Raw genomic sequence first — 57671 nt, 5'->3', positions numbered from 1 at the left:
TTGTTGCCGATGGGCATGGCACTCCTGGCGGCAGTAGTGCTCGGACAACGGCTGGCCTGGCAAATCTGGGCGGGACTGTTGGTCGGGCTGATCGGCGTAGTGCTGGTGACCTACAGCGCGCTGGCGGTAGGTGACGCACCGTTGTGGGCCTACGGCCTGCCGCTGCTGGGCATGTTGTCACTGGCCATCGCGACGCTGTGGCAGAAACAGTCCGGCACCGCAGAGCCTATGGCATTGCTCCCCAATCTGTGGCTGCAATGCGCTGTGTCCAGCGTCGCCTTCGCGATCATTCAGGGCACACAGGGCAGCCTGGCGCCTGTAGCCAGTACCGGCTTTGCGCTGAGCGTGCTATGGACGGTGGGGCTGGCAACCCTGGGCGGTTACGGACTGTATTGGGTGTGTCTGCGCCGCGCGACAGCCACCCGCGTCGCCAGCGTGCTGTACCTCAGCCCACCGGTGACGATGCTCTGGGCCTGGGCGATGTTCGAAGAGCCGCTGTCCTGGCAGATGGCCTCAGGCATGGCGGTGTCAGGTATCGGCGTGTGGATGGTGGTGCGGGCGGAACAACGGCAGTCGGCCGACTGATGGGCTCAGGAGGCCGACTTTTCGTACAGAGCCTAGCGCAGGTTAAATCTTGAAACGCGCGACCATGCTCTGCAAATCGCTGCCCAGGCGGGCCAGCTCGACGGTCGATGCTGCGCTTTGCTCGGTGGCCGAAGCGGACTGGTCGGCGATGTCGCGCACGCTGAGTACACTGCGGTTGATTTCTTCGGTCACGGCGCTCTGTTGCTCGGCCGCGGCGGAAATCTGCTGACTCATCTGTTCGATGGTGCCAATGGACTGGTTGATTTCCACCAGCGCCTGTTCGGCCTGACGAGCCAGCACCACGGTGCCTTCAGTGCGCTGCAGGCTGGCGTCCATCAGGCCCGAGGCGGCGCCTGTACCTTTTTGCAACGCCTGGATCAGCGCTTCGATTTCGGTTGTGGAGTTCTGCGTACGCTGAGCCAGCGAGCGGACTTCGTCAGCCACCACCGCAAAACCACGACCCTGCTCGCCTGCCCGTGCGGCCTCGATGGCTGCGTTGAGCGCCAGCAGGTTGGTCTGCTCGGCGACCGCCTTGATCACGTCAATCACGCTGCCGATCTTGCCGCTGTCTTCGGTCAGGCGCTGCATGGCTTCACCCAGTTGCTGCACTTCACCGGCCAATTGACCGATTTCGCGGGTGGCATGCTGCACCACACTGCTACCGTGCGCGGCGCGCTCGCTGGCCTGCTTGGCGGCTTGCGAAGCGTCTTCGGTGTTGCGCGCCACTTCCTGTACGGTGGAGGCCATTTCGTTCATGGCGGTGGCGACCTGATCGACTTCGTTTTTCTGCAGAGTGACACCTGCGCTGGTCTGCTCGCTGACGGCAGACAACTGTTCGGCCGCCGTGGCGATCTGCGTAACACCGTTGCCGATGCCGCCGATCAGGCCGCGCAGCGAAACGGTCATGTGTTGCATGGTGTTCTGCAGCAGGCCCAGTTCGTCCTGGCGAGTGGTGCTGCTGTCATGGGTCAGATCACCGTCGGCAATCCGGCGCGCCGCAATCACAGTGCTGTTCAACGGCACGGTAATCTGACGCGTGATCAGGAACGCAGCAAAGATGCCGACCAGCAGCACGACCAGCGCTACGCTGAGCAATTGCACCACAGCGGTTCCCTGTTCCTTCTTGGCGCTGATGACCTGCAGCGCCGCCAGATCATCGGCACGGGCTGCGGTCGCTACGGATTGCTGTTGCAGGTCATTGCGGATCTGCTCGGTCTGCTGAAGCATGTCCGAAATCGACGTCATCAGCACCTTGTACTGTTTCAACGCCACCAGCGCGGCATCCACTGCGGCATTTGCCTCGACAGGCAACTGGCTGCGGGCGGCGTCCACTTGCGCGATCAGGGCGTCGGCGGCCTTATAGGTGGCCTGACGGTTGTCGGCATTCGGAACGCTCAGGTAGCGGCGAAACACCAGGCGGAAGTTGGTCATGCCGTTACGCAGGTCGCCAGCGATCTTGACCTGCCTGATGCCGGTTTCATTCGGCGAGCGCAAGGTGTCGTCAATGGTCTTGTTCAGCAGATTCTCGAAGGTCGCGCTGACGTCATCGGACACCTTGATGATCGGTTTCAACGCCTCGTCGACTTTCTGATTGATGCCGACCAACTGGTCGAACGTCTGCTTCAGACCGCCCACCTGCTCCTTGATCTCGCGCAGCTTGGCCAGGTTGCTCGAGATCACGAACACCTGCAGGCCTTGATCGACACTGCGGCTCAAGGTATCCAGGGCGCTGGCGTAATTCTGCACACCTGCGGCAGTAGGACCGGTCGCATAGGCTTGCGCAGCGATCCGGGCATTCAGAACGTCAGCCTTGATCTCGGCGACCTTGCTGCTTTTGCCCATGCGCTCGATCAGCAGGTTGGTGCTGGAGTAACCGATCACGGTAACGGTCAGTACCCCGAGCAAAATAGCGGCAAAGCCCAGCCCGAGCTTCTTGCTGACGTTCAAATTGTCCAACCATTTTGCGCTCATTACGTGTGTGCCTTTAATTTTTGCGGAATACCCGTGAGTCGGCGCTGAAAGGTTTAACTTGATAGTTAACATGATTGGAATAACGGACCGGTCGAGAGGGAGGACCTTGCACCCCATGAATTACGGGCTCCGTAATCGATGATTAAGATTTATTTAAGTTGCCTGAGCAGAATTTTCCGATGATTGGTGCTATAGAAAACAGCAAAAAAGTGCCACTAAAAAGCCACATCAGCCGCCTGTGCAGAGCCATCGGACATCTGCAGCAGCGTCAGGCGTTGTGGTTATTGAAATGCACATCCAGCCGGATATTTTCCGGCTCGTCGATCGCCGCCAGGTACTCGTCCACGGTGATTTCTCCGACGCAGGCCCGAGCGCCCGGCAGTGGACGATAGCCACCGGCCATTTTGCTGCTCAGCGCGACGGCGGCACTGCCGGGAATCTCCGGCCCCTTGTCGTTCAGTGCAGTCAGTTGCGCACGCATGTGCAACGGCTGACCGGTGAGGTCGACGCCATCGACATCAATGTACATCGCGCTCTTTCGATCACCCCACTGTTCAAAGCGCGCGCCCCAACGGTACAGGCGCTCGGCCCACGACGCAGGATCGCGCAGCAGCCCGCAGCGAATCGCCAGCGCCAGCAGCCAGGTCGCGATGCCGCCGGCCTTGAGCGCGGAACCGGCCTTGAAGCTCAGATTCTGCGCGGCGTAGCGTGTCGCGAATACATCCAGGTCCGGGACGTCGACATTGGCCACCAGCCGTGTGCCCATGCCGGGCATCCGGCGCAGGGTCAGGTCCATCCAGCCGTGGACTTCGTGGACCTTGCCGTTGCGCAGTTGCCTGATCGGTCGCCCGGCATTGGCCAGCACGCCACGCACGGTCGAAAGACCGGGCATCTTCGCTGCCGAGGAGATGCCGTGTTCTATCGAATCGATACGCAAAAAACGCTGGCGATGCTGATCGATGATGGCCGCCGAAAGCGTCGGCACCGAGCTGCACCCGCTCAGCACGCTGACACCTGCCTCACGCGCCTGGGCATCGAGGCTGGCGATACCGGCGACAAACGCCCGGCAATCCGCCAGGTCGCAATAATTCACGCCCGCCTCGATACAATGCCTGGCCACGGTGTACGACTGCCCCTGAAAAGGCCCCGCAGTGTGGATAAGCAGATCGATACCCAATTCACCCAGCTCACTGCCCGCGTCGTCCTGCATGATGTCCACACACCAGCTCTCGCAGAACCTGCCCCCCAGCGTTTGCAGTGCGGCGACCTTTTCCGCCAGCTTACGCGGGTCACGACCGGAAATGACCAGGTCGATGTGCGGCATCATCACCAGATGATTACAGATAAGGCTGCCGAAGTTACCGTAGCCACCGATGACCAATACGCGAAATGCCATTGACTCGTCCCTGACCTGCCGAAGGATGTGACCCTGCCTTATTGCGCCACGATTGCCGTGAGCAATGGCGATGAAATGCGCGTGCATTATTGATCATTGGCCGCAGGCCGGGTACAAAACCCTGTGCCTTTTTTGATTGTCCCGGGAGCAACGGATGCTGGAACTACACACCGAACGACTTTATCTGCGAACCCTGCTCGCCAGCGACTGGCCACTGTTTTTCAGGCTGCATTCCGAGCCCGAGACCATGCGCTACGTATTCGGAGAAATCGAAGAGGCGCAGATCCGTAAAGGCTTCGATCATCGCCTGCCCGAGTGGACGCCGGCGTCCGATCACTGGCTGTGCCTGGTGGTCACAGACACACAAAACGATGCAGAGCTGGGGGTCAGCGGTTTTCGCATCCTGTCGCCGGGGCATGCCGAAGTGGGTTGTCTGTTACTGCCGGAACATCAAGGCAAGGGCTTCGGCACCGAGTCACGCCGGGCAATCATCGACTACGCCGCCGCCATCGGCCTGGATTCACTGGAATCGACCGTGACGGACGGCAACATCGCCTCCTGCAAGGTCCTGGAGAAATGCGGTTTCACCTTCGAGCGCCGCGTCCCGCAGGCCTATCAGATCGGCGATCAGTGGTTCGACGACCTGATATACCACCTGCCACTGCGCTGATGAAGCAGCTGAACGGTGTTCGCCGGTCAATCCGCAAGCGCCTTCAGGCCTGAGGCCGCCCTCCGAGAATCGTCACCCGCTCGCCATAGCGCGAGTGCGGGAAGTAATCCCACACCGCGTGGTGCTGGGTACAACGGTTATCCCAGAACACCAGCGTGTTCGGTTCCCAGCGCACGCGACAACTGAGGCAGGGTTCGCGGGCGATCAGATCGAACAGCATATTCAGCACGGTGCGGCTCTCGCCGGGCGAGAGTTGCACGATATGCGAGGTGAACCCGGAATTGACGAACAGGCTGCGACGTCCGGTTTCAGGGTGGCGAACCACCAGCGGGTGCTCGCTTTTCGGAAGATTGGCGGGCGGCTGATAGCCTTTCCACGGAATCTCGCCATCGTGAATGGCTGTCAGCCCGCCGAGAAACTGCTGCATCGCCGGCGAGAGCATTTCAATGGCCAGGTGCATGTTGGCAAACAGCGTGTCGCCGCCGGTGCCGATGGCGGGTGTCTCCTTGACGTACAGCATCGAGCCCATCGACGGCTCCAGATCAGCGGTGCCGTCGGTGTGCCATAGCTCGCCCGCAGCGAAACGCGATTGGGCATTGGCGCGCACCACGACCAGTTCCGGGTCATCGCCATCGATGCTGTCCACCGGCAAGGCGCGCAACGGACCGAACAGTCGGCCGAACGCCTTGTGCTGTTCGATCGTGAGGTGCTGATCGCGAAACACCAGCACGTGATTTTCCAGAAAGGCCCGGCGGATTTCCGTCAGCTGCTCGGCGCTGAGTGGTTGCGACAGATCGACACCGCCGACCTCGGCGCCGATGATCGGTGTCAGGCGGTTGACCGTGATGCTCTGATACGGCGCACGCACGGCGCCTGCGATGCCTTCTATGGCCTTGAGTGCCATTTGATCCATGATCCCTCACCTTCAGTTGTTGGCATGGCCGGTCACCATGCCCGTGGTTCGTCTGCGGGTACTTCAGCCCCGCCTGAAAATCCTGTCGTTAACGTTCAGCCCTTTATCGAAGACAGGTCGGCATTGATCATCTCGGCCATCACCTGCGCCCAGGGCGCTGCGACAATGCCGTAGTGATCGATGTCCAGTGCTTGGCAGCTCAGCATGTGCGGTAACAGCTCTTGCCAGGCCCGCTGTAGATCGGCGATCCGCCAGGCGCTGCCCATGCCATAAGGATTGGGCTGCGTGGCGATGAACAGCCGCACTGGAGTGCGCAACAGCGCTTCGGGCTGATAGCCGGCCATGCTCGCCATATTGTTCTGGCAGCAGATAATCAGGCTTTGCAGGTAACGCGATGCGTCTTCGCTGGCCGTGCTGGTGGCCGTGTCGAGGCTGCGCCGTGCAGAAAACTCGCGCTGAAAGACCTGCTGAATCTGCGCTTCGCCGATCTGCGCCAGCTCGTGACCCGCATCCGGCGCGGGGGGATCGATCAGGTACAGCAATGGCTGCTCGCAATCTTCCTTCAGCAGGCTGCACATTGCCTGTGTCACCCAAGCGCCGAACGACCAACCGGCCAGACGCCATGCCGTGCCGTCGGGGTGATGGGCCTGCAACGCCTCGAGATACAGTTGCGCGCGCTCATCCACGCTGATGTTCGGCAGTTCGGGCAGGCGCAAGGCCGGATCGGCGATCACCCATACGCCCAGATCAGGGTGCAGCGCCGAGGCCAGCTCGCGGTACGCCTGCACGTCGCCACCCACAGGGTGAATCAGATACAGGCGCTCGCGGCCCGCGCCGGCATGCCACTGATCGATCCTCACCGCATCGGCCCACTGGTTTTCGTCCGCAACCGTTACGGCCCCTGACGTCTGCACCAGCGCCAACACCTCGGCCAGGCTGACTTTGTGGCTGAACTGCGACAACTGGAAGACCACGCCGGTCGCGGCCTGCAGTTCGTCGATCAGGTCCAGCAGGGTCAGGGAATCGGCGCCCAGCTCATAGAGCGAGGCATCCGGCTGCAGCGCACTCACACCGAGCCATTTGCACAGGCAGTCATGCAGATGCTCGGGCAGACGGTCCGGCGCTTCAGTGTCTGCCGTCAGCACTGGCGCAGTATCGGCCAGCGTTGAGCCTGCGCTGTGGCGAACCGGGTAAAACTGTCGCGCCGTCGCTGGATCGGTGGTCGAGATCAGCAACTGCGGCAGTTGAGCCGTCATGGCTGCATCGAATACCCGGCAACCTTCCTGCGCCGACATGCCGACCGCCAGATGCCGCTGGTGCGCGTCATCCCCGACGCCACTGGCAGCGGCCATGCCGACATCGCGCCAGATGTCCCAGTTAATGCCCAGACGCACACAGCCATTTTCGGCATGCGGGCGGTAGTGGGTGAAACCGTCAAGCACGGCACTGGCGGCGGCGTAGTCCAGGTGCCCGGCGCCACCGAACAGTGCCGACATCGAAGAGCAATACAGCACGAACCCCGGCGTCATCTTTTCGATCAACGCTTCGACCGCCAGCATGCCGCGGGTCTTGCTGGCCATCGCCTCAGACAACACCTGAGCATCGCGCTGACGGATCAGGCTGCCCGCTCCGGTGCCGGCCGCGTGAATCACGCCGTCAAAGTGCCCATAACGCTCACGCAAGTGTTCAAGCACCGTGGGCCAGCGCGCCAGGTCGGCGATATCCGCAGCGATGCTGTCGATGCGCGAAGCATAGGCGTGCAGTTCTTTCGGACACTCACCACTTCGCGACAGCAGCACGACCCGCCGCTGGCTGGATTGCAGCAGGTGTTCACACAAGGTACGCCCGATGCCGCCTGTACCGCCGAGCACCAGCAGCGTGCCGTTCGCCGGCAGCAGATTCGAAGCCGCCAGCGGACTGGCCAGCAGCTGTGGCTGCCACAGATAACCATCACGAATGGCCATGCGCCGCGGCAGCGACGCCGGTTCGGCAAGCAGCCCCGCCAAGTGCCGAGCCTGGGTGCTCAACTGCGCCGTGGGCAGGTCCAGCCAGTGACAGCGTATCGGGTACTCCTGCGGGGCCACTTCGGTGATACCGGTCAGCGCCGCCAGTTCAGGGCGCATGACCTGGCCGTTCACCGGGCACGCTTGCCAGGACAACAGCCAGAGCCGCAGGGTGCTCTTCTGTGCGTTCTGCCCCCAGGCCTGCAACAACGCGCTGAGCGTATCCAGACAGGCCCATTGCGCGGCCGCCAGGCTTTGCTCGTCAACCGCTCCGCCCACCGACAGCGGCAAGGCATGCAGCCAGTCCAGTTCGCTTGCCGTCTGCCCATTTTGATCGAGCGTAGCGATCAATCGGCCAAACGCCACTGGGTCCAGCGGGTCGAGTTCATAACGATTCGGGCCAAGTTGCTGGTAGCCATTGCCGGCCTGCACCTCGATGACATGCCGATAGACACCCTGCAGACTGCCAAGCGTGGTGGCATCCAGACGTTCATGGCTGCACACCACCAGCACTTCACGACCCTCGCCAGTGGGTTGTGTACCCACACGACGCAGCCGCTGCCACTGACGCTGATAAAACCAGTCCGCCAGCGGCTGGCGCTCGACGGCTGACGACTTCTGCAGTTCGGCGCGAGCGGCCGGTTTGAAACGGAAGGTCTGCAGATCGAATGCCGACGGAGGCAAGTCCCAGGGGGACGGCGTCGAACCGGTCGCCCCTTCGATGCTGGCCCCCGCATACCAGGCGTCCAGCAGGGCCTGGGGCGAATGCTCGCTGGCGTTCACTCGCACGTCCGAAAGCGTCACCTGCTTGATCGACGCGGCTTGCAGGCGCGGTGTCTGACCGGGCTGGCAGATCATTGCGAAGCGCCAGGGCAACGCGCGTCGACCGTGTTGCAGGTAACGCAGCAGCGCAGCCTGCTGCTCGGGAAAGGCGTTGAGCCAGGCTTCAATCGCCAGCATGTCCCGCTCCAGGGCAGTACGGCTGTGCGCCGACAGCAGCAGGCACGCCGGGCTATCCTCGACGCGCGCTGTCTGCTGCGGCGCGGCGCCGACAATCACATGCGCGTTGGTGCCACCGATACCGAAACTGCTGACCCCGGCCAGACGCCGACGCCCTTCGGGCCAGGCCCGTGAGGTGCCGGGTATGTAGAATGGCGAGTGCTGCAGGTCGATTTGCGGATTGATCCGGGTAAACCCCAGGTTGGGCGGGATCACCCCGTGAAACACGGCAAGCGTCGCGCGAATCAGCCCGACCACGCCGGCAGCCGCGCCCAGATGACCCACCTGACTTTTCACTGAGGCCAGCGCGCAACCGGCGGCTGGTGCCGCGCCGAACGCTTTGGTCAATGCAGCCACTTCAATAGGGTCGCCCAACAGCGTGCCGGTGCCGTGAGCCTCGATGTAGCCCATGTCGGCGCCATTGACCCCGGCCTTGCGCAGCGCCTCGCTGATCACTGCGCTCTGCCCCGCCACAGACGGCGCGGTGTAACTCATCTTGGCGCGGCCATCGTTGTTCAGCGCAGAGGCTTCGACCAGCGCGTAGATCCGGTCGCCGTCGGCCTGAGCACGGTCCAGCGGTTTGAGTACCACCACCCCGTAACCGCTGGCACCGATGGTGCCGCTGGCGTCGTCACTGAACGGACGGCACAAACCGTCGCGGGAAAAAATGTGCTGCGGGCGATAACGATAGCCATCGGTCAGGGTCGGGTCGATCAGCACCCCGGCGGCCAGCATCACGTCACTGTCGCCCTGACGCAGCATCGCCGCCGCCAGGTGCACGGCAATCAGCGAACTGCCGCACGCCGCCTGAACGCTGAGTGCCGGCCCGCCGAGGTCGAGGTGGTAAGCCGCCTTGGTGGCCAGAAAGTCCTTGTCGTGGTGCAGCGCCATCTGAAAACCGTCGGGCAGATCGCCCTCGGCGGTTTCGCGCAGCATTTGCTGGAAATACGTGGTTTCGCCGCAACTGGCGATCAGGCCGATGCGCGGCCCGTCGGCTTTGGGTGTCAGCCCGGCATGTTGCAGCGCCTGCACGCAGCCCATCAGCAGGTGCCGCTGTTGCGGGTCCATCAGCCGCGCTTCCTGCAGACTGATGCCGAAATAGTCGGGATCGAAATCCAGCAGGCCGGTCAGTTGACTGCGCGCACCGACCAGCCCCTCGGCAGCGTCGAACCGCTCGATGCCCAAGCCATTTCCTTGAACCATCGCCCAGAACTCGGCGAGGTTGTTCGCCCCGGCCACATTCACCGACATGCCGATGATCGCCATGGGTTGTTCGCCAGCCTTGGCGACTCGCTCATTGCCCTTCCCAGCACCGGGCAGTTGCCCTGCCGGTACGGAGAGATGCTGCGCCAGGCGGCGCACGCTGACATGCTCGAACAACGCGGCCATTGCCACTGGCTGCGGCAGCACCTCGTTGCAACGGGCATGCAGGCGCATCAGGCCGAGGCTGGTGGCGCCGGCTTCGAAGAAAGTCTGATCAGGCTCGATGTCGCGACCGATGACCGCCACGAACAACTCGCTCAGTTGTTGTTCAAGTGCGCTCAACCGTGCCGCAGGCAGCCCGGTGCGTTGCCGTTGCAACACCTCGCCGAGCCCCCCCAGTGCCCTGCGATCGATCTTGCCGCTCGGTGTACGCGGCCAGGCGTCGACCCGCCGGTACTCGTCGATACGCACATGCGCCGGCAGGTGCAGGCTGATCTGTCGGTCAAGCTGCTGTGCATCGGGCAGCGTGCCCTCGCAGTGCAACCAAGCCACCAACCGGGGCGGCTCAGCCTGCAGGGCCACCACCGCGTTGCTCACCTGAGCGACCTGCATCAGCGCGGCCTCGATCTGCCCCAGTTCAAGACGATGGCCACTGATCTTGATCTGCTGATCGTCCCGGCCCAGGTAGTGCAGGCAGGCGTTTGCATCACCCCGCGCAAGGTCGCCGGTGCGATAGAACAGGGTCATGCCCTCTGGCTGCGGCAACTCGACAAAGCGCGCGGCATTCAGCGCCGGGTCAGCGAGGTAGCAGCGCGAAATCATCGGCCCTGCCACCAGCAGATAGCCCTGGCTGCCACGCGGCACCGGCCGGTCGTATTCGTCCACCAGCAGCAGGCGTGCATTGCTCACTGCCCGCCCGATCGGCGCGCGCAGCGGCCAGTCCTGAACCGCCGCAGGCAAACGCCAGGCGCTGACCACGTGGGTTTCGGTCGGGCCGTAATGATTGAACAGCCGTGCCTGCGGCATGCCGCCGAACCAGTTGCGCAATGCCTCGGTGCACAGCAGTTGCTCGCCCGCCGTGATCACCTCGCGCAACGCCTGCGGATACACACCCTGGCTCACAGCGGTCTGCGCCAGATGCTGCAAGGCCACGCACGGCAGGAACAGCCGTTCGATGCGCGTCTGTGCCAGGTAGCTCAACAATGCCTGAGCATCCTGCCGCCAGCGCGGGTTGATCAGGTGGTAACAGCCTCCGCCGCAGAGGGTGCTGAAAATCTCCTGAAACGACACATCGAATGACAGCATGGAGAATTGCAGGGTCACTGACTTCGCGGGCAACTGCCCCTCGTTGCGCTGCCAGTGCAACAGATTGCAAAGGGTCCGGTCCGGCACCTGAACCCCTTTCGGTGTCCCCGTCGAACCGGACGTGAACAGCGTGTACAACGGTCGTTGACCCGCATGACGGCGACGCTCGAACGGTCGTGCAGCGGCGCTCAGGTCGACCCGATGACAGATCTGCCGGTCGGCGTTCAACAGGTCCAGTGCCGCCCCGGTTGCCGCGCTGTACAGCACACAGCCGGGTTGTGCCTGCTGCATGACCTGGCGCTGCACCGCCAGCGGATAGCCAGGGTCGAGGGGCACCGCAGTCAAATTGAGCCTGGCCAGCGCCAGCAAGGCCACGATGTGCTCGACCGACGCTTCGAGGTACAGGACCACTTGCAGCGGCGCATCATTGTCCTCCCGCAGCGGGCACAGCTCGATCAGGGTGGCCGCCAGCGTATCGGCCAGTGCATCCAGTTCGGCGTAGCTGATGCACTGCTGATCGGCGACCAGTGCCGGAGCATCCGGTGTGCAACTCACCTGATAGGCGAACCAGTCGGCCACGGTGTTGAACGGCGGTTCAGCGCTGTCGCCCTGACTGGCGGACGGCAGGCTGAAGCGGTAAGGCGTGAGCAGCGCATCGAGGGTGGCCGACGGCTTCTCCAGCAGCAGATCAAGCCCCTGCTGCAACAGCCGATTGACGGCGACCATTTGTGCCGCATCGAAATAACTGCACTGGTACTCCCACCAGCATTCCAGCTGCGACCCGGCATCGACCACCAGCAAAGTCAGCGGGCACTTGGCCTGCACCGTCTCGTTGAATTCCAGCGTGGCCCGCAGGCCGGTATGGGCCAGCCTGGCGTAATCGGTGTTTTCCAGCACGAACATGAAATCGAACAGCGCACTGCTCGACGACAGCCGCAGGTCTTCGACCAGATCCGCCAGCGCGACGTCCTGCAAGGCCAGCACCTCACGCACCGTGGCGGTCTGCTGATGCAGTTGCTGGCCGAGCGCCTTGTCGCCGTCGAACGCCGTGGGGATCAGCACGGTGTTGGCGAACATCCCGATTGCGTCTTCGAATTCGCTCAGCGGACGGTTGGATACCGGGCTGGCGATGCGTGGCCGTTCACAGCCGGTCAGGGCGTAAATGCTCCAGGCATAAACGCTGAACAGCACCTCATAACGCGTGACGCGCTGTCGGCTGCAAAACCGATCCAGTGCAGCACTGCGCGTGGCTCCCAGCGGCTGACGATAAAGCCGTGCCTGCGGTGCAGGCTCGTGAACCGGCAGCAGCGCGGGCGAAGGCGCCGGGTGCTGACGGTGCAACCCGGCCAGGGCGCGACGCTGATCGCGGTAACGCGGGTCGACACGCCATTGCCGTTGCCAGAGGGCAAACTCGAGCGTGCCCAGACCCGGCGAAGGCTCGGCACTCGGCCGCCCCTGTAGCGCATCGTCGTACAACTGCACCAGGTCATCGAACAACAGGTTCATCGACCAGCCATCGATGGCCACGTGGTGCAGGTTCAGCAGCAAACGACAACTGCCATCGGCAAACGGCAACAGCCAGGCCTTGCACATGGCAGATGTCGCCAGATCGAAAGGTGTGTCAAAGACCAGGGCTGCAAAGCTGCGCCAGGTCTGTTCACTGAACGCCCCGGTGGCAAAGGTCTGGCACACCGCGTCCCGTTGGTGAACCTCCTGATGCAGCCCGTCGGCAGCGGACACGAACGCCGTGCGCAGCCCGCTGTGCCGGGTCAGCAGGCGCTGCACGGACTCGGCCAATGCGCTCAGCTCGACGCCCGCTGCCAGGTGCAGGATGATTGGCACGTTGTAGGCCGTCGCCAGCGGCGTGCGCTGCTGCATCAACCACAGGCGACTTTGCTCGGCAGTCGCCGGCGCACGCCCTGAACGGTTGAGAGGCGGCGCGGGTGGATAGGCAGACGCCGCACCCTGCTCATCACCGAGTCGCTCGGCCAGTGCCGAAAACGATTCGCTCAGCACCGCACCCAGGGTGATTTCCCGCTGCCAGTGGGTGCGGATTGCAGAACGCAGACGCATGGCTTTGAGCGAGTCGCCGCCGCTGCCCAGCCAGTCATCCTCGCCGCTCAGCTCAGGTTGCGCCAACAACCTGCGGGCCTGAGTCAGCAGCCAGTCAAGCGTGGGCGAGTGTTGCTCGTCTGCACGCGAACCCGCCTGCGGTCGCCACGGTTTCAAGGGCTGCTCCAGCAGCGCACGCTGATCGATCTTGCCATTGGCGGTCAACGGCAGGCGCTGCAGCACAAACAGCTGATGCGGGCGCATCCATACCGCCAGATTGTCACGCAGGTGCTGGTCGAAATCGCGATAGTCCAGCGCCTCGCGCGGCACGATGAAGGCCAGCAACTGGTGGTCTTCAGCCGCCTGCCGGCGCGTACAGATATGCACCTGCACCACCTGCGGATGCTCCAGAATACGCTGCTCGACCTCGCCCGGCTCGATGCGAAAACCGCGAACCTTCACCTGGCGATCAATCCGCCCCAGGTACTCGATCAGCCCGTCGGCATTGACCCGCACCTGATCGCCGGTTCGGTAATGCAGCACGTCCCCGGCATCGATTGTCGGCAGGCGCAGGAAACGCTGTTCAGTCTCTGCCGCACGGTTGCGGTAACCGCGTGCAACCCCGCTGCCGCTCAGGTAAAGCTCACCCGCCTCGCCGTGAGCAACCGGACGCTGTTGCGCGTCAAGCACCTGCACTCCGGTGTCAGGCAATGGCTGGCCGATTGGCACCGCGTCGCCGGCAAAGTCGCGGGGGATCGGGTAGCACACGGCGAAGGTGGTGCATTCGGTAGGTCCGTAGGCGTTGAAAATCCGGCAACGGCTGTCGGGATTGGCCTGATACCAGGCCCGCACCGCTGCGGCACTGACCTGCTCACCGCCGATCAGCACCTGGCGCAGGCTGGCGAAACAGGCGGGGTTATCTGCGCTCAAGGTGTTGAACAGCGAAACGGTCATGAACAGGCTATCGACCTGCTGCGTTTCCAGCACTCTGGCCAGTTGCTGTGCGTCCTGCAGGTCTGCGTCGGCAATGATGACGCAGCACCCGCCGTTGAGCAGCGGCGCCCACAGTTCGAAATTACAGGCGTCGAACGCCGGGTTGGACAGGCAGGCCACACGCTCGCCTGCGCGAATGTCGAGGCAGCTGTCGGTCCGGGCCAGACGCAACAGGCCGCGCTCCCCTACGTCCACGGCCTTCGCGGTGCCGGTGGTGCCCGAGGTGTAGAACAGGAAGCTCGACGCGGCGAAGTCCTCGGGCAGCGGCAGTGCTGGTTGATCAGAGTATTCCAGCAAGGCTTCGACGCTGACGTACCAGCCATGTTGTGGCGCCACCAGGCTGTCCGCGTCTTCACCGAGGGTCACCAGCCCGACGCAGCCTCCGTCGTCGAGCATCAGTTGTCGACGCCGGGCCGGGCTGGCCCGATCCAGCGGCACCACCACAGCCCCGACTTTCAGCACGGCCAGTATCGTGGCGATCCATTGCCAGCAGCGCGGCATGCACAGGGCGATCGGATCCGCAGGGCCGGTGCCTTGTGCCAGCAGCCCTTTGGCGATGCGTTCACTGGCGCTGGCCAGTTGCGCGTAAGTCAGCCGTACCTGTCGGTCGATCACGGCCAGCGCCTGGGGCTCACGGCGTACCTGCTCGGCAAAACGCGACAGCAGGGTCTGGGGGTTGCGGGCGATATTCTCCTCGTGCCGGTTCATCATTGCGCCTCCTGCGTGTCGAAACGTTGCAGCTCTTGCCTGAGCGTCTGCGAGACCCGATGCACCTCGGCGCTTTCCAGCATGTCCCAGTGCCCGCCGTGAACCAGCCGGGCTCTGTAACCGTTGCCCGCGCGACGACGCCAGAAGCTGCGCAGCTCATGCAACTGCGTGCGGGTAAAGCCTTCGCGAGCCTGAATCAGCACGATGCGCCCGGCTTGCGGCGCGCACTCGTATGCGGCCATGGCCAGGCGGTTGTGGTTGTAGAGGTGGAAATACCGCTCGACCTGCGCGTCTTCGATGCCGGGGTACATGCCGTTGAAGCGCACCAGCTTGTCGCGAAACTCCGCCATGTCCACGGTCCCGATCTGTTGCCGGAACCCCGGGTCATCCGAGCCCTGGGTATCGAGCAGCACCACCGTCACCTGACGATGGCCGGCAGCCGTCAGGCGGCGGGCCATTTCGTAAGCCACCAGGCCACCGAACGACAGCCCGGTGAGCACCAGCGGTTGTGAGGTCAACGCTGCGATCCGCCGCAAATAGGCGTCGGCCATCGCTTCGACGCTCGGCTCGGTGCTTTCTCCGGGGTTCAACCCTGGCGATTGCACACCGTACACACCGATGCTGTCCGGCAGTTCCTTGGCCAGTGACAGGTAGCAGAACGCCGTGCCCCCCGCCGGGTGAATGCACACCACGTTGCGCTGCCCGGCACCGCGCCGGAATTCGATCAGGTTGTCCTGTGCCGCGGCCAGGCTGGCGCCAGTACGCAGCCAGCCGCCCAACGCCTCGATGGTCGGGTGGCCGAGGATCACGCGCACAGGCACTTCGACGCTGAACGCCCGGCCAATTTCGTAGGCCATCTTGATCGCCGCGATCGATGTCCCGCCGACGTTGAAAAAGTTGTCGCGAATGCCGATCTGCGGCACCAGCAGCAGGTCTTTCCAGATCTGATACAGGGTCAGCTCGATATGGTCACGGGGGCTGCCGAGATTGACCTGCCGGTCGGCCAGATCCTGATCGGCCAGTGCCGCAAGGGCGGCACGGTCGACTTTGCCATTGACCGTCAACGGTAAGGCGTCCAGCCACAGAAACGCGCTGGGCATGACGGCGCTGGACAGGGTCGTTGCCAGATGCGCACGCAGTGCGGATTCGTCCACGGTGCTGTCGGTAACGCAGCACGCCACAAGGCGCTGGTTCTGCGCCGTATCACCGACGATCAACGCCACACTGGTGCGAATACCGGGGAACAGATCCAGCCGCGCTTCGATTTCACTCAGTTCCAGGCGAATACCGCGCAGCTTGACCTGAAAGTCGTTGCGACCGATAAACTCCAACTGACCGTCCGGGCGATAACGCGCCAGATCGCCGCTGCGGTACAGCCGGTCACCGGCAACGAAGGGGTTGTCGATAAACCGTTCGGCAGTCAGCTCGTCCAGCCCCAGATAACCCCGTGCAACGCCGACACCACCAATGTGCAACTGACCGGTGACCCCGGCCGGCACCGGCGCATCACGCTCGTCGAGCACGTAAAAACGGGTGTTGGCAAGGGGTCGGCCGATGGGCAATTGGCGTGGCGGAACGTCAGCACCAGGCTCCAGCGTCCAGACACTGCTGATCACTGTGGTTTCGGTCGGACCATAAACGTTGTGCAGGCGGGCATGCGGCAGACGCTCCTGAAACAGCCTGGCGACTGCGGGCGACAGCTCCCCGCCGCCACTGAACACATCCTTCAGGGAGAGACAGGCGCTGACCTCTTCGACCTCCAGAAACAGTTGCAACATGGCCGGCACGAACACCATCGCGGTGACGCTTTGTTCGCGCACCACCTGCGCCAGGTAGCCGGGTTCGAAATGCCCGCCGGGACGGGCGATGACCAGCCTGCCCCCGGTGAGCAACGGCCAGAAAATCTCCCAGGCCGAGGCGTCGAAACCGAATGGGATCTTGTGCAGCATGCTCCCGTGTTCGCCGCAGAATTGCTGACACCACAGCAGCAGGTTGCTCAGCCCGCGATGCGTGACCATCGCCCCCTTGGGCAGCCCGGTAGTGCCGGAGGTGTAAAGCACATACGCCAGGTGGTCGGCGTTCACACCGACACGCTGCGGCTGCGGATTGTCCGACGGGCACTCGGCCCAGAGCACGGCATCGGCCTGCACGTCGAGGATCGGCACTTCACAGTCCGCGCCTTGCAGGGCCTCGCGCAGGATCTTGCGCGTCGGCCCTTGGGCCAGCAGCACCACTGGGGACGTGTCATCGAGAATATGCCGCAGGCGACCCGATGGATAATCCGGGTCCAGTGGCACATAGGCGCCCCCGGCCTTGAGCACCGCCAGCACGGCCACCGGCAGTTCCAGCGAACGTTCGATACACACCGCCACGCGCACATCCGGGCCGACGCCGAGGGTGAGCAAGTGATGCGCCAGGCGGTTAGCCTGACTGTTGAGCTGGCTGTAGCTCAGCGATCGACCTTCGAAGATGACCGCACACTCGGCCTGCCGACGCGTGACCTGAGCTTCGATCAGGCGATGCACGCAATCGACGGGCTGGGCCAGCGGTGCCGGGCTGTTCCACGCATGCAGTATCTGTTCGCGTTCGGCATCGCTGATCAGCGTCAGTGCGCCAACAGGCTGCTTGGGGTTCAGCGCCACCTGTTCCAGCAGCTGACGATAATGCGCGCTCAGGCGCTCGATGCTGGTCTGGTCGAACAGGTCGGTGTTGTATTCCACCAGCAGGCTCAGCACACCGTCGCGCTCGACCCATTCGAACGCCAGGTCGAACTTGGCCGTGGCGCTCCCGGTGCTGTACGGCGTCATGCTCAGGCCCGGCATCTGTGCGGCGTTGCCTGGGGTGTTCTGCAACACCATCATCACCTGAAACAACGGCGAATACGCAGTATCGCGCTGCGGGTTGACGGCCTCCACCACGCGGTCGAAAGGCACATCCTGATGCGCGTGGACATCCAGCAGAGTGGCGCGTACTTCGCGCAACAGCTCGGCAAAGGTCTGCTGCGGATCGAGACACTGGCGAATCACCTGAGTGTTGACGAAATGACCGATCAACGGCTCGATTTCGGGACGGCTGCGGTTGGCGAACGGGGTACCGATGCACAGGTCTCGCTGTCCGCTGTGGCGCCAGAGCAGGACCGACAGCGCGCCGATCAGCACGTTGAACAGCGTGCCTTGGGTCTGTCTGGCCAGCGCATTGAGCGCACGCAAGGTGGTGCCGTCGACCGTCGAGCTGAAGGTCGCCCCGACGTAGCGCTGCACGTTCGGACGTGGCCGGTCGGCAGGCATGTCGAGCAGCGGCGGCGCGTCGGCCAGGGTGCGCTTCCAGAAGTCCAGTTGCCCGGCCAGCGCCTCGTCGCTCAGCCGCTGTTGCTGCCAGCAGGCGTAATCGGCGTACTGCACTGCCAGCGGCGCCAGACTGGACGCCTGACCGCGCAGGAAATCGCCATACACGGTGGTCACTTCCTGAAGGATCACGCCCATCGACCAGCCATCGGCGATGATGTGGTGCACGCTGTACAGCCAGAGGTACTCCTCATCGGCAAGGCGCAGCAGCGAGGCCCGCAGCAACGGGCCGCTGGCCAGGTCAAACGGCGCTTTGGCCTCCTGCTCAACCGCCATGCTGACGTGCGCATCGCGCGCCGTCGGCGACAGGTCACGCAGGTCGACACTTGGCATCACCAGCGGCATCGCCGGGTGCACGAGCTGCCGTGGCTCGCCGTCCACGCTGGCAAACGTGGTGCGCAATATTTCATGGCGCATGATCAATTCGTTCAGCGCCCGCTCCAGCACCGGCACATCCAGCGCGCCTTTCAGCAGCACCGCAGTGGGCACGTTATAGAACGCATTGCCCGGTTCCATCTGATCGAGAAACCACAGCTGGCGCTGTGAAAACGACAGCGGAACAGCTGCTTGCCCGGCGGCACGCCGAGGGATCGCGGCGGGGTCGGTGCCGCTCAGCAAGGCAATCAGTTCTGCCTTGTGCTGCTTGAGCGCCTGCAACATCTCGTCATTCAGAAACCCGCGCGGTGCCTTGCAGCGCAGTTTGTCGCCGTCCACTTCAAGCACCACGGCGTGGCGACCGAACAACTCCAGCAATTGATAGGCATTCATATCTCTATCTCCTCCATGTCGCTGGCGTCGTCCGTTTGATTGGCGGCAGAAGCGAACGCCTCGACCTGCGCGCGGCGTTGTTCGTCGGCAGTGCGCAGACCGCCCACCATCGAGTAAATCAACTGATGATTCGGTCCCAGGTCGAACAGGGCCGACAATTGCTGCTCTTCGAGCGAGCCCATGCCACACAGGCCAAGGCCCTGCTCCACCGCCGTCATGGTCAGCAATTGCGCCATGCCTCCGGCTTCGATATGACAGAAGTCGCGACTGCGCTCGCCATACAGCGGCCGGATCGCGGCCATGTCGGCGATGAAGAACAGCGAGAACGCGGCGTTTTCATACACCGGGCGGTTAACGAAATAATCGTAGGTGTCCGGATCGAGCGGCTCGCTGTCGAGCATCAGCAGGCGGTGTTGAACCGGGTCGTAGTAATAGGCGCCGGCAGCAACGCCGGTGACCCGCTGCGGTTTGACATACAGGTAGCACTGGATCGGGTACAGACCGCCTGCGGACGGGAACTGGTATTTGACCTCGCCGTGCAGTTGCCCCTGCGCCAGGCTGGCCAGTAACCCGGCAAACGCCTCGGTCGGAATGGGTCGGTCAGCGAATTGGCGTACCGAGCGATAGTCGCTGAAGCGCCGCGCGAACGCCGGGTTATCCGGACGCGCCAGGTCCAGCACCGCAACCTGCGGGGCGAAGGTCCGCCGACCGCGCTGCTCGGCCTTGAAGCGCGCCCGCTGCTGCGGATCCTCGATCACTTGCTCAGGCGAACCCGCGCGCTGACGAGCGCTGTCGACCACACTGCCGTTGGCCAGATTCCGGCGGTACATGCCGAGCAGATTGAGCAGGGTCGGCTGCGCCAGCAGTTGCGCAACGTTGGGACGGAATTGCAGTTCGCCGGACAGCGCATTACTGATCCTGACAATGTCGATCGAGGTGGCGCCCAGGTTGAGCAAATTGGCGTCGGCAGCGATCGACGGGCGCTTGAGCACGCCCTGCACGATCATCACCAGTTGTTGCTCCTGTGGCCCCTCCACTTCCAGCGCCGGGCCGGCGTCCTGAACCTGCGACGGCTCCGGCAGGCGTTTCTTGTCGACCTTGCCGTTGGCCGACAGCGGCCATTCCTGCACGAAGGTAAACGACGTCGGCACCATGTAGGCCGGCAGTTTGTCTGCCAGGTACTGGGCAAAATCACTGGCCTGCAACGAGGGATCGGCCTTGAGTACGTAGCCCGCAAGCCGCTTCTCGCCCAGCGCTTCGCCGAGCACCCGCACCACGGCGCTCTGTACGCCGGGATGGCGATTGAGTGCCGCTTCGATCTCGCCCAACTCGATGCGGTGCCCTTGGACCTTGACCTGGGTGTCTTCACGCCCGAGAAACTCGATATTGCCGTCGGGCAGCCAGCGCCCCAGGTCGCCGGTCCGGTACAGACGTTCGCCGGTCAGCGGGTGGGCGAAGAAACTGCCGGCACTCAGGGCTTCATCACGCCAATAGCCCTTGGCCAGGCCGACACCGCCGATATACAACTGGCCAGCCACCCAGGTCGGGCGAACCTGCAAGGCGTCATCCAGCACATAGAAGCGCTGGTGATCCAGCGCCTTGCCATAGGGAATACTGCGCCACGCGGGGTCGACCTGCTGCAGCGGATACTGGATCGACCAGATGGACGCTTCGGTCGCCCCGCCAAGGCTGATCAGTTGCAACGCCGGCTGCAGCGCCCAGGCACGCTCGGGCAGCGTCAGGGGAATCCAGTCGCCTGACAGCATCGCCACGCGCAGGCACGACGGCAAAGCGCTGCGCTCGCCTTGCACATACTCCAGCAACATGCCGAACAAGGCGGGCACCGAATTCCACAGGCTGACCTGATGCCGCTCGATCAGCGTCAGCCAGTGCGCCGGGTCGAGAGCCTGCTGCGGTTCGAGCAGCACCACCGCCGCGCCAGCGGCCAGCGAGCCGAAGAAGTCATAGACCGACAGGTCGAAACTCAGCGACGAAACCGCCAGCACCCGATCCGCAGCGCCGACGGCAAAGCGCCGGTTGATGTCGAGCAGCGTATTCACCGCACCGCGATGATCGATGACCACGCCCTTGGGCAGGCCGGTCGAGCCGGAGGTGTAGATCACATAGGCCAGATCGTCCGGGGTGAGATGCACGGCGTGCAATTCGGACTGATCGGAAAGGCCATCGTCGGCAACGATCGGATCGCTCACGCTGATGACCTGGACCTGCACGGGCCACTCGACACGTTGCCGCAGTACCGGCTGAGTCAGCGCCAGGCTGGCTTCGGCGCGTTGCAGGATGTGCTCCAGACGCTCGGTCGGCAGCGCCGGGTCGAGCGGCAGGTAGGCCCCGCCGGCGTACTGGATCGCCAGCGTCGCGACGACCTGTTCCCAGCCACGTTCCATGACCACCGCGACCAGTTGATTAGGCACCACGCCGCGACGCTGAAGCAGCGCCGCCAGTTGACGCGCTTCGGTTCGCAGCTGGCGATAACTCAGCTGCCGATGGGTGTCGATGACTGCCAGCGCATCCGGGGCAGCGAGTGCCTGGCGATCAAACAGTTCGTGCATCAGCGCCGAGTCAACGGGGCTGGCCTCGGGCGCCGGCAAGCGTGCCAGCGGTATCAGCTCCACCGTGCCAGCGTTCCAGGCATCGGCGTCGAGCAGGCGATCCAGCAGCGCGTTGTAGGCGACGAACATCTGCTCGATCAGGCCTTGCGGAAACAACTCGTCGATGCTGTCCCAGTTGAACAGCAGGCGCCCTTCCAGCTCCAGCAGCGTGTGGTCAAGCCAGACCTGCGGGGTCTGGGTGATGCTGTGCATGTGCTCGGCATTCAACGCGTCGGCAAGGTTGAATTCGGCCAGTTCCGGCGCAGCTTCCGACAAGGTGCTGTTGAACACGATCGGCATGGCGGTCTGCTGCACGCCTCGGGCCTGGGACAGTTCACGCAGCACTCGCACGCCGCTGACCACCGAATGGTCGATGTCTTGCCACAGCCGTGCCTGCACGGCACGCGCCTTGTCGATGAAGCTCGCGGCCCCGTCGAGACTGACTTCAAGCAAGACCAGCGAGGTGAAGTCGCCGATGATCTCATCGACATCCGGGTGCAGCGGCATGCGGTTGAACAGCGGTAGACTCAACGTGAAGCGCGGCTGCAGACTCCACAGCGCCAGCACCTCGCTGAACGCGGTCAGCAGCATCACCGACGGGGTCACGGCAAATTGCCTGGCGAGTTCCTTGAGCCGTGACCACTGCAGCGCTGAAAGCTCGCGGTCGCGGCGGGTAAAGTGCGGGTGGCTGATGCTTTCCGGCTGGCACACCAGCGGCAGGTCCGGCGCAGGTGCCAGCGCGGCAACCTTCTCGCGCCAGTAGTCCAGCGCCTGTGCGTAGCGGCTGTCATTGCGCAAGCGCTGCTCGGCCAGCACGTAATCGCGAAAGGTCAGCCCCGGTTCGGGCAGTTGCAACTGCGGGTCGGCATAAAACGCCATCAGCTCGCGCGCCAGAATCTGCGTACTCGCGGCGTCGACGATCAGGGCGTCAAGGCTGATGTGCAAATGGCTGATGTCCTCGTCGAGCAACGACAGACTGAACTCGAACAACGGCCAGCGACTGGCGTCCAGGACCTGATGGGATTGACGTTCGCGGGTGACTTGCAGGGCCTGCTGCGCGGCGTCGGCAGACAGGCCGCGCAGATCGTTGCGTGGCATGTGATAGGTCGGCACGCTGTCGAGGACCTGCTGCGTGCCATCGCCGAGGAACACCACGCGCAGCATGTCGTGCCGCAGGATCATGCGGTTCAGCGCCTGCTCGAAACGTGGCACGTCGAGGCCGGGGATGCGCAGTTCTTCATAGCCATGGGCACTGACCCCGCCGAGGCTGACCGACGCTTCGCGGCCAAACCAGTACGCCTGCTGGATATCGGTCAACGGAAACGGTGCATAGCGTGCGCTGCGATCAGCTTCAATCGGGGCAAAGGGTGTGTCGAGCGAAGGCCCGTCACCCCGCCCGAGCCGCACCTGCTCGGCCAGGTCCATCAGCACCGGCGTCTTGAACAGGCTGCTCAGGGACAGTTGCGCGCCCATGCGCTGGTTGATCATGTAGATCATCCGTGTGGCCAGCAGCGAATGCCCGCCCAGCTCGAAAAAGTTGTCGTGAATGCCGACCTGCTGGCACTTGAGCACCTCGGCCCAGATACACACCATCTGCCGCTCGGTCTCGTCGCGCGGTGCCACATAGGCACTGGCGGCCTGTCGCTCTGGCACTGGCAGCGCCTGACGGTCGAGCTTGCCGTTACGGGTCAGCGGCAACTGCGCCAGCGCCACCCAGGCCGTCGGCACCATGTGTTCCGGCAGGTGGCGGTGCAGCTCGGCACGCAGCGTTTCGGCCGTTGCAGGCCCCACCACGTAGGCCACCAGACGCTTGTCGCCCGGCGCATCTTCGCGCAACACCACCACCGCTTCCCGCACACCGGGTTGCTGGTGCAGAAGGCTGTCGATCTCGCCCAGTTCGACGCGAAAGCCGCGCAACTTGACCTGCTGGTCGATGCGTCCCAGGTAGTGCACGTTGCCGTCGGCCGCAAATCGCGCCAGGTCTCCGCTGCGGTACATGCGCGCACCGGGCTGCGGGTTGAACGGGTCCGGCAGGAAGCGTTCGGCGCTCAAGTCTGGACGATTCAGATAACCACGGGCCAGGCAGGCTCCGGCGATATACAACTCGCCCGCCACACCGACCGGTACCGGGTTCAGGTCGCCGTCCAGCACATACAGACGCGCATTGGCGATGGGCCGGCCAATCGGCGGTGCGTCCGGCCACTGCCCGGCGGCGTCACAGTTCAGGCTGAACTGGCTGACCACGTGGGTTTCGGTCGGGCCGTACTGGTTGTGCAGTTGCGCACCGCCAAGGCCGCAGACAAAGGCACGCAGTTCGTCATTGACGAGCAACGCCTCGCCAGCAGTGATGATTTCGCAGCCGCCCTTTGGCAAAGGCATCGGCACCGACGCCTCGGCTTCAGTGAGGCTGGCCAGTTGCTGAAGCACGGCAAAAGGCAGAAACGCCCGTTGTACATCTTCGGCCACCAGCGTCGGGCGCAGCGCGGCGAGATCTTTGCGGCCGGCTTCGCTCATCAGCATCAGACTGCCACCCTGGCACAGCGTGCTGCAGATTTCCTGAAACGACACGTCGAAATTCAACGATGCGAATTGCAGCACGCGTTGTGAAACAGGCGTCTGTTCCAGTTGCCAGGCGATCAGGTTATCCAGCGCCGCACGACTGTGCGCCACGCCCTTGGGGCGTCCGGTCGAACCGGAGGTGTAGAGCACGTAAGCCAGGTTACCGGGGCTGACGGGGACTTGCGGGTTGGCCTCGGAATACCCAGACCAGCGCTGCGCTTCCACGTCGAGGCAGCAGATCGGCAGCGTGTCGGGCAACGGCGGCAGACCGGCACGCAGTGCAGTCTGGGTCAGCAGCAGGCTCGGTGCGGCATCCGCGAACATGAACGCCAGACGCTCGACCGGGTATGCAGGATCGAACGGCACGTAAGCGGCGCCGGTCTTGAGAATGGCCAACAGGCCGATGACCATCTGCGGCGAGCGCTCCAGACACAGTCCCACGCGCTGCTCGGGCCTCACGCCCTGCTCGATCAGGTAACTCGCCAGGCGGTTGGCAGACTGATTGAGCTCGGCGTAAGTCAGCGCTCGCTCATCGGCCAGCAACGCCACGGCATCGGGTGTGCGCTGCGCCACGGCCTCGAATCGCTTGACGCAATCGGGCTGCGCCGAGGTATCGCGTTCGGTGCGGTTCCAGTCGTGGACGATCCGTCGATGCTGCTCGGCGTTGAGCAGGTCGAGCGTCGCCAACGGCTGTTCGCTGTCCTCGACCATCTGCATGAGGATGCGGCGCAGGTATTCGCCCATCTGCACCACGGTCTCCGGCTCGAACAGCCCCGACGCGTATTCCAGGCCGCCGACGATTTGCCCGTCGCGTTCGCTGAGTGCCAGTTGCAGGTCGAATTTGGCCACTGGCTGGACGCTTTGCAGCACGCTGACCTCGAGCCCGGACAACTCCAGATCCGAATCCTGATGCTGCTCCCAGGCGAACAGCACCTGAAACACCGGGCTGTAAGCCAGACTGCGCGGCGGGTTGAGCAACTCCACCACTTGATCGAACGGCAAGTCCTGATGTTCCTGAGCGGCAAGCGCAACGCTGCGCGCCTGTTGCAGCCAACTGGCCACCGTCGGGCTGCCGGCGCGGGTCATGCGCAGGGCCAGGGTATTGACGAAGAACCCGATCAGCCCTTCCAGCTCCTGCTGGCTGCGGTTCGCCGAGGGCACACCAATGACCACGTCATCCTGCCCCGACAGGCGCATCAGCAACAGCGACCAGGCCGCCAGCAGGTTCATGAACAATGTGGTGCCCTGCTGCGTAGCCAACATTCGGAGCCGTGCCGTCAGCGCGCGTTCAAAGACCAGTGGCACGAAGCCGCCGCGGTAATCCTGGGCGGCCGGACGTTTGTGATCGGTGGGCAACTCCAGCAATAGCGGTGCACCGCTCAGGGTTTCACGCCAGTAGCGTCGCTGCGCATCCAGTACCTCGCCGGACAGCCACTGGCGTTGCCAGGCCGCGTAATCCACATACTGAACAGCCAGCGGCGGCAGTGGCAGGGACTGCCCGTGCGCGGCCGGTTGCTGAATAGCCGCCTCATAGAGCAGCCCCAGTTCACGGGTCAGCACGCCCATCGACCAGCCATCCGAGACGATATGGTGCTGGGTCAGCAACAATACGTGATCGTCGTCGGCCAGCTTGACCAGGCTGACGCGCATCAACGGCCCTACCGCCAGGTCGAACGGCTTGCTGCCCTCTGCGTCGATCAACGCCAGCAGACGCGCCTGGGCATCGTGCTCGCCGCGCAGATCGATGACTGGTAACGGAATGATCGTCTCCGCAGCGCAAACGCGCTGCCGCCCCTCGCCCTCGACCGCGAAGAAGGTGGTGCGTAGCGCCTCGTGGCGGGCCACCAGCTGATTGAAACTGCGCTCCAGCGCGGCCACCTGCAACGGCCCGCGCAGGCGCAGATTCAAGGGCATGTGGTAGGCCGCATTGCCGCCTTCCATCTGCGCCAGAAACCACAGGCGCTGCTGGGCAGATGACAATGTGTGTGCCCCGCTACGCTCTACAGCCGTGATCGGCGGGCGAGCGTTGCCCTGCTGAGCGGTGCTCAGTCGTTCGGCGAACTGCTGCAGCACGGGGGCGGTAAACAGGGATGAGGGTGACACCTCAAGATGCAGTGCCTGCCGAACCTTGGCCAGCACACGCATCACCAGCAGCGAGTGGCCACCGAGTGCAAAAAAGTGATCCTGGCGACCGACTCGCTCGACGCCCAGCACCTCCGCCCAGATGGCCGCGAGGGCCGTTTCCAGCGCGCCTTGCGCGGCTTCGAAGACATGCCGATCGAACGCGTCATCCCCCGGCTCGGGCAGTGCGATGCGGTCCAGCTTGCCATTGGCGGTCAGCGGCAGCGCGTCCATGCGCACGAACGCAGCAGGAATCATGTAGTCCGGCAGGCTGCGCTGCAGATGCTCGCGCAGGCCTTTGGGCGTCAGCGCTGCGCCGCTCTGTTCGCGAAAGTAGGCAATCAGCCTGGGCACGCCGGCGTTGTCCTCGCGCAGCACCACCACGTTGTCACGCACACCGGCAACCTCGGCCAGACGCGCCTCGATTTCTCCCAGTTCCAGGCGCAGGCCGCGCAGCTTGGCCTGCGAGTCGTTGCGCCCGAGGAATTCCAGATGGCCGTCAGCCCGATAGCGGGCCAGATCGCCAGTACGGTACAACCGCTCACCGGCCACGAACGGGCTGTCGATGAAGCGCTCGCGGGTCAGTTCCGGCAAATTCAGGTAGCCACGCGCTACCCCCGCGCCGCCGATGTACAGTTCGCCGGTCACGCCCTGGGGAACACGCTCGCCAGCGGCATCGAGCAGGTAAATCCGCGTGTTGGCCAACGCCCGTCCGATGGGCAGCACCGCATCGACGTGGCTGTCGGGTTCGAACTCGAAACAGGTGCTGTCGATGCTCGCTTCGGTAACACCGTAGGCCTGGACGATCTGCACCTGCTCGCCACACAACCCACGCAGTTGGCGCGCGCTGTGCGCCGTCCAGATGTCCGAGCCGCAAACCACCGTGCTCATGAACGACAGATAGCGCCCCGCCTCCTGCACCCAGGCCAGCAACGGGTTAAGCACCGCCGGCACGAAGTCCGCGAAATCGATGCGCGCCTCGCTCAACAGGCGATACAGCGCAGGCGGGTCCATCAGCGTGTCACGTGGGCAGAGCACAAGCGTGCCGCCAAAACCCAGTGCGCGGATCAGGTCGGCGCTGAACACATCGAAGGAAAACCCGGCCATTTGCAGGTGATTGAGTGGCTTGTGCAGCGCGTACAAACGCTCCCAGGCAGCGCTCACCGCGATCAGCCCACGGTGCTCGACCATGACCCCCTTGGGCGTCCCGGTGGAGCCCGAGGTATAGATCACGTACGCCAGATGGCAGGACGTCAGACCAACCGCGTGCGGGTCAGGGTTGTGCGCCGGCTGCGCTGCCCATAGTCGGGTATCGGCCAGATCAAGCACCTGCGTTGCGACCTCAACCTCCTCCAGCGCCGCCAACAACGCCGCGCGCGCCGGAGCGTGGCTCAGCAGCACGCGTGGCGCGCTGTCTGCCAGCATGTGTGCCAGCCGGGCTTTAGGGTACGCGGGGTCCAGCGGCACGTAGGCACCGCCCGCCTTGAGTACCGCGAGCACGCCAACCAGCATGTCCAGCGAGCGCTCCAGACAAATCCCGACCCGCACATCCGGCCCGACACCAAGGCTGCGCAGGTAATGGGCCAGGCGGTTGGCCTGGGTATTGAGCGTCGCATAGTCAAGCGTGTCCAGCCCGAAGCGTGCCGCGATAGCACCAGGATTGCGCTCTGCCTGGGCTTCGAAAAGGCCATGCACACACTGGTTTTGGTCAAAGGGTTGCTCTGTATCAGGATGAGCGAAGCCCGTCCCGCGCGAGGAAGATTTGTCGACCATCAGGAATCACCGTCCGTGAGCAGATTATTTTTTTATGAGCAGACGGGAGCGCAGAGCAGCAAGCCCGTCAGGCACGGCATGAGCAATGCCGGATGAACATCGAGATTCAGGGAGAGGGTGCGGCGCGGGCTCTCGGGCTCATGTCATGACCTGACATGCAAGCACTCGGGGGGATCGCAGAGGGATGACAGACGAACGCGGCACGGCGCGACTCGCCTACAGAAAGGGGGGTGGCTGGCTCGTTGACGAGACTGATCGCTCTGCCCTTGGAACTGACGTTTGCATACCGCGTGACCAATTGAAACCTCATCTTCCGTTTGAGGGTCAACGACGGGGAACGGCCTGCGCCGGGGTGTCAGCGCCAGGGTGGACCCGATCGGCTGTGACTGCGGAGTCTGTGGACCCGTGACAGCCATTGGCGCCGGGTTTTTGGCCCTGGGCGCCGGGGATAATAACCACGATTTTCGGCGATGAGGCAAACAAAAAGTTACAAACCGCAAAAGTGTCCGTCAAACGGCATGGCTGTCCAGCCGCCAGATATGCTTCCAATTTCAGCGGCGGGCGGCGATTTTTCCAGGCGCGCGCAGCGTTGGCGCAACCCCCTAACAGGCGCTTCAACAATCGAGCGCGTCAGCCGCTTCGGTCAGGGAGTCGACGATCACGTCCCAGTCCTGTTCGGCGCTCAGGTCAGATGTCTGGCCTGGCCCGTGCTCGGCGGGACGTCGGACGAAAACGGTCTTGAAGCCATTCGCACGTGCGGCAGTCAGGTCGGCGTTATGCGCAGCCACCATGGCGACGCAATGCGGCGCCAGGCCCACGGCTTTTGCAGACTTCAGGTAGGTCTGGGGCATCGGTTTGTAGGTGCCGGCGATCTCTGCGCCGACGATGACGTCCCAGGGCAGTCCGCCGAATTTCGCCAGGTTGAGCATTCCGGCGATGTGTCCGTTCGATAGCGTACCGATCGAGAATCTGCGCTTTAATCGGGTCAGGCCTGCGACCGAGTCTGGCCAGGGATCAAGCCGCTCCCAGGCCTTGTTCAGCTCGACGAGTTCGGCGTCGGGAATGCTGCCGAAATCCACCTCGTGGCGCGCCAGCACGGTTTCGAGACTCTCCCGGTTGAGCACGTCGAGTGTCACGTACGGGCGCTCACCCGCACGCACGCGCTGCATGGAAGGTTGATAAAGACCGCGCCACTGATCGGCAAAATCAAGGGGGTCGACGTGCATGCCATGCCGCTGCAGAAATGGCGCAGCGGCCCGCGCCACGCCGTTTCGCCAGTCGACAACGGTGCCGAATACATCGAAACCGAGAAACCCTATCTGTTCCAGTCTGGCCATATTGCTCTCCCGAATCGTGCACAGTCGCTTATAGTTCTACAGAACTAGAACTATAGAACCAATCGCGCCAAAGCGAGTTGTTCCGGGCAGACATTGCCCCAACTGTAAATGTTATGGACGGCACCGAAACGGCTCGGCGGCTGATCAATCAACGATAGACGGAGGATTCATGGACTACGTAAAGCTTGGCAACACAGGGCTGGATATTTCCAGACTGTGCCTTGGATGCATGACATTCGGCGAGCCCGATGCCGGAACGCATCCCTGGACACTGGGCGAAGAAGCAAGCAGGCCGATCATCAAACACGCCGTCGAGCAAGGCATCAATTTTTTTGACACGGCCAACAGCTACTCGGCAGGCACTTCGGAAACCATCGTCGGCAAATTGCTCAAAGAGTTCACCCGTCGCGACGAGACCGTCATCGCCACGAAGGTGTTCTTTCCGGCAAACATGTGGGAAGGCTCGACCCGTCCTAACGAGAAGGGGCTTTCGCGCAAGGCCATCATGTCCAGTATCGACGCGAGCCTGACGCGACTCGGCACTGACTACGTCGACCTGTACCAGATCCATCGCTGGGACTATGACACGCCCATCGAAGAAACCATGGAAGCCCTGCACGATGTGGTCAAGGCCGGCAAGGCCAGGTACATCGGTGCGTCCTCCATGTACGCATGGCAGTTCGCCAAGGCCCAGCAGGTCGCGACCGCGCATGGCTGGAGCAGGTTCGTCTCGATGCAGAACTACCTGAACCTGGTGTATCGCGAAGAAGAGCGCGAGATGATCCCGCTGTGTATCGATCAGGGTGTCGGCCTGATGCCGTGGAGCCCGATGGCACGCGGCAGGCTGACCAGGCCCCATGGTCAGCAGACCGAGCGGACCAGAACCGACGTTTCCGGCCAGTCGTTTTACGAGGCGACCGAAAAGGAAGACGGTCGGGTGATCGATACCGTGGAACAGCTGGCCGCAGAGCGCGGGGTGCCGATGGCGCAAATCGCACTGGCCTGGGTATTGGCCAAGCGCGGTGTATCCGCGCCCATCGTCGGCGCCTCCAAGGCCATGCAGCTGGACGATGCCATCGCAGCGCTGCAACTGGTGCTCAGTGATGAGGACATCAAACGTCTCGAAGCTCCATACGTGCCCCATGCAGTGACCGGTTTCGTCTGACCGACGCAGCAAAACACCCGTAACCGGCGAACGACATGAGCGTCGCCGGTTACCCGCAGCACAGAGCGACGACGAGGACCCTAAAGATCGCACCCCACGCTTTCGTAACTGTCATACAGTTCTGAAATAACACCTGTCTATGTCACCGTGCGCAAATATCTATTGGGCAGCGAGTCGACTGGACGGTATTGTCAGGCCATTCTGAATAAAGGCTCTTTGCCATTATTTAATTCGACTTCTTCTGTTGCCTCGCTCGGGTTCATTTCATGAAAAATCAGGTTTCTCTGGCTACGCGCATCGGCTTGGGATTCGCCGCTGTCGTCTCGCTGCTCATCTTGATCACCGCCGTTGGCATTCAGCGGGTCGGGTTCATTGACAGCACCCTGGAAGACGTAGGCGAAAATGCCGCCAAGGTGCAACGCTATGCGATCAACTTCCGGGGCAGCGTGCATAACCGTGCGATCGCCCTGCGCGATGCCGTGCTGGTCAACAACGACCAGGACCTAGCGCTGCATCTGGCAGAGATGACCCGCCTTGAAAAGGACTATGTCGACTCGGCCGTACCGATGGAGCAGTTGTTCACCAAGCCCAATGTCAGTGCCGAAGAACGCCAATTGCTGCGCGGCATCAAGGAAATCGAGCAGCAAACGCTCGGCTCTACCAAGAGCGTGATTGCCTTGCGCCGTGCCGGAGACATCGCCGGTGCGCAGGCCTTGTTGCTCAGCCAGACCTCCGGTAACTACAGTGAATGGCTGAAGCGTATCAACGCGCTCATCGACCATGAGGAAGCCTCGATCAGGGTCCAGCTGGATAATGTGCAGGCGACCGCCAGCCAGTTCCGTGGCCTGATGCTGCTGGCCACGGCGTTCGCTGTGCTGCTGAGCATTGTGCTGTCGGCGTTCATCATCCGCTTCGTGAAAAAGACCCTTGGCGCAGAACCGGTTGACGTTGCCGAAGCCATTCGCCGACTGGCAGCGGGCGATCTGCAGCAAACCATCACCACGGCCTATCCTGACAGCGTCATGGGTGTGCTGAGAACGGCGCTAAACCGTCTTTCAGAAACCATCACCGACGTACGCATGGCCGCTCAGGAGGTCAGCCAGTCCTCTACCGTGCTGTCGACTGCCTCCTCTGCCAACAATGCGCAGATCATGGTGCAGACCCGTGAAGCCGAACAGGTGGCCACCGCCATCAGCGAGATGGCCGCGACGGTCAGTGAAGTGTCGGGCTATGCAGCGCAGGCCGCAGACGCTGCACGTCTGGCTGACAGTGAGGTGGCGAACGGCAACACGCTCGTCGAAGGCACGACCACTGCCATCGAACAACTGGCGGCCACGCTGACTGAAACGACCAGCACCGTGGAGCGGGTCTCACGGCACGGCGAGGAGATCGAAAAGGTGATCGAGGTGATCAACTCGATTGCCTCACAAACCAACCTGCTGGCACTCAACGCGGCCATTGAAGCCGCCCGCGCGGGCGAGCATGGCAGAGGTTTTGCGGTGGTGGCCGATGAGGTTCGTTCGCTGGCCAATCGCACCCAGCTGTCGACCCAGGAGATTCAGAACATGATCAGCACGCTGCAGGGCGGTACTGAAACTGCGGCACAGAACATGCGCGACAGCTGTGAACTGGTCAATCGTGCCGTGGAACAGACACGCAATGCCCAAAGCGCCCTGTCGAGAATCAATCAGGAAGTGAGTGCGATCAATCACATGAACGCGCAGATCGCCAGCGCGTCGGTTCAACAGAGTGCGGTGGCAGAAGACGTTGCGATAAATATCACCAGCATCCACGACTCGACGCTCAAATCTGCCAATGGATCGCAGCAGGTGGCAACCGCCAGTGAGGAGCTCGCACAGCTTGCGGATCGCCTGACCCGCAAAGTCGCATTTTTCAAGGCAGGCTGAAGGTGTGATGAGGTATCGCGACGATGGATTGAGCATCGCCGCAGTATCCCATTATCGGCAGATCAGTCTATGCAACTGACCGGCCTTGAGTTGCGCATCGCCAGTATCACGGTGAGCATGGACAGCGCGGCACATACCGCGCCGATCACGATGGCAGCGGTAAAGCCGGCCCGACCGGACACCACACCACCCATGAACGCCCCGCCGCCTATCGACAGATTCACCACACAGACCAGCAACGCCTGAACGCCTTCGACACGATCATTGGAGGCCTCGAAACACCAGATCTGCGTGGTGATGGGGATCATCCCGAAAGCGAACCCCCAGACCAGAATCACCGGCCAGAGCAGCCACGGGTTACCGACGAACATCAGCAGCGCCGTCAGCGAACCCAGCATCAGCAGGGTCATGATCAGCACCGAGGACGGCGCGCTTCTGGCCGCCAGGGCTCCACCGGCCAGATTGCCTGCAACTGCCGCCAGGCCGAACGCGAAGAGCAATGCGCCCAGGGCCTGACCCTGAATATGCGCGAATTCCTGCACGAAGGGCGCGAGGTACGTGTAAGCCGCGAAGTGCCCGACATAGATCAACAGTGCGGCGGCGAACATGCGACGAATGCGTTGCTCGCCAGCCAGCGACAGCATCTGGCTGATGCCGGCAGAACGCTCGCCCGGCAACGCAGGCAGGAAGAATGCGATCAACAAACCCACTGCCACCGTGACCACTGCCGCTGTTTCAAAAGCGGCCCGCCAGCCGAAGGCTTCACCGATCAACGTACCGGCCGGAATCCCGGCGACAGTGCCAATCGAGACGCCCGCCAGCACATAAGCCGTGGCCTTGACGCCCTCCTTGCCGGGCCTCAAGCGCGGCCCGAGGGACCCGGCAATCGTCCAGAATCCCCCCAGCGCGAAGCCGAGCAGGACCCTGCCTGCGAGGGTCAGCCAGAAGTGCGTGGACAACGCGACGATCAGGTTGGATGCCAGCAATATCGACAGCAGCCCGAGCAACAGGCGCTTGCGGTCGACATGACTGAACAGGGCAATACAGGACGGTGCCGAGATGGCCGCGAGGATGCCGGGAACGGCCATCATCAAGCCTGTCTGGCTGATGCTGGTTCCCAGGTCGCGAGCGATATCGGGCAGCAGCCCGACCGGCAGAAATTCAGTGGTGACGGTGGCGAACGACCCAAGCGATACACTGCCAACGGCCCACCATGAAGCGGGTTTTGTTTCTACGTTTCCAGCGGTTTCAAAGCGACTCACAGCGGTTCCAGAATTCGGGAATGTCAGCGACCGGCCGCTCGGGCCAGCGCGTGTAAGCGGCCAACCCTAACGTGTAAGCCCGTATCGAAGCCACCTTGCGAAAGAATTTTGTGTGGATGACGCGAGGCAAGTCCCGCGAAGACGGGCCATCAGGCCGATGCTCCGCGGCGAGGTTGCATGGGTGACGCAGAGCATCACAAACGGCATTCCCACGGAGCATGGGAACGATCAATCACCGACTATCGTGCCGACGCTCCGCGTCAAGAACGGCGTTCCCAAGCAGCGCTTGGGAACGATCACTCAACAACGATCTCAGGTCATGTGACCTACTTGTTGCGGGTCACTCTCCAGACGGTGTTTGCCAGGTCGTCAGCGATGATCAGTGCGCCTTTCGGATCAACCGTCACGCCCACTGGCCGGCCGCGAGTCTTGCCGTCAGCTCCGCGGAAACCGGTTGCGAAATCCACAGGCTCGCCCGCAGGACGGCCATTGCTGAACGGCACGAAGATCACCTTGTAACCCACCGGGTTATCGCGGTTCCAGCTACCGTGCTCACCAACGAACACGCCGTCGGCAAACTTGTCGCCCATGGCCGGGATCGAGAACGACACGCCCAGTGCGGCGACGTGCGAACCAAGGCTGTAATCAGGCTTGATCGCCGCAGCGACTTTGGCCGGATTCTGCGGCTGGGCACGCGTGTCGACATTCTGGCCCCAATAGCTGTAAGGCCAGCCGTAGAACGCGCCCTCCTTCACCGAGGTCAGGTAATCCGGTACCAGATCAGGCCCCAGCTCGTCACGCTCGTTGACCACCGTCCACAGCTGCCCGGTGCCCGGCTGAATCGCCAGTGCCGTCGGGTTGCGCAGCCCGGTCGCATAAGGCTTGTGGGCACCAGTGGCGGCGTCGATCTGCCAGACCATCGCCCGATCGATCTCGACCTCCATACCGCGCTCGGTCACGTTACTGTTCGAGCCGATACCGACATACAGGTAACGGCCATCAGGGCTTGCCGTCAGCGCCTTGGTCCAGTGGTGGTTGATCGCCGATGGCAAGTCGGTAACCTTGGTCGGCTCACCGCTGGCCTTGGTCTGACCTTCCTGATAATCGAAGCTGACCAGCGCATCCTGGTTGGCCACGTACAGCTTGCCGTTCGCGAAGGCCAGGCCATAAGGCGCATTGAGGTTCTCGGCAAAGACCGTCTTCAGCTCGTACTTGCCGTCGCCGTCCGCGTCCCGCAACAGTGTCAGACGATTACCGCTTTTGACCTTGGTGTTGCCCTGGGCCTTGATGACGCTGGCAATCACGTCCTTGGGTTTGAGCTTGGCAGCGCTGCCGCCGCGTCCTTCGGCAACGATGATGTCGCCGTTGGGCAAGACGATGGACTGGCGCGGAATATTCAGATCACTGGCAATCGCCGTGATGCTGAACCCCTCAGGCACGGCAGGCTTCTGATCGCCCCATGCGGTCGGTTCGGCAATCTTCATACTCGGCAACAGGCCGCGTTGCGGGTCCGGCAGTTTCGGATCCGGTCCGCGCGCCTGAGTGCTGTCGGCTTCACCGCCGCAGGCGCTCAGCAGCAGCGCCATGCTCAATGCAGTCAATGCGTGGATATTTCTCATTCTGCACCTCCGGAACGCAGGCTGGTGAGCCCGGTCCACGTCGCAACGCAGGCCAGAACAGTGACGATGACCGACAGGATCAAGCCAGACGGCATGACCGCCCAGGCGTCTTTCGCATGCTCGAAGGCATTGACCAGACCCAGCACCCAAGTAACCAGCAACAACAGGAAGTACACCACGGGACGACCGGCCTTGTGATCGGCGCGAACCAGATTGACCAACGCGAACAGCAACGCCAGCCCGCAGAACAACAGGCCTCCGGCAATCAGCCAGGCGGCAAAGTTGCTCCACTGCACCTGAAACGTCTGGTAATAGGCAATATCACTCAGCAAGCCACCGAGAAACAAAGGCACGGTTCCGGCAAGCAAGGTCGCATGTAGCGGGCCTGGCGTGTAGCGGTAGACGGGATGGGTGGTTACGGTCATGACGGCTCCTTTTCGTTCGGCGACCCTGGATCAAAACTCAGTGCGGATGCGCTGGCAGGTCGGGGTCGCGCTGAATGCGCATAAGGAAGGATCATGCTGAGCACGCGATAGTTCAGCGTTTTTCATTTCGAAATATTTTGAAAACGCTACTCGCGTGCAGTGCGCTTGTTTCGCCGGCAACGCTCAGAGCAATAAAGCACCTCATCCCAGCAGCGCGCCCACTTCTTGCGCCAGGTAAACGGCAGCCCGCAGACCACGCAGGTCTTGACCGGCAGCTCGTTCTTTTTCAAAGCGCTTCTCCGGCATCCAGTCTGGCCAGCAAATGCTCGCCCCGCTCCCACAGCGCCTGTTGCTTGGGCTCAGCCATGCGATCAAGGTTCTTATAGATAATTGCCATGCGCTGATTGCGACGTAACAGGTCGCCGTGGCGCATCAGGAAATGCCAGTAGAGCGCATTGAACGGGCAGGCATCCTCAGTGGTGCTTTCAGTGACCTTGTACGCACAGCCGCGGCAATAGTCAGACATGCGTTTGATGTACTGGCCGCTGGCGCAATAGGGCTTGGAGCCCAGATAGCCGCCATCCGCGTGCATGACCATGCCCAGCGTATTGGGCAGCTCGACCCAGTCGAAGGCGTCCATGTAGATCGCCAGGTACCACTCGCAGATCTGCTCCGGCACGATGCCGGCAAGCAGGGCAAAGTTGCCGGTCACCATCAGGCGCTGAATGTGGTGGGCGTAGGCATGCTTCAGGCTCTGGCCAATGGCCTGACTCATGCAGTTCATCTTGGTTTCACCGGTCCAGTAAAACTCGGGCAGCGGCCGGCTGTTACCGAACAGATTGCCGCTCGCGTAATCGGGCATTTTCAGCCAATAGACGCCACGCACATACTCCCGCCAGCCGATCAGTTGGCGAATGAAACCTTCGGCGGCATTCAGCCCCACCCTGCCCGACCAGTAAGCGGATTCAACGTCACTGCACACCTGGCGTAAATCCAGCAGCCCGATGTTCAGCGCCGCGCTGATGCGCGCATGAAACAGAAAAGGCTCATCAGTGGCCATAGCGTCCTGATAATCGCCGAAACCGGCCAGGCCATAGTCCAGAAAGTATTCCCACAGCGCCTGAGCGTCGGCGTGCGTAACCGGATAGTCGAAATTATCCAGCGAGCCGTAATGGCTGGCAAAGCGCTCGCCTACCAGCTTTAGTACCTGGCGGGTAATGGTGTCGGCGGAAAAGCGCAGCGGATAAGGCGCGGCCATGCCCTTGGGCAGCGCCTTGCGGTTCTCGGCATCAAAGTTCCAGGCACCACCGACCGGCGTACCGTCGCCGTTCAACAGCAGCCTGCTTTTGCGGCGCATCTCCCGGTAAAAGAACTCCATGCGCAACTGCTTCTTGCCGTGCGCCCACGATGAGAATTCGTCACGGGAACAGAGAAAGCGCGTATCGGCGTGCCACTGGATGGGCAACCCGCAGTCCTTGATCGACTGCTCCAGACGCCAGTCGCCACATTCGGTGATGTGCAGCTCTTCTGCTCGCAACAGAGCCTGCCAGCGCTGTAACTCACCCGGCACCGACCCGGTGTTCTGCGGATCATCGAGCATGACGTACTGCACCCGAACACCACGCTCACGCAGCGCCTCGGCAAAATGACGCATGGCACTGAAGATCAGCACGATCTTCTGCGGATGATGCGGCACATGACTCGCCTCTTCCATGACCTCGACCATCAGGACCGTGTCGCGTTCGGGGCACAAGTCCTTCAGGGACGCGAGATCGAAGGAAAGCTGATCGCCAAGGATCAGGTGGAGACGAGGGGCTTGGGTCAATGGAAGAGGCTCCGCAGCCATAAAACTTGTACCAATGTAATTTCATGTACAAGATTTTCATAGCGCTTTTCGATGGATACCTGTCAGACCCTCACGGCGACTCACGTCCGGCCTCAGCACGGAAATGTGAAAAATTTGTTAACTATTTGTTCGCAGTGTCTTTTTCTGTGCGAAACAACCTGTCACACTAATGCGAACCATTATCAACATTATTATCATCCAGCCATGGAGGGCGTCGAGGGAGTGTCGGGTTCATGTCGGGGCAACAATCGCAAAGCCGCAATCGTTTCACACCGGGTCTGTTGGCAATGGGCATCTGGGCTGCCACCACACAGGCAGCCCTTGGCGCTGAAGAACAGCCCGCCACGACCATGGAACTGGGCGCCACGCAGATCAGCAGTGATCAACTTGGCTCCACAACCGAGGGCAGTCAGTCCTACACCACCGGCCCGATGCAGACCGCGACCAAGTTGCCGCTGACCATTCGTGAAACGCCGCAGGCGGTAACGGTTGTCACCCGCCAACGCATGGACGATCAGGCCATGACCAGCATCAATGACGTGGTGAGGTATACGCCGGGACTGTTTTTGGACCAGTCCAGCGGGCCGGGTCGGCAAACCTACACTTCGCGCGGTTTCGACATCGACAACATCATGTACGACGGCCTGCCCGCGTCTTATTCGGGCTACACGGCAGGCGTTCAACCCAATCTGGCCATGTTCGATCATGTCGAGGTGATCAGGGGTGCCACTGGCCTGGCGACAGGGTCTGGCAATCCTTCGGCAGCGATCAATATGGTGCGCAAACGCCCTACCGCCGTGCCACAGGTCACCCTCACCGGCACGGTCGGGAGCTGGGACGATTACCGTGGCGTCTTCGATGCGTCCGGCCCACTGAACGACAGCCGCACGGTTCGCGGCCGGATAGTTGGTTCCTACCAGGATGCCAACAGCTTCCGCGATAAGGAAAAGAGCGATCACGGCGTATTCTACGGGGTGGTCGAAGCCGATCTGAGCGACGCGACGACCGCCACCCTGGGCCTGTCTCGTCAGGAAGATCAGACCAACTACTTCTGGGGCGGACTGCCCCTGGGCGTCGATGGTCACCACCTGAACCTGCCGCGCTCCACCTATTCCGGGTCGGATTGGGAAAACAAGAAAATCCGGATAGACACCGTGTTCGGTGAGCTGGAGCACCGTTTTGACAACGACTGGAAACTGCGCGTAGCAGGCTCGAGCTCGTCGCTGGACGGTCTTTTTTCGGGGACCTACCTGTCTCGCTACAACGGCCCGCTGGAAACCACGGCCTACCAGTCGAAGCCGGAAGAGCAGCAAACCGCCTTCGATGTCTACGCCAGTGGACCGGTCGAAGCCTTCGGCCGCACTCATGAAGTGGTGGTCGGCACCAGCCGGCGCGTGTACGACCAGACCAGCAACGAGTACAGCCCCTACGACACCGGCCTGCCCATCGGCGCGCCAAAGCCGGACTTCGTTCGCAATGGCAAGACGCATAGCATCGCTACCCAGGATGCGGTCTATCTCACCACACGCCTGAGCCTGGCCGATCCATTGACCCTGATCCTCGGCGGCCGTCTGGACTGGTACGACTACGATGACCGCGTCGGCGATGAAGACTACAAAGTCACCCGTAACCTGACGCGCTACGCAGGGCTGATCTACAAGCTGGATGAACACCACTCGCTGTACACCAGCTACACCGACGTCTTTCAGCCGCAGAGCGCACAGGACCTGTCCGGCAAGGTGCTCAAGCCGGTGGTGGGTGAAAACTATGAAGTCGGTATCAAGGGTGAATACTTCAACGGCGCCCTCAATACTTCCTTGGCGGTGTTCCAGATCGACCAGAAAAACCTCAAGACCCAGTCACCGACCCAGGCGGGCTGCGCGGTTCTGACCTGTTACGACGCTGCCGGTCTGGTACGCAGCCAAGGCATCGAGATGGAACTGCAAGGCGCGCTGACCGAGAACTGGCAAGTCGGTGCAGGCTACACCTACGCCCGTACCCACTACCTCAAGGATGCTGATCCAACGAAAAAGAACCAGCGTTTCGACACCGACACGCCCGAGCATCTGTTCAAGGTGTCGACGGTCTATCGCCTGCAGGGCGCACTGGAGAAAATGCGCGTCGGTGGCAACGTTTACTGGCAGAGCCGCATGTATAACGACATCGCGCTTACCGATGGCAGCTATCGCCTGGAACAGGGGAGCTACGCCGTCGCCGACCTGATGGCGGGGTATCAGGTGAGCAAGAACCTCGACCTGCAACTGAACGCCAACAACATCTTCGACCGCACCTACTACACGGCGATTGGCGCAAGCTCGGTATGGGGTTCCACCGACGTGTACGGCAACCCGCGCAGCTATGCGTTGACGGCCAAGTACAGCTTCTGAACCTGAGCCACGCTGCTGCCGGGCATGCTCGGTAGTGGCGTGGTTACCTGAGCGGTCACGCACCGCCATCCAGACCAAACGCCTTCGCCATCCCGCCTGCTCCTTTGGGCGTCAGCTGCAGTGCTCTGGAATCCAGATGGCGGCTTACCCAACCGCGTTTGAGCATCAGTTCCAGCAGCGCCGCCCCCAACGCGCCGCCGATGTGCGGGGCGCGTTCACTCCAGTCCAGGCAGGCGTAGGCCAGACGTCTGCGTTGCTGACGTACTGCGTCCACGTCAATGCCCAGCGCATTCAGTGATTCGGCACCCCGTTGACTGATCACATAGTCCTTGCCCTGCTCATGTAACCAGCCGGCCTTGAGCAAGGCGTCGTGCAACTTGACGGCGACTTCTCCGGCGCAATGGTCGTAACAGGTTCGAGCCTGTCTCAAGGCCGAAGGCGTGTTGGGTTTGAACGGCGCAACGCTGTGTCGAGTCAGCAACAGCAAGGCTTCCAGCGCTTGCGCCACCTGCGCGTTGGCCAGTCGATAGTAACGATGCCGCCCCTGCACGAGCATTTCCACCAACCCCTGCTCACGCAAACGCGCGAAGTGGCCACTGGCGCTCGATGCGCCTGTATCGGCTAGCGCCGCCAGCTCGGTCGCGGTTCGTGCGTGCCCGTCCAGTAGCGCACAGAGCATTCGGGATCGTGCAGGGTCAGCAATGGCACCCGCCACTGCCGCCAGCGAAAGGTCTGCCGCTTCAACATCCATAGTTCAGCCATCCCTGAAGTGTTCTCGTAGGCAGCCATCATACTGCTGCCAAACCATTTGAAGGGATTCACCCATGCGTCAATCGAGTTTTTTCGGCAGAAAAGTCGTCGCGGCCACGTTTCTGATGGCTGTGTTTGGCTGGGGCATCGGCTTTTACGGTCCGCCGATATTCATGTATGCCGTGATTCAGAGAACCGGCTGGTCGACAGCGCTGTGCTCGGCTGCGGTCACGGTGCATTTTCTGGCAGGTACGTTGGTCGTGGTCAACCTGCCTGCGTTGTACAAAAGGTACGGCCTGCCGTGGATTACGGTCTCAGGGGCGGCAACCCTCGCTGTCGGTGTGTACGGCTGGTCGATCGCCAATCAGCCCTGGCAGCTATTTATCGCGGCGGCTCTCAGCGGATTCGGTTGGGTAACCATGGGTGCGGCGGCGGTCAACGCCACAATCTCGCCATGGTTTGTCAGCAAACGCCCCGGCGCATTGGCGATGGCCTATAACGGCGCGAGCATCGGCGGCGTGGTCTTTTCGTCGGGCTGGGTGTACCTGATCGACCAGTTCGGGTTCAGCCTCGCGGCGATCGTGGTGGGTGTGCTTTCAACAGTCGTGATCGCGCTCCTCGCTTTCGGTGTGTTCCGGTTCAGGCCTGAACATCTGAGTCAGCACCCCGACGACATTCGCCAGACAACCACCGACCTGCCTCCATTGCAGGACACTGCACCCATAACGTTGCGGATTAACCGGCCATTCATCACGCTGGCGGCAGCCATGTCGCTCGGGCTGTTTGCGCAGATCGGCCTGATCAGCCAGTTGTTTCTGCTGCTGATTGATCACGTCACACAACAGACCGCAGGTATGGCCATGGGTGTTGCTACCTGCAGCGCTATCTTCGGCAGATTTCTGTCCAGCAGGCTGTTAGCGCCAGGCACCTGTAGACGCCACGTCGCCTGCCTGAGTTACGCCTGCCAGGGCCTGGGCTGTGTGGTGCTGATGTTTATCGGCACAAGCCCTGCCCTGTTATGGGCCGGCATGATTCTTTTCGGCGTGGGTATCGGCAATGCGACATCACTGCCTCCCCTGATTGCCCAAGCGGAATTTCCCCGGCATCAGGTTGCGCGCGTGGTGACGTTGATCGTCGCCATCGCTCAAGGTTGCTACGCCTTTGCGCCAGCCTTCTTCGGTGGTGTCCGGACTTTATTCGACGGGCCTGACAGCGACGTGGTGATACTGGCACTCACTGCCAGTATTCAGGCGTCAGCAATACTTGCGCTCATCAGCACGCGACCCCATGTAAAACCATCTAAACCCCCGAAAACAGAGTGATCACTCTGCTTTTTAAAAAGAATATTAATGCCTGTAAAAACACAAAAAACAGAAAAATATTGCTTATTAAATTTATATTTTGAAATTAAAACAAAACTAAAACCAAATAGCCGTCATTGAATTTTACCCAATTTCAACTATATAAAATTGCATTCGTGTATTTTACCTTTCAGCAACTTTTCTGTTTGTCACGCACGCCTTGAATGAACTGTCAGCGGCCCTGAGCTGCTGACTTGCCTGTTTGCCTGTTTCATATTTCTGTTTGGAGATTCTCCCGATGGCCAGCCCCCTGCTGCCTGTTGTTGCCGCTTTACTGATGTCCCTTGCCGCCCTCCCGGTGTCTGCCGCTGACAGGCAGAACCCGCTGCCATCCACGTCGAGCGAGCGCCGCGCAGAAGTCGCCGCACAGCGTGAGCAGATCACCGGTGCCGACGCTGCCGTACAGAAAACGCCCAGTGGCGCGCAAACGGTGGTGGATGCACCGATCGACACTGCGGACGCGCCTGCCGGCAATGAAGACCACTGAGTGACCCACTGACTGCAACCGATCAACCTATGAATGACGTAAGGAATAACTCCGTGTCCATGATCAAACAAGGCCTGGGCCTGAGCCTGTTGGCGCTCGGTATCGCCCAGGCAGGCAGCGTATTCGCTGTCACGCCGATGACCGGCAATGAAGTGGAAGCGCGCGTAGGCGCGATGCTGGACAACATGACGCAATCGGAAAAAATCAATTTTTCGCGCGTTGACGACGGCCGCATGATTCCGAAGCTGGACAAGTTCAACCTACAAGGCACGGTCGCCTATGACTCGGCCATGGGCGTACTGGTCGGCGGCAAGACGTTCGGTGCGCAGTACCCTTCCCCGTCAGCACTCGCGGCCACCTGGAGCATTAACCGGGCCAAGGAATTCGGTCTGGCCATCGGCTACGAAACCCGCATCGCAGGCGGTCAGCAGATGCTGTCGCCGGCCATCAACCTGTACCGCACGCCGTTCAACGGTCGGGCGGCTGAGTACATGAGCGGCGAAGATCCGTTTCTCGGCGCAGTACTGGCACCAGCCGTCACCAACGGTATCCAGGTTCAAGGCATCCAGGCGGCCGCCAAGCATTACCTGATGAACGAGCAGGAAGCGAACCGTCATTATCTGGATGTAAAGATCGACGAACGGGCGATGCAGGAGCTGTACCTGCCGGGCTTCGAGTCGCTGGTCAAGAACTCGAATATCGCCTCGATCATGTGCGGCTACAACAAGATCAACGGCGAATACGCGTGTGAAAACCATCACCTCATCACCGATATCCTCAAAGGCCAATGGGGCTTTCAGGGTAACGTCATGAGCGATTTCAACTCGGTTCAGGACGCCTTCAAAGGCGCATGGGCCGGCACCGATATCGACATGCCCAGCGGTCTTCAGTTTACCGAAGCCAAACTGCTGCCTTACGTCTGGAATGGTCAACTGCACCAGAACGTGATCGACGACAAGGTGCGCAGGAACCTGAGAGCGCTGGTCAGCTACGGCTTTGACAAGGGGATCAACAAGGCGCAGCCACTGGAGCATCGTGAATACGGTCAGCTGGCGGCCTTGAACGTGGCCAGAGAATCGATCGTCCTGCTGCGCAACGAGCCAGTGGACGGGCAGAAACCTCTGCTGCCCCTGTCCAGAAACGCGAAGATCGCCGTGATTGGCGACATGGCCATGCAGCCGCCGACCGCGCCGTTCGGCACCGCCTATTCGGCGCCGGCCAGCTATGTCACCGAAGTGAGCGGACTCAAGCAACTGGCGTCTAACCCGTCCAACGTGGACTACCTGCCACAGATGAGCCTGAACCCCAAATCATCGGTCTGGTATCAGCCAGGCAGTGACCAGCAGGCGATCAGCAACACCGGCGTAAAAGCCGAGTACTACGCCAACACCTCGCTGTCCGGCGACCCTGTGGCAACCCGCATCGAGCCGGGCGTCAACCTGGACTGGATTACCAGTACCAACGTGACCGATAACGGTGCCAGCACAGTCAACGGTTATACCCCTGCGCCAGGCGCCTTCTCTGCCCGTTTCACCGGCAAGATCAAACCGACGATCACCGGGCCCCAGGTGTTCAAGGTCCGTGCGGACGGCCCTTACAAACTCTGGATCAACGATGAGCTGGTGCTTGAAGATGAAGGCACGCAAGTCTCGTTCGACCTGATTCCAGTCGTGCCGCGCACCGTCAAGACACCGAATCTCAAGGCCGGCAGCGAATACAACGTGCGCCTCGAATACCGCCGGCTCAAGGGCAACTTCACCCCGGTACTGGGCGGCATGAATGGCGTGCAGATGAGCTGGGCAGCGTTGCGTCCACCAAAGAACCTGGGGGATTACGACGCTGTCGTGGTAGCCGCCGGCAACAACTTCGAATACGAGGGTGAGTCGCTCGATCGTCCGTTCGAACTGCCGCAATTCCAGTCCGAGCTGATCGGTTTCATTCAGAAAGCCAACCCGAAAACCATCGTGGTACTGCACGGTGGCGGTGGCATGGACATGCAGCCGTGGGCTGACAAGGTAGCCGCTTCTCTGCACGCCTGGTATCCAGGGCAACAGGGCGGCCAGGCACTGGCAGAGATCCTCTTCGGCAAGGTCAATCCGTCGGGCAAACTGCCGATCACGCTGGACAAGAAGGCGCAGGACAATCCGAGCTATGCATCGTACTCGAACCCGGTGCCGTACTATTTCAGCAGCCCTAACCCGCCTGTCGAAATGAGCTACAGCGAAGGCCTGTACATGGGCTATCGCGGTTACGACAAGAAGCACACCAAACCGCTCTACCCATTCGGTTTCGGGCTTTCGTACACCACCTATGCGTATAGCGATCTGAAGCTGTCGAGCAACGTGCTGGCACCGGGCGCGACCATTCAAGCGTCGTTCACGGTTACCAACACGGGTGACAAGGCCGGTTTTGAAGTGGCTCAGTTGTACGTGCAGCCTTCCAAGCCGCTGGTTGATCGTCCAGAGAAAGAGCTGAAGGGCTTTTCCAAGGTTTACCTGAAGCCTGGCGAAAGCAAGACCGTGACCATTGCGCTGGACTCGCGCTCGTTCGCGTACTACTCAGCCAACTCGGTGAGCTGGAACGTTGACCCTGGCAAGTTCAAGGTGCTGGTGGGCAAGGACTCGGAAAACCTGACGCTCGACCGCACGGTTGTAGCGCTGTACCCGGAGCAATTGACCACTCGCGACTCCAACCCGCTGCCGATCCCCCTGCGCAAGGCCGTACAGGTCAAGGCAGAACAGGCTTACTAAGCAACATTCATCCCAAGCAACATTCCCAAGCCAAAGGCATCGGTGGTCGACAGGACCACCGATGCCTGCCTGGCCAATGCTCGCAGCTCAGCGTGCAGCCAGATCCCGCGCCAGTCGTTCGAGAAACCTGGCAAACCCCTGCTCTATCTGCACATCCCCTGGCGATCGAAGCCATTGAATCTGCATGCCGTCCATCATGGCGGCTATCTCCAGGCTGATCTGCCTTGCGTCAATATCCGCTCGAACTTCGCCTTCCTCGACCAGCAACTTCAGATGCGCCTGAAGATGACCGTGCACAATTGCAAAACGCTCGCTGAACCAGCGGTGTGCAGGATGCGTGACCGACAGACTTTCAGTGTTGATGATCATCAGCGCCTGGCTGACCGCGGCGTCTTCGATACTGAAACTCATGACCTGCTTCAGAAACGACAGGAACCCCTGCAGAGAAGCGACCTGATCGGCATCCTGCAGCCGGCCGGCAATGTACTGGTCGCGATGTTCGAGAACAGCCTGCAGCAGCACCAGTTTGGTCGGGAAGTGGTGCAGCAGGCCGACCTGAGAAAGACCTGCCACCTTGGCAATGTTGGTCAGCGAGGCGCCGGCATACCCATCCCGAGCGAAGAGGGTCATGGCCGCCTTGATGATTTCGGCCTTGCGCACCTCGCCCTTGGGCAGGCGACGTTTGGCTGCAGGCTGCTTGGCTGCGGTGGGTGTACCGGGACTGTTTGCATCGATGGACATACGAAGGGCACGTTTCGCATAACGAAAGGGTAAATCCTAGCATGTGCTCCGCAGACCCCCTGAAAAAAGGCTGCTCCGCAAGCACAATTCGCATCAGGTCATGAGCATGTGCGCAGCCTGCAAACAAAGTTGTTCCCCTGGCCTGACGCCCTCTAAAGAAAGCCGCCCAAAGGCCGATGAATACCCGGGCAAACCGCCGCGCCTTGAACATACTTTCTGAATCAGCTCAGGACACGATGGCTGCTTTAAATGCCTGATCCGTCGAAACCCGATTCGTCGGCAGGTGTCCACTGACACAGCCACTGCGGTGTAGTCAGGAGAGGAAGTGAGTTCAAGCGCAGCAATGACTGTATGGTGATCGACATAGGACGACGCACATCAGGTGCAGCCTGCCGAGGGCGAACGGGCAAATGCAGAGCTGACTAACGAGCGGATTTCAACGTGCAAAGCAGGCCACCGGCAAGTGCCCGCCCATGCCAAACATAACGTGTGAGCGGGAGGCGCTCTGAAAGACCTGACAAGAGAAGAGCTTGAAACGCAGATCGTGGACCTGCGCAGAATGCTTGAAGAAGCCGGCATCGACGCCGCAACGAATACCCGTCGACCCGCAGCCGTCGGCCGCGAGGCACGCCAGCGCGCAGTCTTTGACAGCGCGATGGATTTCGCCATGATCCTGACCGGTCGCGACGGCATCATTACCGACTGGAACCCGGGCGCAGAGCAGGTTCTGGGCTGGACCCAGGATGAGATGGTTGGCCAGAGCGCCGAACGTTTCTTTACGCCCGAGGACGTGGCCAACGATCGTATCGAGCATGAAATGCAGCTTGCGCTGAGCGTAGGCCGGGCATCGGACGAGCGCTGGCACCTGCGCAAGGACGGTCAACTGTTCTGGGCATCAGGCGAAATGATGCCGCTTTACGATGAAAAGCATACGCACCTCGGCTTCGTGAAGATCCTGCGCGACCGCACCCCCGAGCATCTGGCGGGCCGCGCGACCGAAGAAGCCCAGGAACGACACCGGCTCGCTGCCAAAGCGACCAATGACGCGATCTGGGATTGGGACTTTGCAGCCAATCTGGTGCTCTGGAACGACGCGCTGGAAGAGGCCTACGGCTACCCGCTGGCAACCCTGGACAACTCCGGTGACTGGTGGATCGGCCAGATCCATCCCGACGACCGCACCCGCGTGTACAACTCCATTCATGCCGTGATCGACGGCAATGGCACTGCCTGGACGGACGAATACCGCTTTCGTCGTCTGGACGGGTCCTATGCCGACGTACTGGACCGTGGCCACGTGATACGCGACATCGACGGTCAGGCGGTGCGCATGATCGGCGCAATGCTCGACATGTCGCAGATGCGCAAGGCCGAGACCGCGCTGCGCCAGAGCGAAGAACGCTCAAGGGCGATGCTGGAGACCATCGAAGCCGCATTCGCCATCATTCAGGTCAAGTTCGATGCCGATGACAGCCCGGTGGACTACCGCTTCATCGAGGCCAACCCCGCCTTTGAACGTCAGGCCGGCGTCGATCTGCGCGGCAAGTGGGTGACCGAGTTCGCGCCGGACCTGGAACGGTTCTGGTTCGAAGCCTACGGGAATGTCGCCAAAACCGGTGAGCCAGCCAACTTCGAGAACTATGCCAAGGCTTTCGAACGCTGGTTCGAAGTCAAGGCGGTGCGTGTCGGTGAGCCGGCTGATCGACAGATTGCGGTCATCTTCAGCGATGTGACCGCGCGACGCGACGCCGAGGAGCGCTTGCGCACCAGCGAGGCCGTCGCGCGTGAAAACATCGACCGTGTTCAGCTCGCCCTGGCCGCTGGTGCAATCATCGGCACCTGGCACTGGGACTTGCCGACCGATCGCTTTACCGTCGATGAAGCCTTCGCCAAGGCCTTCGGTCTGGACCCCGCGCTGGGCCGTGAAGGTTTGAGCCTGGAGCAAGTCATTGCCACTGTTCACCCGGAAGACAAGCAAGGCCTGATCCATGCGATCAATGCGGTCATCACCAACGGGCGTGTTTACGCCCACCAGTACCGCGTTCGTCGTAATGATGGCATTTACTACTGGATCGAAGCCAACGGCCGGGTCGACCGAGCCGATGATGGCACGCCACTGAGCTTCCCCGGCGTGCTCATCAACGTTGACGAACGACGCGCCGTGGCAGCCGAACGCGACCGTGCCACTGCCGCGCTGCGGGCCCTCAACGACACACTTGAGCAACGCGTGGCAGCGCGCACCACCGAGCTCATGCAGGCCGAAGAGAAACTGCGCCAGTCACAGAAAATGGAAGCGGTCGGGCAACTGACCGGTGGCCTGGCCCACGACTTCAACAATCTGCTGGCAGGCATTTCCGGCGCTCTGGAACTGATGGGTACCCGGATCGAGCAAGGCCGCTGGGGCGAGGTCGACAAGTACATCGTGACGGCCCAGGGTGCGGCCAAACGTGCAGCAGCCCTGACGCACCGGCTGCTGGCCTTCTCTCGCCGCCAGACCCTGGACCCGCAGCCGACCGACGTGAACAGGCTGATGAAAGGCATGACCGACCTGATCCAGCGCACGGTCGGCCCCAGCATCGTGGTCGAGACCCTGGGGGCCACGGGGCTGTGGCCAACCTTGGTCGATGCCAGCCAGTTGGAAAACGCGCTGCTGAACCTGTGCATCAACGCCCGCGATGCCATGCCGGACGGCGGACGCATCACCATCGAGGCGAGCAACCGCTGGATCGACGGCGATGTGGCACGCGCACACGATATGCCTGAGGGCCACTATCTGTCGCTGTGCGTGACCGATACCGGCACCGGCATGACACCTGATGTCATCGCCAAGGCATTCGACCCCTTCTTCACCACCAAGCCCATTGGCCAGGGCACCGGGCTGGGTCTGTCGATGATCTACGGGTTTGCCAATCAGTCTGGCGGACGCGTGCTCATTCAGTCGGAGGTCGGCAAGGGCACTGCGATATCACTGTACCTGCCCCGCTACGAAGGTACTGCGGCCAAGGACGAAGGCGATGTGCACAAGGCACCGTTCGAGTTCATCCAGTCCGGGGAAACCATCCTGATCGTGGACGACGAACCCACGGTGCGCATGCTGCTCATCGATGCCCTCGGCGACCTGGGCTATACGCTGATCGAAGCCGCCGACAGCCTGGCCGGCCTCAAGCTGCTGCGTTCGGATGTGCATATCGATCTGCTCATCACTGACGTGGGTTTGCCGGGCGGCATGAACGGACGACAAATGGCTGATGCCGGACGCGAGGTACGCCCGCATCTGAAGACCCTGTTCATCACCGGCTACGCGGAAAACGCCGCCATCGGTGACGAACAGCTCGGGCCAGGAATGCGCGTACTGACCAAGCCGTTTGCGATTGAAGCGTTGGCCGCCAGAGTCCAGGAACTGATGAGCGCCTGAGTAGACGGCCCGGTGCAACCCTGCCCCGGGCCGTCAACATTGAGCGCTGCGCAAACCCGGTGCTAACATGCGCGACCGCCATGCAGGCAAGGGAATAACCGGGTCATGAGCAGTATCCGCGAGCGCAACAAAGAACTCATCCTGCGCGCTGCCAGCGAGGAATTCGCCGACAAGGGCTTCGCCGCCAGCAAGACCAGCGATATCGCAGCCAAGGCCGGTGTGCCCAAGCCCAACGTCTATTACTACTTCAAATCCAAGGAAAACCTCTATCGCGAGGTGCTGGAAAGCATCATCGAGCCCATTCTGCGTGCCTCTACGCCCTTCAATCCCGAAGGCATACCTGCCGAAGTCCTCAGCCGCTATATCCGTTCGAAAATCCAGATTTCCCGCGACCTGCCCTTCGCCTCGAAAGTGTTCGCCAGCGAAATCATGCATGGCGCCCCGCACCTGACAGCGCAGCAGATCGAACAGCTCAATGGCCAGGCACGGCACAACATCGAATGCATCCAGGCCTGGATCGACAGCGGACAGATCGCCCCGCTCGACCCTCACCACCTGATGTTCACTATCTGGGCGGCGACCCAGACCTACGCCGATTTCGACTGGCAGATCGCAACGGTCACCGGCAAGGCAAAACTGCAGGACGCCGATTACGAGGCGGCAACGCAGACCATCCTCAGGCTGGTGCTCAAGGGCTGCGAGCCGGACAGCTGAACCCACCCTGCTTTGCTGCAGACGCAAAAAACCCGCCGAAGCGGGTGGTTTTGCAACATGACCATTCCGACATCCTGTCAGTAGCCTCCTGGCAATGGTCGATCCTCCCTGATCACTGCGGCGTTCCTTCGCTGCAGCTGTTGAATTGGATCCTACATTCCCTCAGGGTCCGTCGATAGAGCCAATCGCGCCTGTTGCTGTAAGCCTTTCGCCATACCGGCGTACGCCGTTAAAAAGTGTGACCGACCGCTCATGTTTGATCATGATCCGCCGAGATGCTTGAAAGACCCCGAATCGCGCGCTGTGCGGATCGGGGTGATCAGAAGAAAAATAATGCAAGGGAAGCCGATCATGGGTATGCGCAGTTTGTCCATCAGTCTCCGTCTGTGGCTGATTCTTGTCGTTTCAGTGCTGATGCTCTTCGTCCTCTCGGCGACGCTGCTCAGGCAGCTGCATAACGACCTGTACCAGGCCAAGGCCGAGAAAACCATGCATGTGGTGCAGACCGCCAGCGGCATCCTCTCGTTTTATCAGGGGCTTGAAGCCGCAGGCGGCATGACCCGAGAGGCTGCGCAACAGCAGGCTTTGAAAGAGATAAAGAGCCTGCGTTACAGCCAGAGCGACTACTTCTGGATCAACGACCTGCGCCCGGTGATGATCATGCACCCCACCAACCCCAAGCTCGAAGGCCAGGATCTGTCGACCATCAAGGACCCGGACGGTTTTGCGGTGTTCAACGAAATGGTCACGCTGGTCAAAGCCAAGGGTGCCGGGATGGTGAATTATCGCTGGCCCAAGCCCGGTGCCAGCGAGCCGGTGAAAAAGACTTCCTACGTGCAGCTGTTTCAGCCATGGGGCTGGATTCTGGGGTCTGGCGTATACGTCGATGACGTCGCGGCCGAGTTCAAGACCCAACTGTGGAACGCCGGGATGTTCATCGCCGGCATCGTGCTGATCATGGTCTTGCTGCTGGTCACGATCGTGCGCAGTATCGTGCGTCCGCTCAGAGCGGCGGTCGGTGCGATGGCCAGCATTGCCAGTGGCGAGAGTGATCTGACCCGCACGCTGGAAACCCATGGCCGGGATGAAATCACCGAGCTGGGTACGCACTTCAATGCCTTTGTCGCCAAGCTGCGCAATGTCGTCGGTCAGTTGCAGCACTCGGCCGTGGCGCTGGGCCAGGCCTCGACTGATCTGGGCAGCGATGCCGAACAGTCGCAGAGCCGCAGCGAGAAGCAGTCGCAGCAGATGGACCTGGTAGCCACTGCGGTCAACGAAGTGACCTACGGCGTGCAGGACGTGGCCAAGAACGCTGAACATGCCGCCAGCGAAATGCGCGATGCCGAGTCGCAGGCGCAGCAGGGTCAAATCAATATCGATAACAGCCTGCGCCAGATCGAACACCTCTCGAGCACCATCGGTCAGGCCGTGGAAGTGATGCAGAGTCTGGCCAGCGAGAGCACGCAGATCGGCAGCGTACTGGAAGTGATCAGTTCGATTGCCGAGCAGACCAACCTGCTGGCGCTGAACGCCGCCATCGAAGCAGCGCGGGCCGGCGAACAAGGCCGCGGCTTTGCCGTTGTAGCCGACGAGGTGCGCCTGCTGGCCCAGCGTACGCAGAAGTCGACCGCAGAGATCCAGTCAATGATCGAACGCCTGCAAAAGCATTCCGATGCCGCGGTCAAGGTGATCGGCGACAGCAGCCGCTCCTCGCAACTGACCATCGAGCAGGCCAATCAGGCCGGCCAGAGCCTGACCTCCATCAGTCAGGCGCTGCGCAACCTCAACAGCCTGAACGCTTCGATCGCCAGCGCCACCCTGCAGCAGACGCACGTGGTGGATGACATCAACCAGAACGTCACCCAGGCCGCGCAACTGTCCCAGAGCACAGCACTGGCCGCCGAACAATCGACTTCGGCCAGTCTGCATCTGCGAGGTTTGAGCGAAGAGTTGAACACCTTGCTGAAGCAGTTCCGGGTTTAAATGTGCATGGCGATGGGCGGGCGCACGGAACCTCGTGCGCCTCTTGTTGCCTGAGACCTGCTTATTCAACCGCTCATTAGTTGCTTATTAAATTGCAGGGGGTCACATGCGCACACTGGAACTGGCAGGCAGAACCGTACCAGTGCTGGGTCAGGGCACCTGGCACATGGGTGAAAAAGGGCATCAGCGCTCGGCAGAAATCGCCGGTCTGTGCCTCGGTATCGAACAGGGCCTGACCCTGATCGACACCGCCGAGATGTACGCCGATGGCGCTGCCGAGGAAATTGTCGGGCAAGCGATCGCCGGACAGCGGGACAAGGTATTCGTGGTCAGCAAGGTCTACCCCCACAACGCCAGCCGCGCCGGTATTCCGACCGCGTGCGAAGCCAGCCTGCGGCGCATGAACACCGACTACATCGATCTGTACTTGCTGCACTGGCCCGGTCAGTACCCGCTGACCGAGACGGTCGAGGCATTCGAGCGTCTGCGTGAAGCGGGCAAAATCGGTGCCTGGGGTGTTTCCAACTTTGACGTGCCGGACATGATCGAACTCAACAACCCGCGTTGTGCTACCAATCAGGTGCTCTACAACCCGGAGCAACGCGGCATCGAGTTCGACCTGATGCTGTGGAGCGCAGACCGTCATCTGCCGTTGATGGCGTACTGCCCGATCGGCCAGGCTGGCGATCTGCTCTACCACCCTGCCCTGCATGAAATCGCCAAGCGCCACGATGCAACACCGGCACAGATTTCTCTGGCGTGGGTGCTGCGTCAGGACAACATGATCGCCATTCCCAAGGCGACCAACCCGGAACACATTCGTCTGAACATCGCTGCCGAGCAGATTCGTCTGACCGAGCGCGATCTGGCCGATATCGATCTGGCATGGCCTGCGCCCACTCGCAAGGTGCCGCTGGCGATGGTCTGATCGCTGTCAATGCCATAGCGAGCTGTCGATTGACTGAACGGCTGCCCACGCAGCCGCTTGCCGATATGACAGATGACACACCCGGCAACAAGCTGTCACAAATATGAAATAACGCCTTGTCATCATGCGGCCTTCGCCTCCCTGCCCGGGCCAGGCCGCACGTGGACAGCCATGAACCACAGTATCGCTCACCACCATCAGGACTCCGACCTTTTCGGTCTGCTCTACGGCTTCCGTTTTCGCCACGGTGAAAGTGGCCAGGAAATCGGTTCGGCCGCCGCGCTGGATTACCTGCAAAACCCTCCCGAAGAAAACGGCTTCATCTGGCTGCACCTGAACCTCTCGCACGCGGCCTGCGAGCGCTGGATGAAAACCCAGCTGGACCTTCCGGAAGAATTTTTCGAAGCCTTGCACGAGGGCTCGCGCTCGACGCGGATCGAGCACGTGGATACCACGCTGCTGGCGGTCGTCAACGATGTGGTGTTCGACTTCAACAGACTCTCGACTGACATCTCCACCTTGTGGGTCTGTGCCCGCCAGCGTTTGCTGATCACCGCCCGGCTGCAGCCGCTGCGTTCGGTGGACAAGCTGCGCTCGGCGGTCAAGCGCGGCGAGCAATTCGACTCACCGCTGGAACTCCTCGCCCACCTGCTGAGCGACCAGGGCGAAGTGCTGACGCAGTTCCTGCGCAAGACCAGCGTCAACGTCGACCGCATTGAAGACCAGTTGCTTTCGCAGCGACTGAGCAACAATCGCTCCGAACTCGGCGCCATGCGCCGGGTGCTGGTCCGTCTGCAACGCCTGCTGGCGCTGGAACCCGGTTCGTTGATGCGCCTGTTGCACAAACCTCCGCAATGGCTGCGCGAGCAGGATGTTCAGGCATTACGTCAGTCCATCGAAGAGTCCTCACTGGTGATCAACGACCTTACGGCACTGGGCGAGCGCATCAAACTGTTGCAGGAAGAAATTGCCGCCAACCTCAACGAACAGAGCAGCAGAACCCTGTTTACCCTGACCGTGGTGACTGTTTTGGCCTTGCCGATCAACATCGTTGCCGGCTTTTTCGGCATGAACGTGGGGGGCGTTCCGCTGGCGTCCGACCCTGAGGGCTTCTGGATTCTGGTGGCACTGGTCGCGACCTTCACGCTGGTCGCCGGGCGCTGGGCGTTCCGCAAACGCGGCGACTACTGACTCAGCAAACGCACTCGCCGGTTGTCAGAAAACCGGCGCAAAAGCGCAATCAATTGTTACATGTCTCACCGCTGTCACATTTTGCAATGACCATGTCAATATTCTTTCAATCCAGGACTGCGAACATGGCTACAAACGCACTGTCTCCGGACGCTCTCGGCAAGGCGAGCCTGTCAGCGAGTCAATTCGGTCGCAAGCCCAGCCGAATGACCATGATACTTTTCTTCACGATACTCATCGCAGGCTTGCTGTTCACCGGCTACAGCCTTAAACAGGACGTTGACGACATGGGCACGGTGGTCACCACCTGGACCCCGTTCGTGCTGTTGGGTGTAGCGTTGTTGATCGCGCTGGGATTCGAATTCGTCAACGGCTTTCATGACACGGCCAACGCGGTCGCGACGGTCATCTACACCCACTCCCTGCCGCCCGGCTTTGCCGTGGTCTGGTCGGGCTTTTTCAATTTCCTCGGCGTGATGTTTTCCAGCGGTGCGGTGGCGTTCGGCATCATTGCCCTGCTGCCAGTCGAACTGATCCTGCAAACCGGCTCATCGGCAGGCTTCGCGATGATCTTCGCGCTGCTGATCGCGGCGATCATCTGGAACCTCGGCACCTGGTGGCTGGGTCTGCCGGCTTCCTCGTCACACACGCTGATCGGTTCGATCATCGGCGTCGGCATCGCCAACGCCCTGATGCACGGCCGCGACGGCACCAGCGGTGTGGACTGGTCGCAGGCCACCAAGATCGGTTACTCACTGCTGCTCTCGCCACTGGTGGGTTTCGGCTGTGCCGCGTTGCTGTTGCTGGCCATGCGCATGTTCATCAAGAACCGTGCGTTGTACAAAGCCCCGGAAGGCAATGCGCCGCCACCGTTGTGGATTCGCGCCATGCTGATTGTGACCTGCACGGGCGTTTCGTTCGCGCACGGCTCCAACGACGGGCAGAAAGGCATGGGCCTGATCATGTTGATTCTGGTCGGCACCCTGCCGATGGCTTATGCGCTGAACCGCACCATGCCCGCCGAACAGGCTACCCAGTTCGCTGCCGTGGCTGAAGTAACCCAGCAGGCGCTGATCCGCAGCGTCCCTCAACCGGCGCCCGGGGATGCGCGCAAGACGCTGTCGGATTACCTGGTCAGCAAGGAGGCAAGCCCTGAACTGATCCCTGCGCTGGCGGTGATGGCGGGCAAGATCGGCGATCAGGTCGCCAGTTATGGCTCACTGTCGAAGGTGCCTGCCGAGGCTGTGACCAACGTGCGTAACGACATGTACCTGACCTCGGAAACCATCCGCCTGATGGAGAAAAACAAGGTCGGCGATTTCGACGCGAACACCAAGACCAAGCTTGAGGCGTTCAAGGGGCAGATCGACAGTGCCACGCGGTTCATTCCGACCTGGGTCAAGATTGTCGTAGCCATCGCCTTGGGGCTGGGCACGATGGTCGGCTGGAAGCGTATCGTGGTGACTGTGGGCGAGCGCATCGGCAAGACGCACATGACTTACGCTCAGGGCGCGTCGGCAGAGGTCGTGGCGATGTTCACGATCGGCGCGGCGGACATGTATGGGCTGCCGGTATCCACAACCCATGTGCTGTCTTCCGGCGTGGCCGGTTCGATGGTCGCCAATGGCTCGGGTCTGCAAATGCGTACCCTGCGCAATCTGGCCACGGCCTGGGTGCTGACCCTGCCGGCGGCGATCCTCTTGTCAGGTTCGTTGTACTGGGTGTTCAGCAAGCTGTTCTGATGCCTGCTGCGTCCGCCCCCCCTTTGACTATCGTGCCGACGCTACGCGTCGGCATGCCGTTCGTGACGCTCTGCGTCACACAGCGGTTCCATGACATCAGGTAGATTAGAGTTCGACTCAAGTCACCTTTTCGCCCCTCGGCGAGTTACTTTGATGAGGCCAAAGTAACCAAATGTATGGTCAGCCCACCCCCTGCAATCGCAGTTCGATGAGCGGTAAAGCATGCTTGCGCTAATGTATCCGGGCTCATTCTGGGCCATTTCGCTGCCCGGCCCTTGATGAGTATTCGCCGCCTTACTGTCCTCAAAAGCCTTAAAGCCTCGAAGGCTGCTTTGGTTATCAGGTTCTCAGTCAGGCCATGAGCTGTTTATCGTCATCATCACTGCGTCGCAAAAGCTGGTATGTCTATTTTCTACTCAGATCATTGATGCGTTGTAAGTGCTACCTCGTCTGAGCAACGCCCATACGATTCTTGCCAGCTTGTTCGCTAAAGCACATGCCACCTTGTTCGGATGCTTGCGTGCCAACAAGTCTCTTACCCACTGCCCAAGGGCATCATCGCGGCGTTCTATTCGAATCATGAGCGCTCGAGAACCTTGCACCAGCAGGGTTCGCAGGTGCCTGTCACCTCGCTTGCTGATACCCAGCAATACGGGTCTCCCGCCTGTAGAGAACTGTCTGGGAACCAGCCCCAGAAAAGCGGAAAGGTCTCGTGAGGCTCGAAAATTGGAAGCGTCACCCAGATCCGCTACAAATGCGCTGGCGGTAATAGGACCAATGCCAGGAATCGTCATCAAGCGTGTACCAGCATCGTCTTGCGCCAGTTGCTGCTTGATTTGCGCATCACAGGCCTTTATTTCGGTATCAAGGCGATGAATATCCTCCAGCAAATGCTCCATGACCCTTTTGAACTGCAGCGGCAGGTCGCTACGTGAATCGTCAATCAGCTCAGGCACTTTGGCGATCGCTGCCTTGGTGGCTGGCAAGGCAACTCCGAACTCAAGCAAAAAACCATGCACCCTGTTGATGGCTTCAGTACGGTGGCAAACCAGTGACTCGCGAAGACGATGTTGTACAGAAAGTACCTGCTGCTCCACAGTCTTAACGGCAACGTAATGAGTACGCGGTCTGGAGGCCGCCTCGCATATAGCTTCGGCATCGATGAAGTCATTCTTGTTGCCCGTCACGTAGGGCTTCACATGTTGCGGAGCAATCAACTTCACCCGGTGCCCCAGCGAGGCGAGTTTCCTGGCAAGCCAGTGAGAGCCACCGCACGACTCCATTGCAATGGAGCAGGGTTCAATCTGAGCCGCAAACTGCAGAAGGCGATTGCGATTGAAGCACTTGCGTAATACTTGGTGGCCGCCTGCATCATGGCCTATGAGGTGAAAACTATTTTTACCAATGTCGATGCCTAAGAGCTTGAGGCCGTTTTTCATGAGTGATCTCCTCGACGTTAGAGAGAAACCCGGAAAGTGTAGACACTCCGGGTTTCTCGGATCGGGCTGACCATCTCATTAGCCTTTCGCTCCGGTTTCCGGCCCGACTTCGTCGGGTTCCTTCGCCCTGTCACTGATCCGGGGGTCGCCGGATCAGCGCCAGGACTCATCCGTCACTTACGTCGCACTCTGCGTCGTCTGTGCCATCGCGGTTGAAAAGCACTGCGTTGGCAGCGGCTGCGAGTAACGC

General features: G+C 61.6%; 29 protein-coding genes and 1 pseudogene (1 of these 30 running past the window's edge). 14 read left to right on the top strand and 16 right to left on the bottom strand.

Translation table 11 applies throughout. The annotated features are described in order from the left end of the window. Positions 1-585, top strand: the 3' portion of a protein-coding gene (locus GE543_RS12545; RefSeq protein ID WP_153221569.1) for a DMT family transporter. 348 nt of this gene lie to the left of the window's left edge; the window shows 585 of its 933 coding nt (coding positions 349-933); the start codon falls outside the window, past its left edge; it ends in the stop codon at positions 583-585. Positions 586-627: 42 nt separating this feature from the next. Here the strand turns inward: GE543_RS12545 and GE543_RS27870 are convergent, their stop codons facing one another. The 3 genes and pseudogenes from GE543_RS27870 to GE543_RS12535 all read right to left on the bottom strand — a co-directional run bounded on the left by GE543_RS27870 (position 628) and on the right by GE543_RS12535 (position 3952). Beyond that, positions 628-1332 carry a methyl-accepting chemotaxis protein gene (locus GE543_RS27870; RefSeq protein ID WP_371124565.1) on the bottom strand — a complete coding sequence of 235 codons (705 nt, stop codon included), beginning with the start codon at positions 1330-1332 and terminating at the stop codon, positions 628-630. A 201-nt stretch (positions 1333-1533) separates the two neighbouring features. After that, positions 1534-2427, bottom strand: a pseudogene (locus GE543_RS27865) (methyl-accepting chemotaxis protein); the annotation flags it as partial. 397 nt (positions 2428-2824) lie between these two features. Beyond that, positions 2825-3952: a saccharopine dehydrogenase family protein gene (locus GE543_RS12535; protein WP_153221567.1), complete on the bottom strand. Its 1128-nt coding sequence runs from the start codon at positions 3950-3952 to the stop codon at positions 2825-2827. Between the two features lie 154 nt (positions 3953-4106). On the opposite strand from GE543_RS12535, the gene GE543_RS12530 reads away from it, so the two are divergent. Continuing rightward, complete coding sequence (locus GE543_RS12530) at positions 4107-4622, top strand: GNAT family N-acetyltransferase (protein ID WP_003415805.1); 516 nt, start codon at positions 4107-4109, stop codon at positions 4620-4622. 43 nt (positions 4623-4665) lie between these two features. Here the strand turns inward: GE543_RS12530 and GE543_RS12525 are convergent, their stop codons facing one another. From GE543_RS12525 to GE543_RS12505, 5 genes are all read right to left on the bottom strand, one after another. After that, positions 4666-5535 carry a TauD/TfdA family dioxygenase gene (locus tag GE543_RS12525; protein ID WP_153221566.1) on the bottom strand — a complete coding sequence of 290 codons (870 nt, stop codon included), beginning with the start codon at positions 5533-5535 and terminating at the stop codon, positions 4666-4668. A 95-nt stretch (positions 5536-5630) separates the two neighbouring features. Continuing rightward, on the bottom strand, positions 5631-14801 hold the full coding sequence (locus GE543_RS12520; protein WP_153221565.1) for a hybrid non-ribosomal peptide synthetase/type I polyketide synthase: 9171 nt from the start codon (positions 14799-14801) through the stop codon (positions 5631-5633). Continuing rightward, positions 14798-18910: a non-ribosomal peptide synthetase gene (locus tag GE543_RS12515; protein WP_153221564.1), complete on the bottom strand. Its 4113-nt coding sequence runs from the start codon at positions 18908-18910 to the stop codon at positions 14798-14800. Before GE543_RS12515 ends, GE543_RS12520 begins: the two co-directional genes overlap by 4 nt. Further along, positions 18907-27972 carry a non-ribosomal peptide synthetase gene (locus GE543_RS12510; protein WP_153221563.1) on the bottom strand — a complete coding sequence of 3022 codons (9066 nt, stop codon included), beginning with the start codon at positions 27970-27972 and terminating at the stop codon, positions 18907-18909. Before GE543_RS12510 ends, GE543_RS12515 begins: the two co-directional genes overlap by 4 nt. A 614-nt stretch (positions 27973-28586) precedes the next feature. Beyond that, on the bottom strand, positions 28587-29309 hold the full coding sequence (locus GE543_RS12505; RefSeq protein WP_153221562.1) for a haloacid dehalogenase type II: 723 nt from the start codon (positions 29307-29309) through the stop codon (positions 28587-28589). A gap of 169 nt (positions 29310-29478) precedes the next feature. Here GE543_RS12505 and GE543_RS12500 point away from each other — a divergent pair, with 169 nt between their 5' ends. Both GE543_RS12500 and GE543_RS12495 read left to right on the top strand, forming a co-directional pair. Further along, complete coding sequence (locus tag GE543_RS12500; RefSeq protein WP_153221561.1) at positions 29479-30474, top strand: aldo/keto reductase; 996 nt, start codon at positions 29479-29481, stop codon at positions 30472-30474. Positions 30475-30740: 266 nt separating this feature from the next. Further along, positions 30741-32381: a methyl-accepting chemotaxis protein gene (locus tag GE543_RS12495; RefSeq protein ID WP_004410550.1), complete on the top strand. Its 1641-nt coding sequence runs from the start codon at positions 30741-30743 to the stop codon at positions 32379-32381. A 62-nt stretch (positions 32382-32443) separates the two neighbouring features. Here GE543_RS12495 and GE543_RS12490 read toward each other — a convergent pair whose 3' ends face one another. The 5 genes from GE543_RS12490 to GE543_RS12470 all read right to left on the bottom strand — a co-directional run bounded on the left by GE543_RS12490 (position 32444) and on the right by GE543_RS12470 (position 37533). Next, positions 32444-33643, bottom strand: a complete 1200-nt coding sequence (locus GE543_RS12490) for an MFS transporter (RefSeq protein WP_371927158.1) — start codon at positions 33641-33643, stop codon at positions 32444-32446. Positions 33644-33969: 326 nt separating this feature from the next. Beyond that, positions 33970-35262 (bottom strand): sorbosone dehydrogenase family protein, encoded by a 1293-nt coding sequence (locus GE543_RS12485; protein WP_004418497.1) that lies wholly within the window; start codon positions 35260-35262, stop codon positions 33970-33972. Continuing rightward, entirely contained in the window at positions 35259-35687 is a 429-nt protein-coding gene (locus GE543_RS12480) for a DUF2231 domain-containing protein (protein ID WP_003368607.1), read from the bottom strand. Before GE543_RS12480 ends, GE543_RS12485 begins: the two co-directional genes overlap by 4 nt. 146 nt (positions 35688-35833) lie before the next feature. Further along, positions 35834-35977: a DUF2256 domain-containing protein gene (locus tag GE543_RS12475; protein WP_003315231.1), complete on the bottom strand. Its 144-nt coding sequence runs from the start codon at positions 35975-35977 to the stop codon at positions 35834-35836. Further along, positions 35974-37533, bottom strand: a complete 1560-nt coding sequence (locus GE543_RS12470) for a cryptochrome/photolyase family protein (protein ID WP_153221559.1) — start codon at positions 37531-37533, stop codon at positions 35974-35976. Before GE543_RS12470 ends, GE543_RS12475 begins: the two co-directional genes overlap by 4 nt. Positions 37534-37766: 233 nt before the next feature. On the opposite strand from GE543_RS12470, the gene GE543_RS12465 reads away from it, so the two are divergent. Then, on the top strand, positions 37767-39920 hold the full coding sequence (locus GE543_RS12465) for a TonB-dependent siderophore receptor (RefSeq protein WP_153221558.1): 2154 nt from the start codon (positions 37767-37769) through the stop codon (positions 39918-39920). A 55-nt stretch (positions 39921-39975) separates the two neighbouring features. Here GE543_RS12465 and GE543_RS12460 read toward each other — a convergent pair whose 3' ends face one another. Beyond that, a complete protein-coding gene (locus GE543_RS12460) occupies positions 39976-40671 on the bottom strand; it encodes a helix-turn-helix transcriptional regulator (RefSeq protein WP_046269835.1) in 696 nt (231 codons plus the stop codon). Positions 40672-40744: 73 nt separating this feature from the next. On the opposite strand from GE543_RS12460, the gene GE543_RS12455 reads away from it, so the two are divergent. From GE543_RS12455 to GE543_RS12445, 3 genes are all read left to right on the top strand, one after another. Beyond that, positions 40745-41992, top strand: coding sequence for an MFS transporter (locus tag GE543_RS12455; RefSeq protein WP_153221557.1), 1248 nt, complete (start codon positions 40745-40747; stop codon positions 41990-41992). 277 nt (positions 41993-42269) lie between these two features. Beyond that, on the top strand, positions 42270-42518 hold the full coding sequence (locus tag GE543_RS12450) for a hypothetical protein (protein WP_032702751.1): 249 nt from the start codon (positions 42270-42272) through the stop codon (positions 42516-42518). Positions 42519-42577: 59 nt separating this feature from the next. After that, complete coding sequence (locus tag GE543_RS12445; protein ID WP_178118606.1) at positions 42578-45268, top strand: glycoside hydrolase family 3 protein; 2691 nt, start codon at positions 42578-42580, stop codon at positions 45266-45268. Between the two features lie 87 nt (positions 45269-45355). On the opposite strand, the gene GE543_RS12440 is transcribed toward GE543_RS12445, so the two are convergent. Beyond that, positions 45356-46009 carry a TetR/AcrR family transcriptional regulator gene (locus GE543_RS12440; RefSeq protein ID WP_153221555.1) on the bottom strand — a complete coding sequence of 218 codons (654 nt, stop codon included), beginning with the start codon at positions 46007-46009 and terminating at the stop codon, positions 45356-45358. Positions 46010-46568: 559 nt separating this feature from the next. Here GE543_RS12440 and GE543_RS12435 point away from each other — a divergent pair. The 6 genes from GE543_RS12435 (at position 46569) to GE543_RS12410 (ending at position 55982) form a co-directional block, all read left to right on the top strand. Further along, positions 46569-49424 carry a PAS domain-containing protein gene (locus GE543_RS12435; RefSeq protein WP_153221554.1) on the top strand — a complete coding sequence of 952 codons (2856 nt, stop codon included), beginning with the start codon at positions 46569-46571 and terminating at the stop codon, positions 49422-49424. Between the two features lie 105 nt (positions 49425-49529). Beyond that, a complete protein-coding gene (locus GE543_RS12430) occupies positions 49530-50138 on the top strand; it encodes a TetR/AcrR family transcriptional regulator (protein ID WP_153221553.1) in 609 nt (202 codons plus the stop codon). Between the two features lie 351 nt (positions 50139-50489). Beyond that, entirely contained in the window at positions 50490-52121 is a 1632-nt protein-coding gene (locus tag GE543_RS12425) for a methyl-accepting chemotaxis protein (protein WP_153221552.1), read from the top strand. A 106-nt stretch (positions 52122-52227) separates the two neighbouring features. Then, positions 52228-53049: an aldo/keto reductase gene (locus tag GE543_RS12420; RefSeq protein ID WP_003315245.1), complete on the top strand. Its 822-nt coding sequence runs from the start codon at positions 52228-52230 to the stop codon at positions 53047-53049. A gap of 171 nt (positions 53050-53220) precedes the next feature. After that, positions 53221-54240: a transporter gene (locus GE543_RS12415; RefSeq protein WP_003415784.1), complete on the top strand. Its 1020-nt coding sequence runs from the start codon at positions 53221-53223 to the stop codon at positions 54238-54240. 125 nt (positions 54241-54365) lie between these two features. Continuing rightward, positions 54366-55982 (top strand): inorganic phosphate transporter, encoded by a 1617-nt coding sequence (locus tag GE543_RS12410; RefSeq protein ID WP_003415783.1) that lies wholly within the window; start codon positions 54366-54368, stop codon positions 55980-55982. Positions 55983-56398: 416 nt separating this feature from the next. On the opposite strand, the gene GE543_RS12405 is transcribed toward GE543_RS12410, so the two are convergent. Continuing rightward, positions 56399-57421 carry an IS110-like element ISPsy7 family transposase gene (locus GE543_RS12405; RefSeq protein ID WP_153221551.1) on the bottom strand — a complete coding sequence of 341 codons (1023 nt, stop codon included), beginning with the start codon at positions 57419-57421 and terminating at the stop codon, positions 56399-56401. Positions 57422-57671: the final 250 nt, after the last annotated feature.

Origin of the sequence: Pseudomonas sp. SZ57, assembly GCF_009495975.1 — a bacterium.
Classification (GTDB): Bacteria; Pseudomonadota; Gammaproteobacteria; order Pseudomonadales; family Pseudomonadaceae; genus Aquipseudomonas; species Aquipseudomonas syringae.
This window is presented reverse-complemented; position numbering and strand designations above follow the sequence as displayed.

What these genes read in the sequence shown, in the direction of transcription:
- GE543_RS12430 (WP_153221553.1), top strand. Translation starts at nt 49,530, where the DNA reads ATGAGCAGTATCCGCGAGCGCAACAAAGAACTCATCCTGCGCGCTGCC.
- GE543_RS12455 (WP_153221557.1), top strand. Translation starts at nt 40,745, where the DNA reads ATGCGTCAATCGAGTTTTTTCGGCAGAAAAGTCGTCGCGGCCACGTTT.
- GE543_RS12405 (WP_153221551.1), bottom strand. Translation starts at nt 57,421, where the DNA reads ATGAAAAACGGCCTCAAGCTCTTAGGCATCGACATTGGTAAAAATAGT.
- GE543_RS12440 (WP_153221555.1), bottom strand. Translation starts at nt 46,009, where the DNA reads ATGTCCATCGATGCAAACAGTCCCGGTACACCCACCGCAGCCAAGCAG.
- GE543_RS12495 (WP_004410550.1), top strand. Translation starts at nt 30,741, where the DNA reads ATGAAAAATCAGGTTTCTCTGGCTACGCGCATCGGCTTGGGATTCGCC.
- GE543_RS12470 (WP_153221559.1), bottom strand. Translation starts at nt 37,533, where the DNA reads ATGGCTGCGGAGCCTCTTCCATTGACCCAAGCCCCTCGTCTCCACCTG.
- GE543_RS12480 (WP_003368607.1), bottom strand. Translation starts at nt 35,687, where the DNA reads ATGACCGTAACCACCCATCCCGTCTACCGCTACACGCCAGGCCCGCTA.
- GE543_RS12520 (WP_153221565.1), bottom strand. Translation starts at nt 14,801, where the DNA reads ATGATGAACCGGCACGAGGAGAATATCGCCCGCAACCCCCAGACCCTG.
- GE543_RS12510 (WP_153221563.1), bottom strand. Translation starts at nt 27,972, where the DNA reads ATGGTCGACAAATCTTCCTCGCGCGGGACGGGCTTCGCTCATCCTGAT.
- GE543_RS12500 (WP_153221561.1), top strand. Translation starts at nt 29,479, where the DNA reads ATGGACTACGTAAAGCTTGGCAACACAGGGCTGGATATTTCCAGACTG.
- GE543_RS12525 (WP_153221566.1), bottom strand. Translation starts at nt 5,535, where the DNA reads ATGGATCAAATGGCACTCAAGGCCATAGAAGGCATCGCAGGCGCCGTG.
- GE543_RS12415 (WP_003415784.1), top strand. Translation starts at nt 53,221, where the DNA reads ATGAACCACAGTATCGCTCACCACCATCAGGACTCCGACCTTTTCGGT.
- GE543_RS12425 (WP_153221552.1), top strand. Translation starts at nt 50,490, where the DNA reads ATGGGTATGCGCAGTTTGTCCATCAGTCTCCGTCTGTGGCTGATTCTT.
- GE543_RS12445 (WP_178118606.1), top strand. Translation starts at nt 42,578, where the DNA reads ATGATCAAACAAGGCCTGGGCCTGAGCCTGTTGGCGCTCGGTATCGCC.
- GE543_RS12530 (WP_003415805.1), top strand. Translation starts at nt 4,107, where the DNA reads ATGCTGGAACTACACACCGAACGACTTTATCTGCGAACCCTGCTCGCC.
- GE543_RS12505 (WP_153221562.1), bottom strand. Translation starts at nt 29,309, where the DNA reads ATGGCCAGACTGGAACAGATAGGGTTTCTCGGTTTCGATGTATTCGGC.
- GE543_RS12465 (WP_153221558.1), top strand. Translation starts at nt 37,767, where the DNA reads ATGTCGGGGCAACAATCGCAAAGCCGCAATCGTTTCACACCGGGTCTG.
- GE543_RS12460 (WP_046269835.1), bottom strand. Translation starts at nt 40,671, where the DNA reads ATGGATGTTGAAGCGGCAGACCTTTCGCTGGCGGCAGTGGCGGGTGCC.
- GE543_RS12420 (WP_003315245.1), top strand. Translation starts at nt 52,228, where the DNA reads ATGCGCACACTGGAACTGGCAGGCAGAACCGTACCAGTGCTGGGTCAG.
- GE543_RS12435 (WP_153221554.1), top strand. Translation starts at nt 46,569, where the DNA reads ATGCTTGAAGAAGCCGGCATCGACGCCGCAACGAATACCCGTCGACCC.
- GE543_RS12535 (WP_153221567.1), bottom strand. Translation starts at nt 3,952, where the DNA reads ATGGCATTTCGCGTATTGGTCATCGGTGGCTACGGTAACTTCGGCAGC.
- GE543_RS12410 (WP_003415783.1), top strand. Translation starts at nt 54,366, where the DNA reads ATGGCTACAAACGCACTGTCTCCGGACGCTCTCGGCAAGGCGAGCCTG.
- GE543_RS27870 (WP_371124565.1), bottom strand. Translation starts at nt 1,332, where the DNA reads ATGGCCTCCACCGTACAGGAAGTGGCGCGCAACACCGAAGACGCTTCG.
- GE543_RS12450 (WP_032702751.1), top strand. Translation starts at nt 42,270, where the DNA reads ATGGCCAGCCCCCTGCTGCCTGTTGTTGCCGCTTTACTGATGTCCCTT.
- GE543_RS12485 (WP_004418497.1), bottom strand. Translation starts at nt 35,262, where the DNA reads ATGAGAAATATCCACGCATTGACTGCATTGAGCATGGCGCTGCTGCTG.
- GE543_RS12515 (WP_153221564.1), bottom strand. Translation starts at nt 18,910, where the DNA reads ATGAATGCCTATCAATTGCTGGAGTTGTTCGGTCGCCACGCCGTGGTG.